At 72.8% G+C, this 56,799-nt stretch carries 47 protein-coding genes, 1 rRNA gene and 2 pseudogenes (1 of these 50 only partly in view); 14 read left to right on the top strand and 36 right to left on the bottom strand.

The features are described from left to right. The 3 genes from tpiA to gap form a co-directional block, all read right to left on the bottom strand. Positions 1 to 681, bottom strand: partial view of a triose-phosphate isomerase gene (gene tpiA, locus ACTWPP_RS34895; RefSeq protein ID WP_443108675.1) — the 5' portion only. The gene continues 129 nt to the left of window position 1, outside the view; only the first 681 of its 810 coding nucleotides appear in the window; the start codon lies at positions 679 to 681; its stop codon lies off the left edge, out of view. A gap of 2 nt (positions 682 to 683) precedes the next feature. Next, positions 684 to 1,874 carry a phosphoglycerate kinase gene (locus ACTWPP_RS34890; protein WP_443108674.1) on the bottom strand — a complete coding sequence of 397 codons (1,191 nt, stop codon included), beginning with the start codon at positions 1,872 to 1,874 and terminating at the stop codon, positions 684 to 686. A gap of 132 nt (positions 1,875 to 2,006) precedes the next feature. Beyond that, on the bottom strand, positions 2,007 to 3,011 hold the full coding sequence (gene gap / locus ACTWPP_RS34885; RefSeq protein WP_443108673.1) for a type I glyceraldehyde-3-phosphate dehydrogenase: 1,005 nt from the start codon (positions 3,009 to 3,011) through the stop codon (positions 2,007 to 2,009). Between the two features lie 226 nt (positions 3,012 to 3,237). On the opposite strand from gap, the gene ACTWPP_RS34880 reads away from it, so the two are divergent. The 3 genes from ACTWPP_RS34880 to ACTWPP_RS34870 are packed head-to-tail and all read left to right on the top strand — an operon-like array spanning position 3,238 to position 6,426. Further along, complete coding sequence (locus ACTWPP_RS34880; RefSeq protein WP_443108672.1) at positions 3,238 to 3,954, top strand: hypothetical protein; 717 nt, start codon at positions 3,238 to 3,240, stop codon at positions 3,952 to 3,954. Then, positions 3,951 to 5,231, top strand: a complete 1,281-nt coding sequence (locus ACTWPP_RS34875; protein ID WP_443108671.1) for a hypothetical protein — start codon at positions 3,951 to 3,953, stop codon at positions 5,229 to 5,231. The genes ACTWPP_RS34880 and ACTWPP_RS34875 overlap by 4 nt, the downstream gene beginning before the upstream one ends. After that, a complete protein-coding gene (locus tag ACTWPP_RS34870) occupies positions 5,221 to 6,426 on the top strand; it encodes a hypothetical protein (protein ID WP_443108670.1) in 1,206 nt (401 codons plus the stop codon). The genes ACTWPP_RS34875 and ACTWPP_RS34870 overlap by 11 nt, the downstream gene beginning before the upstream one ends. A gap of 46 nt (positions 6,427 to 6,472) precedes the next feature. Here the strand turns inward: ACTWPP_RS34870 and whiA are convergent, their stop codons facing one another. From whiA to uvrC, 4 genes are all read right to left on the bottom strand, one after another. Then, entirely contained in the window at positions 6,473 to 7,453 is a 981-nt protein-coding gene (gene whiA / locus ACTWPP_RS34865) for a DNA-binding protein WhiA (protein WP_443108669.1), read from the bottom strand. A 61-nt stretch (positions 7,454 to 7,514) separates the two neighbouring features. Next, complete coding sequence (locus tag ACTWPP_RS34860; protein ID WP_443108668.1) at positions 7,515 to 8,495, bottom strand: gluconeogenesis factor YvcK family protein; 981 nt, start codon at positions 8,493 to 8,495, stop codon at positions 7,515 to 7,517. A gap of 51 nt (positions 8,496 to 8,546) precedes the next feature. Continuing rightward, on the bottom strand, positions 8,547 to 9,425 hold the full coding sequence (gene rapZ, locus ACTWPP_RS34855; RefSeq protein WP_443108667.1) for an RNase adapter RapZ: 879 nt from the start codon (positions 9,423 to 9,425) through the stop codon (positions 8,547 to 8,549). Further along, the gene (uvrC, locus tag ACTWPP_RS34850; protein WP_443108666.1) at positions 9,422 to 11,473 is read right to left on the bottom strand and encodes an excinuclease ABC subunit UvrC; all 2,052 of its coding nucleotides are present in this window, start codon (positions 11,471 to 11,473) and stop codon (positions 9,422 to 9,424) included. Before uvrC ends, rapZ begins: the two co-directional genes overlap by 4 nt. A 173-nt stretch (positions 11,474 to 11,646) precedes the next feature. On the opposite strand from uvrC, the gene ACTWPP_RS34845 reads away from it, so the two are divergent. Beyond that, positions 11,647 to 12,864 (top strand): mechanosensitive ion channel family protein, encoded by a 1,218-nt coding sequence (locus ACTWPP_RS34845; RefSeq protein WP_443108665.1) that lies wholly within the window; start codon positions 11,647 to 11,649, stop codon positions 12,862 to 12,864. Here ACTWPP_RS34845 and ACTWPP_RS34840 read toward each other — a convergent pair. The 4 genes from ACTWPP_RS34840 to ACTWPP_RS34825 form a co-directional block, all read right to left on the bottom strand. After that, complete coding sequence (locus ACTWPP_RS34840; protein ID WP_443108664.1) at positions 12,851 to 13,339, bottom strand: Rieske (2Fe-2S) protein; 489 nt, start codon at positions 13,337 to 13,339, stop codon at positions 12,851 to 12,853. The two genes, ACTWPP_RS34845 and ACTWPP_RS34840, sit on opposite strands and share 14 nt — an antisense overlap. A gap of 119 nt (positions 13,340 to 13,458) precedes the next feature. Further along, positions 13,459 to 13,908 (bottom strand): Rieske (2Fe-2S) protein, encoded by a 450-nt coding sequence (locus tag ACTWPP_RS34835; protein ID WP_443108663.1) that lies wholly within the window; start codon positions 13,906 to 13,908, stop codon positions 13,459 to 13,461. Positions 13,909 to 14,470: 562 nt separating this feature from the next. After that, complete coding sequence (gene uvrA, locus ACTWPP_RS34830; RefSeq protein ID WP_443108662.1) at positions 14,471 to 17,308, bottom strand: excinuclease ABC subunit UvrA; 2,838 nt, start codon at positions 17,306 to 17,308, stop codon at positions 14,471 to 14,473. Positions 17,309 to 17,561: 253 nt separating this feature from the next. Continuing rightward, entirely contained in the window at positions 17,562 to 18,353 is a 792-nt protein-coding gene (locus ACTWPP_RS34825; RefSeq protein ID WP_443108661.1) for an MBL fold metallo-hydrolase, read from the bottom strand. Positions 18,354 to 18,425: 72 nt separating this feature from the next. On the opposite strand from ACTWPP_RS34825, the gene ACTWPP_RS34820 reads away from it, so the two are divergent. Beyond that, positions 18,426 to 19,172, top strand: coding sequence for a maleylpyruvate isomerase family mycothiol-dependent enzyme (locus tag ACTWPP_RS34820; protein ID WP_443108660.1), 747 nt, complete (start codon positions 18,426 to 18,428; stop codon positions 19,170 to 19,172). Between the two features lie 185 nt (positions 19,173 to 19,357). On the opposite strand, the pseudogene ACTWPP_RS34815 reads toward ACTWPP_RS34820, so the two are convergent. From ACTWPP_RS34815 to ACTWPP_RS34800, 4 genes and pseudogenes are all read right to left on the bottom strand, one after another. Further along, a pseudogene (locus ACTWPP_RS34815) lies at positions 19,358 to 19,453 on the bottom strand (sigma factor); the annotation flags it as partial. A gap of 160 nt (positions 19,454 to 19,613) precedes the next feature. Beyond that, positions 19,614 to 20,336, bottom strand: a complete 723-nt coding sequence (locus tag ACTWPP_RS34810; RefSeq protein ID WP_443108659.1) for a Crp/Fnr family transcriptional regulator — start codon at positions 20,334 to 20,336, stop codon at positions 19,614 to 19,616. Between the two features lie 170 nt (positions 20,337 to 20,506). Continuing rightward, a complete protein-coding gene (locus tag ACTWPP_RS34805) occupies positions 20,507 to 24,319 on the bottom strand; it encodes a tetratricopeptide repeat protein (protein WP_443108658.1) in 3,813 nt (1,270 codons plus the stop codon). A 4-nt stretch (positions 24,320 to 24,323) separates the two neighbouring features. Then, on the bottom strand, positions 24,324 to 24,815 hold the full coding sequence (locus ACTWPP_RS34800; protein ID WP_443108657.1) for a hypothetical protein: 492 nt from the start codon (positions 24,813 to 24,815) through the stop codon (positions 24,324 to 24,326). A gap of 258 nt (positions 24,816 to 25,073) precedes the next feature. Here ACTWPP_RS34800 and ACTWPP_RS34795 point away from each other — a divergent pair, with 258 nt between their 5' ends. The 4 genes from ACTWPP_RS34795 to ACTWPP_RS34780 all read left to right on the top strand — a co-directional run bounded on the left by ACTWPP_RS34795 (position 25,074) and on the right by ACTWPP_RS34780 (position 28,319). Then, entirely contained in the window at positions 25,074 to 25,739 is a 666-nt protein-coding gene (locus tag ACTWPP_RS34795; protein WP_443108656.1) for an MBL fold metallo-hydrolase, read from the top strand. A gap of 99 nt (positions 25,740 to 25,838) precedes the next feature. Then, positions 25,839 to 26,414 carry an ATP-binding protein gene (locus tag ACTWPP_RS34790; protein WP_443108655.1) on the top strand — a complete coding sequence of 192 codons (576 nt, stop codon included), beginning with the start codon at positions 25,839 to 25,841 and terminating at the stop codon, positions 26,412 to 26,414. Positions 26,415 to 26,604: 190 nt separating this feature from the next. Beyond that, on the top strand, positions 26,605 to 27,690 hold the full coding sequence (locus ACTWPP_RS34785) for an S-(hydroxymethyl)mycothiol dehydrogenase (protein WP_443108654.1): 1,086 nt from the start codon (positions 26,605 to 26,607) through the stop codon (positions 27,688 to 27,690). After that, on the top strand, positions 27,690 to 28,319 hold the full coding sequence (locus tag ACTWPP_RS34780; RefSeq protein ID WP_443108653.1) for an MBL fold metallo-hydrolase: 630 nt from the start codon (positions 27,690 to 27,692) through the stop codon (positions 28,317 to 28,319). Before ACTWPP_RS34785 ends, ACTWPP_RS34780 begins: the two co-directional genes overlap by 1 nt. Positions 28,320 to 28,321: 2 nt before the next feature. Here ACTWPP_RS34780 and ACTWPP_RS34775 read toward each other — a convergent pair whose 3' ends face one another. Together ACTWPP_RS34775 and ACTWPP_RS34770 are read right to left on the bottom strand one after the other, a co-directional pair. Next, positions 28,322 to 29,914: an adenylate/guanylate cyclase domain-containing protein gene (locus tag ACTWPP_RS34775; RefSeq protein ID WP_443108652.1), complete on the bottom strand. Its 1,593-nt coding sequence runs from the start codon at positions 29,912 to 29,914 to the stop codon at positions 28,322 to 28,324. Positions 29,915 to 29,973: 59 nt separating this feature from the next. Beyond that, on the bottom strand, positions 29,974 to 30,468 hold the full coding sequence (locus tag ACTWPP_RS34770) for a winged helix-turn-helix transcriptional regulator (RefSeq protein WP_443108651.1): 495 nt from the start codon (positions 30,466 to 30,468) through the stop codon (positions 29,974 to 29,976). A gap of 108 nt (positions 30,469 to 30,576) precedes the next feature. Between ACTWPP_RS34770 and ACTWPP_RS34765 the strand changes: the two genes are divergently transcribed. After that, entirely contained in the window at positions 30,577 to 31,956 is a 1,380-nt protein-coding gene (locus ACTWPP_RS34765; protein ID WP_443108650.1) for an MFS transporter, read from the top strand. Here the strand turns inward: ACTWPP_RS34765 and ACTWPP_RS34760 are convergent. Genes ACTWPP_RS34760 through ACTWPP_RS34750 form a run of 3 tightly spaced genes read right to left on the bottom strand, consistent with a single transcriptional unit; the run spans position 31,949 to position 34,673 of the window. Then, the gene (locus tag ACTWPP_RS34760) at positions 31,949 to 33,346 is read right to left on the bottom strand and encodes a vWA domain-containing protein (protein WP_443108649.1); all 1,398 of its coding nucleotides are present in this window, start codon (positions 33,344 to 33,346) and stop codon (positions 31,949 to 31,951) included. The two genes, ACTWPP_RS34765 and ACTWPP_RS34760, sit on opposite strands and share 8 nt — an antisense overlap. Positions 33,347 to 33,363: 17 nt before the next feature. Then, positions 33,364 to 34,242: an AAA family ATPase gene (locus tag ACTWPP_RS34755; RefSeq protein WP_443108648.1), complete on the bottom strand. Its 879-nt coding sequence runs from the start codon at positions 34,240 to 34,242 to the stop codon at positions 33,364 to 33,366. Next, positions 34,239 to 34,673 (bottom strand): hypothetical protein, encoded by a 435-nt coding sequence (locus tag ACTWPP_RS34750; protein ID WP_443108647.1) that lies wholly within the window; start codon positions 34,671 to 34,673, stop codon positions 34,239 to 34,241. Before ACTWPP_RS34750 ends, ACTWPP_RS34755 begins: the two co-directional genes overlap by 4 nt. A gap of 152 nt (positions 34,674 to 34,825) precedes the next feature. On the opposite strand from ACTWPP_RS34750, the gene ACTWPP_RS34745 reads away from it, so the two are divergent. Further along, the gene (locus ACTWPP_RS34745) at positions 34,826 to 35,170 is read left to right on the top strand and encodes a hypothetical protein (protein WP_443108646.1); all 345 of its coding nucleotides are present in this window, start codon (positions 34,826 to 34,828) and stop codon (positions 35,168 to 35,170) included. Between the two features lie 13 nt (positions 35,171 to 35,183). Here the strand turns inward: ACTWPP_RS34745 and ACTWPP_RS34740 are convergent, their stop codons facing one another. The 11 genes and pseudogenes from ACTWPP_RS34740 to ACTWPP_RS34690 form a co-directional block, all read right to left on the bottom strand. Then, positions 35,184 to 37,379: an acyl-CoA dehydrogenase gene (locus ACTWPP_RS34740; protein ID WP_443108645.1), complete on the bottom strand. Its 2,196-nt coding sequence runs from the start codon at positions 37,377 to 37,379 to the stop codon at positions 35,184 to 35,186. Positions 37,380 to 37,456: 77 nt separating this feature from the next. Further along, positions 37,457 to 38,485: a TerC family protein gene (locus ACTWPP_RS34735; RefSeq protein ID WP_443108644.1), complete on the bottom strand. Its 1,029-nt coding sequence runs from the start codon at positions 38,483 to 38,485 to the stop codon at positions 37,457 to 37,459. Positions 38,486 to 38,736: 251 nt separating this feature from the next. Next, positions 38,737 to 39,945, bottom strand: a complete 1,209-nt coding sequence (locus ACTWPP_RS34730; RefSeq protein ID WP_443108643.1) for a glycosyltransferase family 4 protein — start codon at positions 39,943 to 39,945, stop codon at positions 38,737 to 38,739. Next, the gene (gene murJ, locus ACTWPP_RS34725) at positions 39,938 to 41,554 is read right to left on the bottom strand and encodes a murein biosynthesis integral membrane protein MurJ (RefSeq protein ID WP_443108642.1); all 1,617 of its coding nucleotides are present in this window, start codon (positions 41,552 to 41,554) and stop codon (positions 39,938 to 39,940) included. Before murJ ends, ACTWPP_RS34730 begins: the two co-directional genes overlap by 8 nt. Positions 41,555 to 41,590: 36 nt before the next feature. Then, positions 41,591 to 42,607, bottom strand: a complete 1,017-nt coding sequence (locus ACTWPP_RS34720; protein WP_443108641.1) for a hypothetical protein — start codon at positions 42,605 to 42,607, stop codon at positions 41,591 to 41,593. 4 nt (positions 42,608 to 42,611) lie between these two features. After that, complete coding sequence (locus ACTWPP_RS34715) at positions 42,612 to 43,568, bottom strand: copper transporter (RefSeq protein WP_443108640.1); 957 nt, start codon at positions 43,566 to 43,568, stop codon at positions 42,612 to 42,614. After that, on the bottom strand, positions 43,565 to 44,803 hold the full coding sequence (gene steA / locus ACTWPP_RS34710) for a putative cytokinetic ring protein SteA (protein WP_443108639.1): 1,239 nt from the start codon (positions 44,801 to 44,803) through the stop codon (positions 43,565 to 43,567). The genes ACTWPP_RS34715 and steA overlap by 4 nt, the downstream gene beginning before the upstream one ends. Before the next feature lie 155 nt (positions 44,804 to 44,958). Further along, positions 44,959 to 46,665 (bottom strand): DNA repair protein RecN, encoded by a 1,707-nt coding sequence (gene recN / locus ACTWPP_RS34705; protein ID WP_443108824.1) that lies wholly within the window; start codon positions 46,663 to 46,665, stop codon positions 44,959 to 44,961. Positions 46,666 to 46,877: 212 nt separating this feature from the next. Then, a pseudogene (locus ACTWPP_RS34700) lies at positions 46,878 to 47,765 on the bottom strand (NAD kinase); the annotation flags it as partial. A gap of 113 nt (positions 47,766 to 47,878) precedes the next feature. Continuing rightward, complete coding sequence (locus ACTWPP_RS34695; protein ID WP_443108638.1) at positions 47,879 to 48,682, bottom strand: TlyA family RNA methyltransferase; 804 nt, start codon at positions 48,680 to 48,682, stop codon at positions 47,879 to 47,881. Continuing rightward, entirely contained in the window at positions 48,679 to 49,041 is a 363-nt protein-coding gene (locus ACTWPP_RS34690; protein ID WP_443108637.1) for a hypothetical protein, read from the bottom strand. The genes ACTWPP_RS34695 and ACTWPP_RS34690 overlap by 4 nt, the downstream gene beginning before the upstream one ends. Before the next feature lie 114 nt (positions 49,042 to 49,155). Between ACTWPP_RS34690 and ACTWPP_RS34685 the strand changes: the two genes are divergently transcribed. Beyond that, the gene (locus ACTWPP_RS34685; RefSeq protein ID WP_443108636.1) at positions 49,156 to 49,497 is read left to right on the top strand and encodes an SCP2 sterol-binding domain-containing protein; all 342 of its coding nucleotides are present in this window, start codon (positions 49,156 to 49,158) and stop codon (positions 49,495 to 49,497) included. Here ACTWPP_RS34685 and ACTWPP_RS34680 read toward each other — a convergent pair. Continuing rightward, positions 49,481 to 50,497: an HAD-IIA family hydrolase gene (locus ACTWPP_RS34680; RefSeq protein WP_443108823.1), complete on the bottom strand. Its 1,017-nt coding sequence runs from the start codon at positions 50,495 to 50,497 to the stop codon at positions 49,481 to 49,483. The two genes, ACTWPP_RS34685 and ACTWPP_RS34680, sit on opposite strands and share 17 nt — an antisense overlap. 81 nt (positions 50,498 to 50,578) lie before the next feature. Then, complete coding sequence (locus tag ACTWPP_RS34675; RefSeq protein WP_443108635.1) at positions 50,579 to 51,010, bottom strand: tetratricopeptide repeat protein; 432 nt, start codon at positions 51,008 to 51,010, stop codon at positions 50,579 to 50,581. A 63-nt stretch (positions 51,011 to 51,073) separates the two neighbouring features. Here ACTWPP_RS34675 and ACTWPP_RS34670 point away from each other — a divergent pair, with 63 nt between their 5' ends. After that, the gene (locus ACTWPP_RS34670) at positions 51,074 to 52,423 is read left to right on the top strand and encodes a DUF1015 family protein (protein WP_443108634.1); all 1,350 of its coding nucleotides are present in this window, start codon (positions 51,074 to 51,076) and stop codon (positions 52,421 to 52,423) included. A 44-nt stretch (positions 52,424 to 52,467) separates the two neighbouring features. Continuing rightward, entirely contained in the window at positions 52,468 to 53,406 is a 939-nt protein-coding gene (locus ACTWPP_RS34665; protein ID WP_443108633.1) for an MBL fold metallo-hydrolase, read from the top strand. 25 nt (positions 53,407 to 53,431) lie between these two features. On the opposite strand, the gene ACTWPP_RS34660 is transcribed toward ACTWPP_RS34665, so the two are convergent. The 3 genes from ACTWPP_RS34660 to rrf all read right to left on the bottom strand — a co-directional run bounded on the left by ACTWPP_RS34660 (position 53,432) and on the right by rrf (position 56,790). Then, positions 53,432 to 54,598, bottom strand: a complete 1,167-nt coding sequence (locus tag ACTWPP_RS34660; RefSeq protein WP_443108632.1) for an alkaline phosphatase PhoX — start codon at positions 54,596 to 54,598, stop codon at positions 53,432 to 53,434. A 106-nt stretch (positions 54,599 to 54,704) separates the two neighbouring features. Beyond that, positions 54,705 to 55,694: a hypothetical protein gene (locus ACTWPP_RS34655; RefSeq protein WP_443108631.1), complete on the bottom strand. Its 990-nt coding sequence runs from the start codon at positions 55,692 to 55,694 to the stop codon at positions 54,705 to 54,707. A 979-nt stretch (positions 55,695 to 56,673) separates the two neighbouring features. Next, a 5S ribosomal RNA gene (gene rrf, locus ACTWPP_RS34650) occupies positions 56,674 to 56,790 on the bottom strand. Positions 56,791 to 56,799 lie beyond the last annotated feature (9 nt).

Raw genomic sequence — 56,799 nt, 5'->3', positions numbered from 1 at the left:
CCCGCCGTACAGGATACGCACCCGGTCGGCCAGTCCGCCGTCGTACAGCTCGGCGAGCCGCGTTCTGATGGCGGCGCAGACCTCCTGCGCGTCCTGCGGGGTGGCGACCTCGCCGGTGCCGATCGCCCAGACGGGCTCGTAGGCGATCACGGTGCGGCGCACCTGGTCGGCGGGGATCTTCTCCAGCCCGCCGTCCACCTGCGCCAGGACGTGCGCCACGTGCTCGCCGGCCTTGCGGACCTCCAGGCCCTCGCCGACGCACAGGATCGGGGTGAGGTCGGCGGCGAGCGCGGCCTTGGCCTTGGCGTTGACGAGCGCGTCGTCCTCCGCGTGGTACTGGCGGCGCTCGGAGTGCCCCACGACGGCGTAGGCGCAGCCCAGCTTGGCCAGCATCGCGGCGGAGATCTCGCCGGTGTAGGCGCCGGAGGCGTGCTGGGAGACGTCCTGCGCGCCGTACTGGATCCCGAGCTTGTCGGCGTCGACCAGCGTCTGCACCGAGCGGATCGCCGTGAACGGCGGGATCACGGCGATGTCGACGGCGTCGTGGTCGGCCTCCTTGAGCGCGAACGCCATCTTCTGGACGAGCGAGATCGCCTCAAGGTGGTTGTTGTTCATCTTCCAGTTGCCGGCCATCAGCGGCTTGCGGCCGCTCTGCCCGCCGGAAGGGGTCGTGGGGGCCATCGTCAGTCCTCCAGGGCCTGAAGGCCGGGCAGCGTCCTGCCTTCGAGATATTCGAGGCTGGCGCCGCCGCCGGTCGATATGTGGGAGAAGGCGGCCTCGTCGAAGCCGAGCCGCCGCACGGCCGCGGCGGAGTCGCCGCCGCCGACCACGGTGAACGCGCCGGAGTCGATGAGGCCCTGGGCGACGGCGCGGGTGCCGTGCGAATAGGGCTCCATCTCGAACACGCCCATCGGGCCGTTCCAGAACACGGTGCGGGCGTCCGCGAGCCGTGCGGCGAAGAGTTTGCCGGACTCGGGGCCGATGTCCAGGCCGAGCCGGTCGGACGGGATCGCGTCCGCGGCGACCACGCCGTGGTCGGCGTCGGCGGCGAACGCGGTGGCGGCGACGATGTCGACCGGGAGCACGAACTCCACACCGGTCTCCTCGGCCCGCCGCAGGTATTCGCGGACGGTGTCGAGCTGGTCCTCCTCCAGGAGGCTCTCGCCGACCTCGTGCCCCTGGGCCTTGAGGAAGGTGAACACCATGCCGCCGCCGATCAGGATGCGGTCGGCCTTGCCGAGCAGGTTGTCGATCACGCCGAGCTTGTCGGACACCTTGGAGCCGCCGAGAGCGACCGCGTAGGGGCGTTCGACGTCCTCGGTGAGCCGCTTCAGGACCTCGACCTCGGCGGCGATCAGCCCGCCGGCGGCGTGCGGGAGCCGCTCCGGCACGTCGTAGACGGACGCGTGCTTGCGGTGCACGGCACCGAACCCGTCCCCGACGTAGATCTCGGCGAGGACGGCGAGCCGGTCGGCGAACGCGCCGCGGTCGGCGTCGTCCTTGCTGGTCTCGCCCGGCTCGAAGCGCAGGTTCTCCAGCAGCGCGACGCCGCCGTCCGCGAGGCCGTCCACGGCGGCGCGGGCGGAGTCGCCGACGACGTCGAGGGGCTGGAACGCCACGTCCGCGCCGAGCAGCTCACCGAGCCGTCCCGCGACCGGGGCCAGCGAGAACTCGGGCTTGACCTCCCCTTTGGGGCGGCCGAGGTGGGCGCAGACGATGACCTTGGCGCCCCGGGACCGCAGCGCCTCGATCGTCGGCAGGCTCGCCCGTATCCGCCCGTCGTCGGTGATGGTGCCGTCCTGCAGCGGGACGTTCAGATCCGCGCGGACGAGCACGCGCCTGCCGGCGACGTCCAGATCGTCGATGGTGCGCATCGGGATGCGATGTCCTTCCGTACACGGCCGCGCCGCGGCCGCGCGCCTGGTGCGCGGCCACGGCGCCGGAAACCTGCAGAGTCACCCCCTGGGGGCGGGCCCCCGGACCCCGGGCTCCGCCCGAAGAGCGGTTTAGAGCTGCGAGCCGACGAGCTTGACGAGGTCGACGAGGCGGTTGGAGTAGCCCCACTCGTTGTCGTACCAGCCGACGACCTTCACCTGGTCGCCGATGACCTTGGTCAGCCCGGCGTCGAAGATGCAGGACGCCGGGTCGGTGACGATGTCGCTGGAGACGATCGGGTCCTCGGTGTAGGTGAGGTAGCCCTTCAGCGGGCCCTCGGCGGCGGCCTTGAACGCCTCGTTGACCTCCTCGGCCGTGACCTCGCGGGACAGCGTCGCGGTGAGGTCGGTGGCGGAGCCGGTCGGCACCGGGACGCGCAGCGCGTAGCCGTCCAGCTTGCCCTTCAGCTCCGGCAGCACCAGGCCGATGGCCTTGGCGGCGCCGGTGGAGGTCGGGACGACGTTGACCGCGGCGGCGCGGGCGCGGCGCAGGTCCTTGTGCGGCGCGTCCTGCAGGTTCTGGTCCTGCGTGTAGGCGTGGATCGTCGTCATCAGGCCCTTCTCGATGACGAAGCTGTCGTGCAGCACCTTCGCCAGCGGGGCCAGGCAGTTCGTGGTGCAGGACGCGTTGGAGATCACCGTGTGGCCGGCCGGGTCGTACTTGTCCTCGTTGACGCCGAGGACGACCGTGAGGTCCTCGTTCTTGGCCGGCGCGGAGATGATCACCTTCTTGGCGCCGTTGTCGGCGTGCACCTTGGCCTTGGTGGCGTCGGTGAAGAAGCCGGTGGACTCAACGACGATGTCGACACCGACGTCGCTCCACTTGAGGTCGGCGGGGTCGCGCTCCTCGAACGCCTTGATGGCCTTGCCGCCGACGACGATCTCGTCCGCGGTGGCGCGCACGTCCTCGGGAAGGCGGCCGAGGATGCTGTCGTACTTGAGCAAATGGGCGAGCGTGGCGTTGTCGGTCAGGTCGTTGACCGCCACGATCTCGATGTCGGCCCCGGATGCCTTCACAGCGCGGTAGAAGTTGCGGCCGATCCGGCCGAAACCGTTGATGCCTACTCGGATGGTCACGGAACGGCTCTCCTCGCACGTCGATAGCGCCCGGTGTCAGCCGGACTGTTAACTACGGTCGATCTGGGGAACTCCCCCAACCCCCGACCCTATCCAATGACCGGCGAGTAGCCCGACACCGCCGGTGTGGGAAATCCGGGGGTGAGCCCGCCTCCCCCGGGCGGGGGATCGTCCCTTTCCGTTCCCGGTCACGGCGTTCCGGCGATCATCACTAGACTTCCCGTCCATGCGCCGCGGGTGGTTCGTCCTTGTCCTGACCGGAATGCTCGCGTGCCTGTTCACCGCCCCGGCGGCCGGGCTGGAGCGCGCCGAGCCGGCGAGCCGCGCCGACCACATCGCCGCCCAGTTGCGCCGCGACCCCGTCTACGTCACCGACCACACCCCGCGTGTGCTGCCGCCGGACGCCGCCGCGCGGATCAGGGCGTCCGTCGCCCGGCTGGGCGTCCCGGTCTACGTGGCGGTGACGCCCACCGTCACCCTCGGGCTGGGGAACCCCGGCGACTCGCTCATCGCGCTCCTGCGCGACCGGCTGCGCGAGGACGGGATCTACCTCGTGGTGTCCCCGTCGACGTCCAGCGGCGAAGTGCGCCAGTTCGGCGGAGCCCGGCGCCTCCCGGTCGACGACGCCTGGCAGGCCACGAGCCGGGAACTCCCCTCCGACGCGACCGCCCCCGAGAAGGTCGAGCGGTTCGTCGACATCGCGTTGTCGGGCCACGCGAAGGAACGCGCCGACGACCCGCGCCCGAGACCCAAGTCGGAGCTCCGCAAGGCCTTGGACGCCGACGACGCCGCGGAACGGCGGGCCGCGTACGTGGAGTGGGGGACGTTCGGCGGAGGCACGGCGCTCAGCGGACTGCCGATCCTCGCCCTGCTGATCCACCGCCGCACCCGCCGGACGAAACCGCCGCAGAGGAAGAAGAAGCAGCCGAAGGGACGCCGATGAGACGAACAGGCGCCCTGGCGCTCCTCGCCGCACTCGCCCTCACCGCGTGGCCGGCCGGGTCCGCGGCCGCCGACGGCCCTCCGCACGCCGACGACCGCCTGGTCCGGGTCGCGGCCGCCCTCGCCGAGGACCCTCTGTTCGTCGACCCCGACGTCGGCGGCGCCCTCGACGGGACCGAACGCGGCCGGGTCCGCCAGGCCATCGGCGAGACCGCCGGGCGGCTGGGTGTGCCCGCCTACGTCGTCGTCCTCCCGAACCTGACCGACTCGGAGTCCCAGGGCCGCAACGAGGCGTTCCTGTTCGCGCTGCATGAGCGGGCGCGGCGGGACGGGCTCTACGTGATGGTCAATTCGCACGGCCGCATGGACTCCGAGGCGTTCCGGGTGCCGCGCCGGTACCGGTACTCCTCCCTGGACGAGGACGAGCCGGGCAGTTCGAACCCGGCCGACCACGACCGCCCGTTCGACGGGCTCGCCGACCGGATCGTCCAGCGGCTCAACGGCTACGCCACGGCGCCGTCGGCGTCCCCCGGCATGCCGACGCTGTACTCCACCCCGGACCCGTTCGGGGAGGAGCACCAGTTCACATCGCCCGACCCCGAGGTCCAGGCCCCGTTCCTCACCGGCCTCCTCCTCGTCGGGCCGGTCGGTGCCGCGCTGCTGTACTGGACCGGCCTCGGCGTCCTCGCCCTCCTGGGCCACAGGGGCCCATCCACCCGGGACCGGAAGAGGGTACTGAGGCACAACTGGACCGGGACCAAGCCCAGCATGCGCCGGCTGCGCCGCCAGGGCGCCAAGGAACTGGAACGGCTCCGCCGCCTGCTCACTGCGACCGAGGCCGGACACGGACGCCCCTACGCCGTCTCCGCCTACGACGCCGCCCAGATCCTCTACGACGACGCCAAGGACGACGTGGACCGTGCCATCGACCTGGTCGGCGCGATCGTCCTGGCCCGCCAGGGACGCCTCGCACTCATCCGGGACATCGCGTCCCCGCCCGTCCCCTGCGTGGTGAACCCCCTGCACGGCGAGTCCACCGTGCGCAGGCGCCTCGCGAAGCTCGACCACAAAGTCCTTCCCAAACCGTGCCCGGTGTGCGAGGCCTGCAATGAATTCGACAAGCGGTCCGGGCTCACCCAGCAACACCTGCTCAAGGTCCCGGGCCCGGACGGCCACCGCCCCCACACCGCGATCCCCGGCGTGTGGCGGGACGCGGCGTGGGGCGCCACCGGCAAGAACTTCCTTCCCCGCGTGATGAGGTACCTCGGTGTTGACTGAACCGTCCCCCGGCGAACGGCTGGCCACCGCCCTCCGCCGCTCCCCGATCTACGTCGACCCGTCGATGGCGTCCGCACTCCCCCAGCAGGAACGGCGCAAGCTCCTCGCCAAGTTCAAGAAGGCACCGGCGCCCGTGTTCGTCGTCCTGGTCCCCATCGTCAAGGGCGGCACGTGGACGGAGGCCGAGCAGCTCGCGACCGTCGTCCACGACCGGCTCGGCCGCGACGGCATCTTCATCACCTTCGACGACGACACCGACGACCTGGCCGCGCGCGAGTGGGGCGGCGAGTACCAGGCCCGCGACGCCGCCTGGGCGGTCACCCTGGACCGCGCCATGGACGACGCGCCGCTCGCGGCCAGGCTGTCCCGCATCACCGACCTGATCATCTCGGGCACCGGCTCCCAGGAGTACGACCGCGTCTCCGCCGAGATCAACCAGCGCGCCAAGGAACGCCGGGAGAGGGACGGCGCCCCCGGAGCCGAGGACGACGGCGACCTCGCACTCCCCCTGGGCGCGGCCGGGGCGGCCGTGGCCGGTGTCGCGGGCTTCCTGCTGTGGCGCCGCCGCCGCATGACGTCCGTCCGCCGCGAGGGCAGCGCCCTGCTGATGCCCCGCACGGTGTTCGCCACCGCGAACCGCGCCGGCGAGGACCAGCTCCGCGAGCAGGCGTCCCACGAGGTCATCACGTTCGGCGAACTGCTGGACGAGAGCGGCGTCCCCGCCGCGAACGAAAAGGCCCGCACCCTGATGGCCACCGCCCTGGACGCCTACCAGGCTGCCGGCAAGACCCTCGACGCGGCGCGCGGCGTCCCCGACCTCGCCGGCGTCCTCGTCCTGCTGGACCAGGGCCGCGACGCCCTCGCCTCCGCCAAGGCCGTCGCGAACGGCGAACCGGAGATCCCCCCGATGCCCCTCTGCTTCTTCAACCCCCTCCACGGGGACGCCGCCACGAAGCTCGACTGGCGCCCCGTCGGTTCCCGCAAACGCCTCCGCGTCCAGACCTGCCGCCCCTGCGCCCGCACGGCCCGCAACAAGCAGACCCCCGACGTCCTCATGGAACGCCGCGACGGCCGCGACCTCCCGTATTACGAGGCCGACCCGTCCCAGAGCGTCTGGGCCGAAACCGGCTACGGCCAGCTCCGCGACGACCTGATCCACAGAGTCCTCAGAGGCGACCTGAACAAGACCGACTGATCTGATCGACCGGCTCGCAACGGGGGTGGGGGCGCCCCCCGATCAACTACGGCGCCAGCATGTCGGCTGTGAGGTTGGCGTCGGTGCCGGGGATGCCTTGGTCGCCGGCGCGTTTGTCGGCCATGGCGAGGAGGCGGCGGATGCGGCCGGCGATGGCGTCCTTGGTGAGGGGCGGGTCGGCGAGCTGGCCGAGTTCTTCCAGGGACGCCTGTTTGTGTTCGAGGCGGAGGCGGCCGGCGTTGACGAGGTGGTCGGGGGCGTCGTCGCCGAGGATCTCGAGGGCGCGGGCGACGCGGGCGCCGGCGGCGACGGCGGCGCGGGCGGAGCGGCGCAGGTTGGCGTCGTCGAAGTTGGCGAGCCGGTTGGCGGTGGCGCGGACCTCCCGGCGCATGCGGCGTTCCTCCCAGGCGAGGACGCTGTCGTGGGCGCCGAGGCGGGTGAGGAGGGCGCTGATGGCGTCGCCGTCGCGGACGACGACGCGGTCGACGCCGCGGACCTCGCGGGCCTTGGCGTGGATCTTGAGGCGGCGGGCGGCGCCGACGAGGGCGAGCGCCGCCTCCGGGCCGGGGCAGGTCACTTCGAGGGACATGGACCGGCCGGGTTCGGTGAGCGACCCGTGTGCGAGGAACGCACCGCGCCAGGCGGATTCGGCGTCGCAGGCGGCGCCCGCGACGACGTGGCGGGGCAGCCCGCGGACGGGCCGGCCGTTGTTGTCGATGAGCCCGGTCTGCCGCGCGAGCGACTCGCCGTCGCGGAAGACGCGGACGACGTAGCGGTTGCCCTTGCGCAGGCCGCTGGGCGCGAGGACGACCACTTCGGACGTGTGGCCGAACACCTCGGCGACGTCCTTGATCAGGCGCCGTGCCGCGACGCCGGTGTCGATTTCGGCCTCGATCACGATCCGCCCGCTGACCAGGTGCAGACCCCCCGCGAAGCGCAGCAGCGTCGAGACCTCGGCCTTGCGGCAGCACGGCTTCATGACCGTGAGCCTGCTCAGCTCGTCCTTGACCACACCGGTCATCGCCATCTGATGAACCCTCCCCCTATCGGACTCCCAGCAGTGTGGCCGATTCCGGCCCCGCGGGTCGTCAGTCGGTGAATATCTTGTCGAAGGCTTGGGCCAGACGGGCGGGTTCATGACGCGGCGAGCCGTCGTCGGCGGCGACGTCGGCGAGGACGAGACTCCCGCCGATCTCCTTGACGGCCTTGTCGAGGGCCTCCGGGTCGTCCACCACCCCGCGGTCGGCGATCACGACGTCCACGCTCAGGTCGGGTGCGTGGGCGCGCAGGACCTCCAGGTGGGTCTGCGGGGAGAAGTCGTCGGTCTCGCCGGGCTGCGGCGCGAGGTTCAGCGCGACGGCGCGGCGGGCGCGGGCGGAGGTGAGGGCGCGGGCCAGCGCGGGGACTTTGAGGTGCGGCAGGACGCTGGTGAACCAGGAGCCCGGGCCGAACACGATCCAGTCGGCGTCGTCGACGGCGGCGAGGGCCTCGGGGCACGCGGGCGGGTCGGCGGGGACGAGGGACACCCCGAGGACGCTGCCGGGCGTCTTGGCGCACGCGGCCTGCCCTTTGACGTGGGTGACCTCGTCGGGACGGGACGGGTCGGCGCCGCGGACCTCGGCGACGATGTCCATCGGGACGGCGGCCATCGGCAGGACCCGGCCGTGCGCGCCGAGGAGCCGGCCGACCCAGTCGAGGCCGGCGACGGTGGAGCCGGGCCCGCCGGCGGAGCGGGGCCCGACCTCGCCGAGCAGTTCCCACAGCGCGACGATGAGGAGGTTGCCGACGGCGTGGTCGTGCAGGTCGCCCCGGCTGCGGAAGCGGTGCTGCACCACGTCCCGCCAGGTCTGCCCCCACTCGTCGTCGCCGCACAGCGCGGCGAGCGCCATCCGCAGGTCACCGGGCGGCAGGACGCCGAGTTCGCGGCGGAGCCGTCCGCTGGAGCCGCCGTCGTCGGCGACGGTGACGATCGCGGTCAGCCGGTCGGTGACGCGTCGCAGCGCCGACAGCGAGGCGTAGAGGCCGTGGCCGCCGCCGAGTGCGACGACCTTCGGGCCGTTGGGCTTCACCGTGCCGATTCTCTCCTCGTCCGGGACCCGCGCCGGGCCCCGGGGCGGGTCTCACTCGCGGCCGAGGTCACGATGGGCGACCTGCACCTCGATGCCCTCGTCCCGCAGCCGGGCGGCGATCTGTTCCGCCATGGCCACACTACGGTGTTTGCCACCGGTACATCCCACGGCGAGTGTCACGTAGTGCTTGCCTTCGCGCTCGTACCCGTCGGCGAGGAGACGCAGGACCTCGGCGTAGGCGTCGAGGAATTCCTTCGCGCCGCGCTGGCCGAGGACGTAGTCGCGGACGGCGGTGTCGCGGCCCGTCTTCGGCCGCAGCTCCGGCACCCAGTGCGGGTTCGGCAGGAACCGGCAGTCGACGACGAGGTCGGCGTCGACGGGCAGCCCGTACTTGTAGCCGAACGACACGACGGTCGCGCGCAGGCTCGATTCGCCGGTGTCGTTGCCGAAGAACCCGATGATCTTGTTGCGCAGCTCGTGCACGTTGAGGCCGCTGGTGTCGATGACCAGGTCGGCCTCGGCGCGGACCTCGCGTACCAGTTCCCGTTCCCGCGCGATGCCGTCGACGAGGCGCCCGTCGTCCTGCAGCGGGTGGGGGCGGCGGACGCTCTCGAAGCGGCGCACGAGGTCGGCGTCGTTCGCCTCCAGGAACACCACCCGCGGGTGGACGCCGCGCGCCTCCAGCTCGGCGATGGAGGAGTGCAGGTCCTCGGTGAACGCGCGGCTCCGCACGTCGACGACGACGGCGATGCGGGGCACCGCGTTCTTCACCCGGCCGCCGAGGTCGGCCATCGTGGCCAGCAGCCCCGGCGGCAGGTTGTCGACCACGAACCAGTCGAGGTCCTCCAGGGACTTGGCCGCGGTGCTGCGGCCCGCCCCGGACATGCCGGTGACTATCACGATGTCCGGAATCTTCGTCTCTCTCGTCATGACCGTCTCCCCCTGTGCTCCCCGTCTCCGCCCGCACCCGCGCCGCCGCCGTCTCCGCCCGAGCCTCCGGACGGGGCGGCGGTGCCGTGCAGGGCCGCGACGATGCCCTCGGCGCTGCGCCGCCCGATTCCGGGGACCTCGGCGACCTGCTCGGGTGTCGCGTCCTTCAGCCGCTTCAGCGAACCGAAGTGTTTCAGCAGCGCCGCGCGGCGCGCCGGGCCCAGACCCGGAACGTTATCGAGTTCGCTCACCGTCATGGACTTGGATCGCCGCTGCCGGTGGAAGGTGATGGCGAACCGGTGCGCCTCGTCGCGGACCCGCTGGACGAGGAACATGCCTTCGCTGTTGCGCGGCAGGATCACCGGGTCGCTCTCACCGGGCAGCCACAGCTCCTCCAGACGCTTGGCGATGCCGCAGACCGCGATGTCGTCGACGCCGAGTTCGTCCAGTGCCCGTTGCGCGGCGGCGACCTGCGGCGGGCCGCCGTCGACGAGCACCAGGTTGGGCGGGTAGGCGAACCTGCGCGGCTTGCCCGTCTCCGGGTCGATCGGCTGGTGGGCGCCTTCCTCGGTCTCGTTCTGGGGGGATGATCCCCCGGCCCGCCCGGCGATCGCTTCGGGGGGATCGCCGAGGTGGTCCAGTTCGCCCATCTTCTCGCTCTCGGCGAGGTAGCGCCTGAACCGGCGGGTGATGACCTCGTGGACGGAGCGGACGTCGTCCTGGCCCTCGACGGCCTTGATGGTGAACCGGCGGTACTCGCTCTTGCGGGCCAGGCCGTCCTCGAACACGACCATGGACGCGACCACGTTGGTGGCCTGCAGGTTGGAGACGTCGTAGCACTCGATGCGCAGCGGCGCCTCGTCCAGCTCCAGCGCGTCCTGGATCTCCTGAAGCGCGCGGCTGCGGGTGGTGAGGTCGGACGCGCGGCGCGTCTTGTGCTGCTTGAGCGCCTCGTGGGCGTTGCGCGCGACCGTCTCCAGCAGGGTCTTCTTGTCGCCGCGCTGCGGGACGCGCACCCGGACGGGCCCGCCGCGCTGCTCGGAAAGCAGCTCGGTCATGGCGTCCTCCTCGGGCGGCATGGCCGGGACGAGTACCTCCCGAGGCACCGACTCGCTCTCGCTGTAGGTCTGGATGAGGAAGTGCTCGACCAGGTCGGCGGTGGTGACGTCCTCGACCTTGTCGACCACCCAGCCGCGCCGGCCGCGGATCCGGCCGCCGCGCACGTAGAAGACCTGGACGGCCGCCTCAAGCTCGTCCTCGGCGAAGGCGATCATGTCGCAGTCGGTGGTGTCGGCGAAGACGACCGTCTGCTTCTCCAGGGCGCGCTCCAGGGCGCGGATGTCGTCGCGGAGCCGGGCGGCGCGCTCGTACTCCTGGGACGCGGCGGCCTCGCGCATGTCGCGTTCGAGACGCTTGGTGAACCGGGTGGTGTGGCCCGCCATGAAGTCGCAGAAGTCCTCGGCGAGGAGGCGGTGCTCTTCCGGGGAGACGCGGCCGACGCACGGCGCCGAGCATTTGCCGATGTAGCCGAGCAGGCAGGGCCGGTCGAGCTGGTGCTGCCGTTTGAACACGCCGGCGCTGCACGTCCGGACGGGGAACACGCGCAGCAGCTGGTCGACCGTCTCCCGGATCGCCCACGCGTGGGAGTACGGCCCGAAGTAACGCACGCCCTTGCGCTTCGCGCCCCGCATCACCATCACCCTCGGGAAGTCTTCGTTCAGGGTGACGGCCAGGTACGGATAGGACTTGTCGTCGCGGTAACGGACGTTGAACCGCGGGTCGAACTCCTTGATCCAGGAGTATTCGAGCTGGAGGGCCTCGACCTCGGTGCCGACGACGGTCCAGTCGACGCGGGCGGCGGTCTGCACCATCGTCTGCGTGCGGGGGTGCAGGGCGGAGAAGTCGGCGAAGTAGGAGTTCAGGCGCTGGCGCAGGCTCTTGGCCTTGCCCACGTAGATGACCCGGCCGTGCTCGTCACGGAACCGGTACACCCCGGGGGACTCCGGAATGGAGCCCGGTGCGGGTCGGTAGGTCGCCGGATCTGCCACGCTCAAAAGCCTAGTGGGCGGTACCGACACGCTGTACGCCCGCGCGTCCCGTCCCAGGGTGACGGAGATCTCCCCTTTTCGTCTGGATGATGTCAAAGCGAGTGGAAAGGGAGGGTCGAACGGAGGTTTCCGGACGGAGGTTCTCCACCCAGGCTGAGGGGGTCGTTGCGCAGGTGTCGGCACTGTGGGCCTGGAGCTTCCTGGCGGCCGTCATCGCCACGTCCGCGATCATCGTGGAGGCCGGCCGGCGTCTGCTCGCCGGCCGGCTGTCGGCGCGCTGGCCGGGCGCCGGACGCGCCGCCCGGCGCTGCACCGCGCCGGCGTTCGCGTTCGCGGCCGTGGTCAGCACCAACGCCGCGATGCCGTACCACCTCCTCGCCGGTCAGGCCGAGGGCGCCGTCCGGCACGTGCTGCGGATCGCCGCGATCGGCGCCACCACGTGGCTGGTGCTGCGGATCGGCTACGCGCTGAGCGATCCGCCGCTGGAGCGGCTGATGCGCATCGAGGGCGAGCGCAACCGGCGGGCCAGGCGGGCCCGCACCCAGATGCTGCTGCTGCGCCGCATCGCGGCCGTGCTGATCGTGATCCTGGCGGTGGGCGCCGCGCTGTTCACCTTCCCGGGCGTGCGGGCGGTCGGTGCCGGGGTGCTGGCCTCGGCGGGCGTGGCCGGGCTGGTCGTCGGCATCGCGGCGAGGCCGACGCTGGGCAACCTGCTCGCCGGGCTGCAGCTGGCGTTCAGCGACGCGCTTCGGCTGGACGACGTCGTCGTCACGCAGGGCAACTGGGGACGGGTCGAGGAACTGACGCTGTCGTACGTGGTGCTGCGTCTCTGGGACGACCGCCGGATGATCTTCCCGGTCTCGCATTTCACCGAGCAGCCGTTCGAGAACTGGACCCGGCACTCCAACCGGCTGCTGGGCTCCGTCGAACTGCACGTCGACTGGTCGGTCCCGATCGAGGAACTGCGCACCGAGCTGCACTCGGCGCTCAAGGAGAACCCGCTGTGGGACCGGCGGGAATGGGTCCTGCAGGTGGTCGATGTGCAGCCGAACGGGCTGGTCACGCTCCGGGCGCTGATGAGCGCCGCCGACTCGGCGAGCACCTGGGACCTGCGCTGCGACATGCGCGAACATCTCATCTCCCACATCCGCGCCCACCACCCCGACGCGCTCCCCCGCTTCCGGGTCGGCCCCGAGGAGGTCTCGGCCGACGGCGCCACGGACGGCGCAGGTTCGGACGGCGCCGGCTCGGACGGCCGGGAGCCGGCGGACGGAGAGATCGTCGGCGGTGAGACGGACGGCGGACGGCCGGACGGCGATCGCGCCGAAGGCGGGCGGGCCGCCCCGCGGGAGGGCGGCCCGGCCCGCGCGAAGACGCTCAGGCGAGCATGATCTTGTCGCCCTGAACGGTGATCTGCCTCTCCTCCAGCGGCTTGTCCGCCGGCGGGCTCGCCACCGAACCATCGGTGATCTTGAACTTGCTGCCGTGACAGGGGCAGTTGATCATGCCGCCGGACACCGAGCCGACGCTGCAGCCCCGATGGGTGCAGGTGGCGGAGAACGCCTTGAACTCGCCCTGCGCCGGCTGGCACACCACGACCTTCGCGTCCTCGAAGACCTTGCCGCCGCCGACCGGGATCTCCCCGGCGGACGCCAGTGCCGTGCCGGCCGCTCCGCCGCCCGCGTCCCCGCCTCCGGAGCCGCCCGCGTCGCCGCCGTCGTCCCCCGACCCGCCGCACGCCGCCGCTATCCCGGCGATGCCCGCGAGTCCCGCGCCGAGGAGGACGCCCCTGCGGGTGTTCCCCCCGGCCGGCGCGTCCCCCGGCGCCTGCGCCGCCCCGTCCGCTTGCGTCTCGGACTCCTGCATACTCGCCCTCCGATGACATCTCTCGGTTCCCGTGTGTCACCGGGGAGAACGAATCCGCGCACGAGATGGTTCAAAGCGAAACCAAATTCACAGGTCCGGGCGGTCGCGCGAGCTCGGATTCAGGTGACGACGATGCCGCCGTTCCGGACCTGAACCGGGTACTCCGTCAGCGGCCGGTCCGCCGGGCCCTTCTGCACCGAACCGTCCGCGATCTTGAACTCGCTGCCGTGGCAGGCGCACCTGATCAGCCCGTTCTGCACCCTGTCCACCGTGCAGCCCTGGTGCGTGCAGATCGCCGTGAACGCCTTGAACGTGCCCTGGGACGGCTGGGTCACCACGACCTTCTCCGAGTCGTAGACCTTGCCCCCGCCGACCGGGATGGCGGCGGCCTTCGCGATCTCCTGGCCCTTGAGGTCCTCGGCGGTCTTCTCCTCCCCGCCGCTCCCGCACCCGGCGAGCACGGCGGCGCCGGCGACCCCCGCGCCGCACAGCACCGTGCGGCGCCCGATCCCCCCGTTCCCGGCGCACCCCGCACGCTGCGAGGCTCCGGGCGTCACTTCTTCAGTCATCCCTCCATGATCCTGGACGACGGCCCACACGCCACACCGACCCGCCCTCTTACCGACCGCCCCTTGCACCACACCGCCCTCCACCAAGAGTCCTCCCGCCAACCTCCTGAAACCCGCCGATGTCCCGACACCGGCCAGCGCCTCTGACGCCGACCGATGTCCAGAAGTGGGCCGGCGTCCCCGGAGACCTCCCGACACCCGAGAGCGGCCCGGCGTCCCGGAAACCCCACAACGCCGCGTCCCACAGATCGGCCGATGGCCCGGAGGTCCGTCCCCCTTGACCAGGCCGGACCTCCGGGATCGGTGGCCGGGACCGCGGCGTGCCTGCCCCCGGACGCCCCTTCCGGCGTCCCGCACGCCGCCGTGCGGCGGCCCCCGCGTTCCGGAGGAACAACGCCGCCGCGGTCCCCCGCCCGCGGCCGCTGATGCGCCGTGACCGCCTTCGGTGCGCCTTCGGCTTTCCCGGCCCGGCCGTCCGCCATCCGCGGGGCCCGCCTTCGACCGGCCCCACCTATCAGCACGCGCCGGCGCGGCCGCACGGTTCAGCGAACCCGGAAAAACCTCATTTGAGGATCTTGGCGAGGAACTGGCCGGTGTAGCTGGCGTCGACCTCGGCGACGTCCTCGGGGGTGCCGGTGGCGACGATGGTGCCGCCGCGGGAGCCGCCCTCGGGGCCCATGTCGATGATCCAGTCGGCGGTCTTGATGACGTCCAGGTTGTGCTCGATGATGATCACCGTGTTGCCCTTGTCGACCAGGCCGTTCAGGACGCCGAGGAGCCTGCGGATGTCCTCGAAGTGCAGGCCGGTGGTCGGCTCGTCCAGCACGTAGATGGTGCGTCCGGTGGAGCGCTTCTGCAGCTCCGACGCCAGCTTGACGCGCTGCGCCTCGCCGCCGGACAGGGTGGGGGCGGGCTGGCCGAGCCGGACGTAGCCGAGGCCGACGTCGTTGAGCGTCTTCAGATGCCGGTGGATCGCCTTGATCGGCTCGAAGAACTCGGTGGCCTGCTCGATCGGCATGTCGAGGACCTCGGAGATCGTCTTGCCCTTGTAGTGGACCTCCAGGGTCTCCCGGTTGTAGCGGGCGCCGTGGCAGACCTCACACGGGACGTAGACGTCCGGCAGGAAGTTCATCTCGATCTTGATGGTGCCGTCGCCGGAGCAGTTCTCGCAGCGGCCGCCCTTGACGTTGAAGGAGAAGCGGCCCGGCTGGTAGCCGCGGACCTTCGCCTCCGTCGTCTGCGCGAACAGCTTGCGGATGTGGTCGAACACACCGGTGTACGTCGCCGGGTTGGAGCGCGGCGTGCGCCCGATCGGCGACTGGTCGACGTGCACGACCTTGTCGAGCTGGTCGACGCCGTTGACGCGCTTGTGCTTGCCGGGGACGAGCTTGGCCCCGTTCAGCTTCTTCGCCAGGGAGCTGTACAGGATGTCGTTGACCAGCGTCGACTTGCCCGAACCGGACACGCCGGTCACGGCGGTGAGGACGCCGAGCGGGAACGTCGCGTCCACGTCGCGGAGGTTGTTCTGCTGCGCGCCCTTCACGGTGACCTCGCGGCCCCTCGTCCGGGGGCGGCGGATCTCCGGGACGGCGATCTCGCGGCGCCCGTCCAGGTAGGCGCCGGTCAGGGAGCGGTCGGACCTCTTCAGGTCCTCGATGGTGCCGGACACGACGATCTCGCCGCCGTGCTCGCCGGCGCGGGGGCCGATGTCGACGATCCAGTCGGCGGCGGCGATGGTGTCCTCGTCGTGCTCGACGACGATCAGGGTGTTGCCCATGTCGCGCAGCCGGAGCAGCGTCTCCAGGAGCCGGTGGTTGTCACGCTGGTGGAGGCCGATGGACGGCTCGTCCAGCACGTACAGGACGCCGACGAGCCCGGAACCGATCTGCGTGGCCAGCCGGATGCGCTGCGCCTCCCCGCCGGCGAGGGTCGCCGACCCCCGGTCGAGGGTCAGGTAGTCGAGGCCGACGTCCAGCAGGAACCCGAGCCGGGCGTTGATCTCCTTGAGGACGCGTTCGGCGATGTGCGTCTCCCGCTCGCTCAGCTCCATCGCCAGGAGGAACTTCGCGGCCTCGCCGATGGGCAGCGAGGCGACCTCGGCGATCGACATCCCGCCCATGGTGACGGCGAGCACGACCGGCTTGAGCCGCGCGCCCTCACACGCCGGGCACGGGATCTCCCGCATGTAGCCCTCGAACTTCTCCCTGCTGGTGTCGCTCTCGGACTCGGCGTGCCGCCGCTGGATGTAGGGGATCACGCCCTCGTACGCGGTGTAGTACGACCTCGTCCGGCCGTACCGGTTCTTGTAGCGCACGTGGACCTGTGTCTCGTGCCCGTTCAGGATCGCCTTGCGCGCTTTGGCGGGCAGCTTCTCCCACGGGGTGTTGAGGTCGAAGCCCATCGCGTCGCCGAGCGCGGACAGCAGGCGCAGGAAGTAGTCGCTCACGTGCCCGTTCGACCACGGCTGGATCGCGCCCTCGCCGAGCGTCAGCTCCTCGTCCGGGACGACCAGCTCCGGGTCGACCTCCATGCGCGTCCCGAGACCGGTGCATTCGGGGCACGCGCCGTAGGGCGAGTTGAACGAGAACGACCGCGGCTCCAGCTCCTCGAACGACAGGTCGTCGTAGGGGCAGTACAGGTGCTCGGAGTACATCCGGGTGCGGTTCTCGTCGCCTTCGGGCATGTCGACGAAGTCGAGGACGATCGTGCCGCCCGCGAGACCCAGCGCCGTCTCCACCGAGTCGGCGAGCCGCTGGCGCGCCGAGTCCTTCACCGAGAGCCGGTCGACCACGATCGCGATGTCGTGCTTCTCCTGCTTCTTCAGCTTGGGCGGCTCGTCCAGGCGGATCGTCCGCCCGTCCACGATCGCCCGGGAGTACCCCTTGGACTGCAGCTCGCGGAACAGCTCCAGGTACTCGCCCTTGCGCCCGCGGATCACCGGCGCGAGCACCTGGAAACGGGTGCCGGGCTCCAGCTCCAGCACCCGGTCGACGATCTGCTGCGGCGCCTGCCGGCTGATCGGCCGGCCGCACTCGGGACAGTGCGGGTGCCCGATCCGCGCGTACAGCAGCCGCAGGTAGTCGTACACCTCGGTGATCGTCCCGACCGTCGACCGCGGATTCTTGCTGGTCGACTTCTGGTCGATCGACACCGCCGGGGACAGGCCCTCGATGAAGTCGACGTCGGGCTTGTCCATCTGCCCGAGGAACTGGCGGGCGTAGGCCGACAGCGACTCGACGTACCGGCGCTGCCCCTCCGCGAAGATCGTGTCGAACGCCAGGCTGGACTTCCCGGAACCCGACAGACCGGTGAACACGATCATGGAGTCCCGCGGGAGGTCGAGCGAGACGTCCTTCAGGTTGTGCTCGCGTGCTCCACGCACAATGAGTCGATCATGCACGGTGTTCTTCCGGTTCCTCTTCTGGGCGCGGCGATCGGCGGAGACAGCTCGGTCTCAAGGCTAGCCAGGGGGTACGACAGAATCCCCCGAGTCCTTAACGGCGGCGGCCGCCGCCGCATTTCATGACGCTCCCCGCCCGTCCCCGGAGGGTCCGGACGGCACTACCGCACCGTACACGTGTTCGAACGCCGCCCGCCACCAGAACACGGCCGGCCGGACCCGCGTGCCCGAGACCGCGGCGGACCGGCTTGGATCACTCGTCGTCCAGGGCATGGGAGAGGTAGCGGTCGGCGGAGCGGCGGACGGCGTTCTTGCCGTCGGTGTAGACGATCTTCTTCCACCAGGCGCCGTAGACGCGGTCGAACTCGTAGGGCTCCAGCAGGCGCAGGGCGCGGCGGACCGTGCGGGGACGTTCCGGAATGAAGTTCGGGTAGCTGTACATGAAGCTGACCCAGTCGCGGTCGTTCACGACCTGCAGGATGTCGCCGGAGAACACCGCGTGGGCGTCCCGCCAGTGCAGGACCTGGCCGCCGTCGAAATGCACGCCCGCGTTGATGAGCGTGAGGCCGTCGGCCAGTTCGCGGGTGTCGCCGGACCAGAAGACCACCGCGTCGTCAGGGCGGGCCACCCAGCGGCGGTCGGCCTCGTGGATGTGGACGGGGGCGTCGAACGCGTGCGCCCACTCGATCATGCTGCCGTAGAAGTGCGGGTGGCTGATCGCGATCGCGGAGATGCCGCCCAGGTCGTTCACCTGGCGGATCAGGTCGTCGTCGATGTGAGTGGTCGTGTCCCAGAGGACGTTGCCGGACGGGGCGCGCAGCAGCAGTGCGCGCTGCCCGATGGCGGTGGACGGCTCGGTGCCGATGCCGACGACGCCGGGGCCCTCCTCGGCGACCACGCCGCGGTGATCGGTGCGCAGTTCCTCCAGGGTCGTCCATTTCTGGCCGTCCCAGCCGACGTACTGGCGCTCGTCCTCGCAGATCGGGCAGTCAGGACGCGGCCCCGCGTACTGGACGCCACAGGTCATGCAGATCGGAAGTTCCATGATCGCCATTGTGTGGCATGGGGAGGGGCGGTGCGAAAGGATGGAGGCTCTTTCGGTATAGGGAGGCGTGTCATGGACTGGCGAGAAGTGATCGATGAGCTGGATTCCGGTGTGGAGCGCATTGTCCGGACGTTGTCGAAGCTCAGCGACCAGGATCTGCGCGCCGCCTCCGCGCTGCCCGGGTGGAGCCGCGGGCATGTCGCCACCCATATCGCCCGAAATGCCGACTCCTTGTGGAACCTGCTGGAATGGGCGCGGACGGGCGTGGAGATACCGCAGTACCCGAGCCTGGACGCCCGCAACGCCGCACTGGACGAGGGCGCCGGACGCGGCCGGGACGAGCTGACCGAGGACGTCCGCGCCACGGCGGCGCGGTTCACCGAGCAGGCGAGGACACTGCCCGAGGACGCCTGGAACGCTCCCGTGGAGGCGATGGGAGGCTGGTCGCATCCGGCCTGGTACACCGTGTACCGCCGCTGGAACGAGGTGGAGGCGCATCACGTCGACCTCGCCGCCGGGTACGGGCCCGCCGACTGGCCCGAGCCCTACGTCCGGTGGTCGCTGGGCGGCACGCTCGCGGACATGGTCGCGCTCCCGGAGAAGCTCCGCGGCGAGCTCGCCGGGCTCCGTATCACCGCGACGGACTCCGGCGAGGCCGCCGACCTCGGCTGGACGCCCGGCGGCCCGGAGGCGTCCGGGTCCGGGCGGGCGCTCCTGGGGTGGCTGAGCGGCCGCACGGACGGCTCCGGTGTGAGCGTCCGCCCGGACGGCCGGCTGCCGGTGCCGCCGCCCTGGCCGCACCGGCCCGCGGATTTCTAGGGGACTTCTCCAGGACGGAAGCGCACGTCAGCCCGTCGTCCAGGGCCGGAGCTTCTCGGGGTTCCGCACTGCCCAGATGTGCTTGATCCGGTCGCCCGCGACGTCGAACGCCACGATGACGACGGTGACGCCGTCCAGCTCGGCCACCAGGCCGGGCCGACCGTTGACCGCCGGGACATGGCGTACCAGCGGGCGTACGTCTCCTGCACGACATCCTCGGCCTCGGCCGGTGACCCGAGGAGCCGGTACGCCAGATTGATCAGCCGGCGCCGCTCGATCATGATCGCGCTCAGGCTCGGGTCGGGCCGGCCGTGTCCCGGCTCGGACCGGTCGGTCATGATGTCGACGACTCCCTCGGTCGCATCGGCCTTCACCGGTTCGACGAGCCGTCGCACCGAAATGTGAGGCCGGCGGGCAACACCGTCGCGGTGGTCCGGCCGGTCAGTCGGCGTCGTGGCCCGCCAGGCGATGGAGGGCGTCGACGGAGTGCACGACGATCGTGTTGCGGGCGACGGTGAGGCCGCCGCGGACGGGCCCGGCGGCGAGGATCTGCGCGACCTTCCGCCGGCCCATGCCGGCCCAGCGTCCGAGGTCCTGCTGGGTGACCGGGATACGGACCTGGACGCCGCCGTCCTCGGTCACCTCGTCCGGCCCCTCGGTCACGCCGTCCGGGCGTTGCTCCTTGACGGGGGAGCCGAAGCGCGACACCAGGCGCAGCAGCCGGCTCGCGAGCCGCCTTTCGGGGTCGTCGGGGAAGTGGGCGACGCGCAGCTCGTTGGAGTCGCGCAGCCGCTCGGCGAGGACGGCGGCGACGGCCCAGGCCGAGCCCGGGTGGTCGTCGAGGACGGCGCGGAACCGCGCGGCGGGCAGCACGAACGCCTCCACGCGGGTCAGCGCCTCGACGTTGGCGTGCCGGACGCCGCCGTCCACCGCCTCCAGCTCGCCGACGAGGTCGCCGGGGCCGAGGACGTCGAGGATGGCGATCTCGCCGTCCCGGTCGACCCAGACCTTCACCGCTCCGGCGCGCAGGACGAAGACCTGCGACGCGCGGGTGTGCTCGCGCATCAGGAAGGCGCCCGGCCGGATCACCACCGGGGCGCCCGCCCGCCGCAGCGCCTCGCGGGCGCGTTCGGGCAGCGCGTCCCAGAACGGGGTGGTCTCCATCTCGCCTCCTCCGCCGAACCCGGGCCGGGGCACGGTGTCTCATGATCGTTCATTTCATGATCCGTTGCCTCGTGGTCCAGTGAACGCGGCACTGCGCCGATGGACTACCCCATCCTCCAGCCCCCGCCCACCACCATCCAACCGACGAGCTCTGCTCGGCCTTTTTTGTGTCACATGTCGAGGGATCCGTCCGATTCGAGCCAGCTGTCCAGGGCGCGGACGCGGCGGACGCAGTCGGCCGCCGCGGCCTGGTCGCCGAGAGCGAGGTGGGAGTCGCGCAGCAGTTCCAGCGCGCGCCGCAGGCCCCGCTGGTCGTCCATGTCGCGGCGGATGCCGATCTCGGCGTTGACGTGCTCCACCGCCCGGGCGTGCTTGCCGAGCAGCTGTGAGGCGCGGGCCATGGAGTGCAGCGCGGACGACTGCGCGCGGGTGTCGCCGAGTTCGGCGGCCAGGTCGTGGGCGCGCCGCCCGGTGTCCAGGGCCTCGTCGGCGCGGCCGAGGTCGAGGTGGATGGCGGCGAGGTGGACGAGGGCGGTGCCCTCGCCGTGCCGGTCGCCGACCTCGCCGAGGAATCGCAGCGCCTCGAGCTCGCGTTCCAGTGCCTCCTCGGGACGGCCGGCGCGGCGCAGCACGGCGGCGAGGGTGTCCATCCCGACGCCGAGGCCGTACCAGTCTCCGCCGGATCTGCGGATGCGCAGCGCGTGGCGTGCGGCGCGCTCCGCGTCCTCCGGCAAGCCGAGCCGGGAGTACGTGCGGGCCAGGCTGCCGAGCGTGCCGGCCATCCCGCCCTGCGCGCCGAGCTGATGCCACAGGTCGAGGGCCTCCAGCCCGAGGACGAACGCCTCCTGGTGGCGGCCGAGGCGGCGCATGACGACCGTCAGGTTCTCCAGGTCGTGGGCCTCGCCGTGCTGGTCACCGATCTCGCGGCGGATCTCCAGTGCCCGCAGGAGATGTTCACGCGCCTCCCGGTACCGGCCGAGCCTCGAATGGACGATCCCGATCTGCGCGAGCGCCTCTGCCTCGCCGTGCCGGTCGCTGGTGTCGCGGTGCAGGCGCAGCGCCTGCCCGCAGTAGGTGAACGCCTCGGCGAACTTGGTGGCGTCGCACATCAGCCTGCCGAGCGTGGTGAGCGCGCGGGCCTCCCCGTGGCGTGCGCCCAGGGCACGGTACGTGTGGAGGGCTTGTTCGGCGTCCTGCTGTGCCATGTCGCGGAGACCGAGCGTGGCGTTCATGCGCGCCAGCTCGGTCAATGCCTGGGCGGCCCCGTACATGTCGGCGAGTTCCTGCCGGATGTAGAGGGCCTCCAGGGCGTGCGACACCGCCTCGTGGAAGTTCCCCTGGCGCCGGTGCACCTGCGCGACGGTGAGGAGGGTCTCTGCCACACCCGGCTGGTCGCCGATCCGGCGCCTTATGCCGAGCGCCTGGGCGGCGTGCTCCAGCGCGGGCTCGTAGTCGGCGAGACCCAGATGAGCTCGGGCGAGCGTGTCGTGCCCCTTGGCGACTCCCCCGTCGACGTCCTCGTCCCGCAGTTCCCCGTGGATGTCCAGGGAGCGGCGCGCGTGCTCGATCGCCGTCAGGTAGCGGCCCAGGGCCACATGCACGTCCGCGAGGGTGGCGAGCGTGACGGCCTCCCCGTACCGGTCGGGCGGGTCCACGGCCCGGAACCCGCGCCGCGCGTCCTCCCCGTACCCGATGGCCTGGACGGAGTCGCCCAGTTCGAAGTGCGCCATCGCCAGGTTGTGCAGCATGACGGCCGCCGCCGCCCAGTCCTCCTCGGTGCGGGCCGCGTGCAGCGCCACCTGGTGCACGGCGATGTTGTCCTCGCTGTAGCGCCGGAACTCCTGGAAGTCGAACAGCGCGTCCGCGAGTTCCCAGCACGTCCGGTGCAGGCCGAGCCGGGCCGCCTGGTGGACGGCGGCGACGAGGTTGCGCCGCTCCGACTCGAACCAGCCGAGCCCGGCCGCGCGTTCGGCGGCCGTCGCCGGGCCGCTCGGCGTCTCGGAAGGGTGCACGGCGGGGCGGGGCCGTCCCCTCAGCACCGCCCCCGCCCTGCGGGCCTCGGCGAGGTAGCCGGCCAGCAGCCGCCGCCGCGCCGCCAGCTGCTCCCCGTCGGAGTCCTCCCTCAGCCCCCGCTCCCGGGCGAAGTCGCGCAGCAGGTCGTGCATCCGGTAGCGGCCCGGTCCGACGTCCTGCACCAGGTACGCCTGCCGCAGGCCCTCCAGGCACTCGCGCGCCTCGTCCACCGTCCGGTCCTGCAGCGCGGCGAGGGCGGTGGGGGTGAAGTCGTGGCCGGCGACGAGGCCGAGCCTGCGGAACGCCTCCCGCTGGTCGTGGCGCAGGCTTCGGTAGGCGACATCGAACGTCGGGCTCATGACGGCCTGCAGCCCCGGCCCGGACACGCCGTGCGCCGCGCCGTCGCTCAGTCCCGCGCCCGTCAGGCCCGGCCCGTACGGCGGCGGCGCGTCCTCGGCGTCACGCGCGGTGAGTTCCCGGACGGTCGCGGCGACGGACTCGCCGGGGTTCTCGGCCAGGCGCCCGGCCATGACGCCGAGCGCGAGCGGCAGATGCCCGCACTCGCGGGCCAGCCGCACGACCGCCTTGCGCTCGTCGCGGACCCGGGCGTCGCCCGGCCCGAGGACGTTCGAGATGAGGTCCACCGCCTCCTGCGACGCCATCTCGCGCAGTTCCAGCGTCCGGACGTCGGCGCCTTCGAGCAGCGCGGGCAGCCGCCGCCGGCTCGTCACGATCACCAGCCCGGACGTCGCCGCCGCCAGCAGCGGCCTCACCTGCTCGGGCCGGGACGCGTTGTCGAGGATCAGCAGCATCCGCCGGTCGGCCAGCATCGACCGGCACTGCGCGGCCAGTTCCGCCTCGCTGCGCGGAAGCTGGTCGCCGGGCACGCCCGCCGCGCGCAGCACCTGCCCCATCGCCTCCGCCGGCGTGACGGAGCCGCGCCGCGTACCGCGCAGGTCGGCGAACAGCACGCCGTCGGGGAACCGGTCGACGACCCGGTGCGCCCAGTGCAGCGCCAGCGTCGTCTTGCCGACGCCCGCCATCCCCTGGACGATCACGGCGCGGGGCCATTCGGACTGGCCGACCAGCAGGTCCAGCTTGCCGAGGCTGACCGCCCGGCCGGCGAAGAACGGGTTGTCGGCGGGCAGCCTGACCTGGGGCGGCGCGCCGCCCTCCAGCCGCACCGGCTCACGCGCCGCGATCACGGCGTCCCCGTCGGGTTCGGGCCGCGGCGCCGGCTCCCGGTCCGCGTCCGGCCACTCGTCCCCCCACGGGCTCGCGGCCCGGCGCAGCCGCTCGGTGTCGAGGACGGTCAGCGGGCGCGGCCTGCTGTCGAGGATTCCCTTGGCGCGCCACAGCCGGAACCACCGCACCAGGGTCTCGCGCGAGATGCCCGCCCAGTTCGCCAGCTCCGCCTGGCTGAGTTTCAGCGGGATCCGCGTCCCCTGCCCGGCGACGGGCTCGCCGAACCGGTGGGCCAGTTCCAGCAGGTGGTAGGCGAGCCGCTGCGGATGGTCGGCCGCCCGCACCGCGTGCCGGCGGCCGCCGAACGTGACGGTCTGGGAGACCGCGTGCATCATCGCCTCGGCGACCTGCGGGCTGGCCGCCAGCAGGCTGCGGAACTTGCGGCGGTCCACCCGCAGCGCCGCGACGTGGTCCAACGCGGCGACGGTGCCGCGCTGGGGATGCCCCCACGGGCCGAGGACGCCGACCAGGTCCCCCGCCCCGAACAGATCGATGATCGACTCGTCGCCCTCGCTGGAGTCCACGAACTCCTTGGCCACCGCGTTGCTGGCCGCGCGGGGGGACGCCTTGAACACGACGTACACGGCCGGCGCGACCGATCCCTGGTGGCACAGCATCCCGCCGGGCGGGATGTCGGTGCGCCGGCCCATGGCGCGCAGGGCCTGCCGGTCGGAGGGGGCCAGCCGCTCCCAGAAGCTGCCCGGCCGGACGTCGTGATCGATCAAGGGGTCAGCCTCCAGCCATCGCCGCCGCCAGCGTCCAGAACAGGAACAGCACCGAGGTCGCCGCCGCCCACGCGACGGCCTGCCAGGACAGTTCGCCGCAGCGGTGCGCCGCCGACAGCAGCCGCCGGAGCTCCACGTCGCGGATCCGGTCGTCCAGCGCGGCGGCCGACCCGAACGGCGTCCAGGGGACGCCGGGGTCGATGGGAGAGCCGGTCCGGCCGCGCACCTCGGCGAGCACCGACACCAGCGTCCGGCGCGACCGGACCGCGTACCCGGCCGAGATCGCGAACGACCCGGCCAGCACGGGCAGCAGCGCCAGCGCGGGGAGGCCGGGCATGCCGGCCGCCAGCCGGGACACCGTCCCGACCAGCACGAGGGCGAGGAACACCGCGGCGATGGCGGAGTCCCGGCCGCACAGCCGGACCAGCGTGCAGGCGTGTCCGAGAAGGTCCTCGGGCTTCTCCCTGTCCGGTCCGGGACGGAATGCGGTTACCAAGGTTCACCGTCCTCCCGCTTCGATCCTGATCTTCTCACGAGTCCTTTTCGCCCTCCCTGTGCCGAACGGCACGGTCCCGGGAAAGGCCGGGCGTGAAGCACTCGATGACCATGATGCGCTGGCACGACAGATATTTCCGTCCGTCAGCGCACGGTTCGGCTGCGTCTGGCGACTCATTTCCATCCGGTGGCCGGGGCGGCGGAGATCCCGGGCGCCGATGATGGAGGATGGGGCTTCGCACCACCGACGGGAGGACGCATGACCTACACGGGAAACGTCGAGACCGGCGGCCGTCCCGACGTCCGGGAGCTGCCAGGCCTGACGGTCACGAAGGTGGCGGTCGGTCCGTACGACAACAACGCCTACATCCTGCGCTGCACCGCGACCGGCGAGCAGTTGCTCATCGACGCGGCCAACGAGGCGTCCCGGCTGCTGGAGCTGATCGGGGACGGCCCCCTGGCCCGCATCGTCACCACGCACCGCCACCAGGACCACTGGATGGCGCTGAGCGAGGTGGCCCGCGCCACCGGCGCCCCCGTCGTCGCGCATTCCCGCGACGCCGAGCCGCTGCCCGAACCGGTCGCCGAGCCGGTCGAGCACGGCGACACCGTCCGGGTGGGACGCGCGGCCCTGGACGTCATCCATCTACGCGGCCACACGCCCGGCTCGATCGCGCTACTGTACGAAGCGGGCGGCGAACTGACGGACCGCCCGCACCTGTTCACCGGCGACAGCCTGTTCCCCGGCGGCGTCGGCAACACCTGGGGCGACCCGACCCGCTTCAAGCAACTGCTCTCCGACGTCGAGGAACGTGTCTTCGACCGTCTCCCGGACGCCACCTGGTTCTACCCGGGCCACGGCAAGGACTCGACATTGGGCCGCGAGCGTCCCGCGCTCCCCGAATGGCGGGCCCGCGGCTGGTGATCCCGGTTCCTCGGCCGGAACAAGCGGTGGTGGGTGTTCGTTGCTTCAACCACACTTCGGGCCGAGACCAGGAGACAGACAATCCACGAACTCCACGAGGTGGACCCGGGACCCTCCCTGCGCTACCCGGCGGGTTCCCTGGTACTCGTCGCCGGCCTTCCGGGGGCCGGCAAGAGCACACTGCTGAACCGCCTGTACGGGCTGGACGGTGACGAGACGGCGCCGGTGCCCGCCGGCGACGTCCGCGTGATCGACTCCGGTCAGTCCCGGAACTGGTGGGCGCGGGCCCTGCGCCCCCTGCCCGTCCGGGTGCGCACCCCGCTCGTCCACGCCACCCACGTGTGGCGGATCGGCCGCGCGATCCTCGCCGGGCACGGCGTCGTCGCGCACACCCGCGGCACCTGGCCGCACATCCTGCGCTGCTTCGCGTGGATGGCGCGCCACCGCGGCAACCACCTGCACCTGATCCTCATCGACGTCGACCCCGAGACGGCCCGCGCGGGCCAGTTCGCCCGCGGCCGCGTCGTCACGTCCGTCACGTTCGCCCGCCACTGCCGCCGCTGGCGTCCCCTCATCGACCGCGCCCGCGGCGGCGACCCCCTCCCGCCCGCCGCCGGGGTCACGATCCTCGACCGCGACGCCGCCGACAAGCTCCAGGCCATCCACTTCACCTGACCTCGCGTCAGGCGGCCTTGATGACGCCGCCGCCCCACTCGATCACCGGGAGACCCCGCGCACCGGGGCGGGCCGTGCGAGGACGGCGGTCGGGCCGGGAGGCGGGTTCCGGACGGCAGAAGCGATACGGCAGGTCAGCCGGGGAGGTATATAGGGTCGGAGGAAGATCCAGACCAGGAGAGGCGGCAGCATGGCGCAGCAGGTACGCGGGGTCATCGCACCGGGCAAGGGGCAGCCGGTGCGGATCGAGACGATCACCGTTCCGGACCCCGGGCCCGGCGAGGCGGTCGTCGACGTCCAGGCGTGCGGGGTGTGCCACACCGATCTCCACTACCGCGAGGGCGGGATCAACGACGAGTTCCCGTTCCTGCTCGGCCACGAGGCCGCCGGGGTGGTCGAGTCGGTGGGCGGCGGGGTGACGGAGGTCGCGCCGGGCGACTTCGTGATCCTGAACTGGCGGGCGGTGTGCGGCCAGTGCCGGGCCTGCCTGCGTGGACGCCCCTGGTACTGCTTCGACACGCACAACGCCGCGCAGAAGATGACCCTTGAGGACGGTACGGAGCTGTCGCCGGCGCTGGGCATCGGCGCGTTCGCCGACAAGACGCTGGTGGCGGCGGGGCAGTGCACGAAGGTCGACTCGGCGGCCAGGCCGGAGGTGGCGGGGCTGCTGGGGTGCGGCGTGATGGCCGGGCTCGGCGCGGCGATCAACACCGGCGGGGCCGGGCGGGGCGACTCGGTCGCGGTCATCGGCTGCGGCGGCGTCGGCGCGGCGGCGGTGCTCGGCGCTCGGCTGGCGGGCGCCGCGAAGATCATCGCGGTGGATCTGGACGCGCGGAAGCTGACCACGGCCTCCTCACTGGGTGCGACGCACACCGTGAACGCCAGGGACGAGGACGTCGTCGAGACGGTGCGGGAGCTGACCGGCGGGAACGGCGCGGACGTCGTCATCGACGCGGTCGGCCGCCCGGAGACCTACGAGCAGGCCTTCTACGCCCGGGACCTCGCCGGGACGGTCGTGCTGGTCGGGGTGCCGACCCCGGAGATGAAGCTGGAGCTGCCGCTTCTGGACGTGTTCGGGCGCGGCGGGTCGCTGAAGTCGTCGTGGTACGGCGACTGCCTGCCCTCCAGGGACTTCCCGATGCTCATCGACCTGTACCTGCAGGGGCGCCTCGACCTTGACGCGTTCGTGTCCGAGACGATCGAGCTGGACGGCGTCGAGGCCGCGTTCGAGAAGATGCACCACGGCGACGTGCTGCGCTCGGTGGTGATCCTCTGATGGCGGCGCGGATCGACCACATCGTCACGTCGGGGACGTTCTCGCTGGACGGCGGGACGTGGGACGTCGACAACAACGTCTGGATCGTCGGTGACGACGGTGAGGCGATCGTCATCGACGCCGCGCACGACGCCGGCGCGATCGCGGAGGCGCTCGGAGGGCGGCGGCTCGTGGCGATCGTGTCCACGCACGGCCACGACGACCACATCGACGCGGCTCCGGCGCTGAAGGCCCGCACCGGCGCGCCCGTGCTGCTGCACCCGGACGACCTGATGCTGTGGAAGCAGCGGCATCCGGACGCGAGTCCTGACGGCGACCTGTCCGACGGGCAGGTCATCACCGTCGCGGGCATCGGCCTGACCGTCCTGCACACGCCCGGCCACAGCCCCGGCGCGGTGTGCCTGTACGCGCCCGATCTCGGCACGGTGTTCTCCGGCGACACGCTGTTCAACGGCGGGCCGGGCGCGACGGGGCGGTCGTTCTCCGACTTCCCGACGATCATCACCTCGATCCGGGAGCGGCTGCTGACGCTGCCCATCGGCACCGAGGTCCGCACGGGGCACGGCGACTCCACCACGATCGGCGCGGAGGCCCCGCACCTGGACGAGTGGATCGCCCGCGGCCACTGACCTCAGGACGGGACGCGGTCGGCCGGGCGGGGTGAGGCGAGCCGGGTGGCCCGGGTGCGGCCGCGGAGGGTGACCTCCTCGCCGAGGGCCCAGTGCGCCGCCTCGTCCGGCCCGGCGCGGGCGACGAGGGAGCCGGCCGCCAGCACCCGCCCGTCGTGGGTCTTGGCGAGGTCGGTGAGGCGGGCGGCCTCGTTCACGGGGTCGCCGATGACGGTGTACTCGAAGCGTTCCTCGGCGCCGATGTGCCCGGCGACGGCCTCGCCGGCGGAGACGCCGACGGCCGCCCGCAGGCCGGGGACGTCGTCGCGCAGCCGGCGGGCCAGCTCGCGGGCGGCGGCGAGGGCGCGGTCGTGCGCGCCGTCCAGGTCGAGGGGCGCGCCGAAGATCGCCAGCGCGGCGTCGCCCTCGAACTTGTTGATCCAGCCGCCGTGCGCGCCGACCACCTCGACGACCACGGCGAAGAAGTCGTTCAGCAGCCGGACGACCTCGGCGGGCGGGCGGTCGGCGGCGAGCCGGGTGGAGCCGATGAGGTCCACGAAGATCACCGCGACCTCGCGGAGTTCGCCGCCGAGGTCGATGCCGCGTTCCACGGCGACGCGCGCGACGTCCTCGCCGACCTGGCGGCCGAACAGGTCCTGGAGCCGCTCGTGCTCGCGCAGCCCGGCGGCCATGTGGTTGAACCCGGCCTGCAGGAGGCCGACCTCGCTGGCGTCGTAGACGGGCACCTCGACGTCGAGGTCGCCGCGCTCGACCCTGGCGAGGCCGAGCCGCACCGACTCGACCGGGTCGGCGATGGCGCGGGCGGCGCCGTAGGTGACGCCGAGCCCGACGACGAGGGCGATGCCGCCGAGGGCGAGGACGGCCAGCGCGAAGTCCCGCACGGTGATCCTGGCGATGAGGAACGAGCCGACGGCCAGGGTGATCAGCCCGAGGATCGGGACGGCGGTGCCGAGCCCCCAGGCGAGGACCGACCGCGCGACGACGCCCGGCAGGCCGGTCCGGCGCGGCATCTCGCTGTGCAGCGCCGTGGTGACCGCGCGCCGGAGCAGCCGCTCGGTCAGCAGGTAGACGACGGTGCAGGTGGTGAGCCCGCCGAGCAGGCTGGTCAGGCCGAGCTTGACGGCGAGCAGCCCGGAGAACGGGGCGTTGATGACCACCCAGCCGACCGTTCCGATGCCCCACAGGGTCAGGTGCAGGGCCATCAGCCGCAGCGGCCCGTACAGCAGCAGGGAGCGTTCGTGCCTGCCGGGTTCGTCGTGCCGCTCGACCATGTGGCGGACGCGGCGGAAGAACCGTTCGCCGAGGACGAGTCCGACGGGCATCGCGGCGGCGACGTAGGCGGTGAAGACGATCAGGTTGATCAGCTGCAGCCGTTGGGAGATGTCGCCGACCGGGTCGGGGACGACGACGGCGAAGGCGAGCACGACCAGCGCGCCGACCAGGTTGGCGAGCCCGGTGGCGATCGTCACCAGGATCCGGGCGCGGCGCGCGATCTGCGCCCGCGTGTCGTCGGGGCCGCCGTCGATGAGCCGCCACAGGGGGCCGAGCAGGATCCGCCTGGACCGCGGGGCGGGCGCTGCCTTTTCGGTCTCCATGAGCGTGCAGATTATCCGGTCATATCACCCGTCTCGCCGTGCGCCCGGAATCCGGCCGGTCAGGTGCGGATGGGTTCGAGGAGGCGGTGCGGGGAGCGGAGGATCTCGCTGACCGGGTCGGTCCTGCGGCGGAGGCCGGGCCCGACGTGCGCTTCCAGGTCTTCCGGCGGGACGTGACGCCGGCATGCGGCGCACGTCCCGTCCGGTCCGATCCGGGTGCCGCAGGCGGTGTGGACGAAGAAGCGGGACGGTTCGGCGGACAGGTGGTCCTCGGCCCAGCGCGCGAGCAGGTGGAGGACGGGCCACAGCTCCTTGCCCATCTCCGTCAGGACGTAGTCGTGGCCGTCCTTGACGAGGACGCCGTTGTCGGCGAGCGTCTGGAGCCGCGCGGACAGCACCGCCCGCGGGATGTCCAGGTGGACGAGGAAGTCGCTGAACCGGCGGACACCGTAGAAGGCGTCGCGGACGATCAGCAGCGTCCAGCGCTCTCCGACGACTTCCAGGGCGCGGGCCAGCGAGCAGTCCTGCTCCGCGTAGTCCTTGCCGAGTGCCATGCACACCAGACTACCGCCCCCTTGGTTCATTGACCGAACCGTGTCGTGCTACCGTCGGCGCACTGAGTTCATTCAAGAAACCCACCAGATGGCCTCCCTGGAGACTGCATGACGACCGTGGCGACCTCCAGCACCGCGCGCCGCACGCCCGGTACCGCGGTCGCGCTGGCGGTCCCCGCCGCCGCGACACTGCTGGCCCTGATGAACTACACGGCGCCGATGGCGGCGCTGACCGACACGGCGCGCGGGCTGCACGCGGACCCGACGGCACAGATCTGGCTGATGAGCTCGATCAGCCTCGGCCTCGCGGCGGCGCTGCTGGCGGTCGGCAGCCTCGCCGACGACCACGGGCGGCGGCGCGTGTTCCTGATCGGCGCCGGGACGCTCGCCGCGTCCAGCGTCGCCTGTGCCGTGGCGCCCAACGCGGCGGTCTTCGTCGCCGGGCGGATCGTGCAGGGGGCGGCGAGCGCGGCGCTGCTGGCGACGGGGCTCGGGATCATCGCCGCCTCGTTCGGGCCGGGGCCGCGCCGGGCGCACGCCACCGGGGTCTGGGGGGCGATGCTCGGCCTCGGCGTCGCGGTCGGCCCGGTCGCCTCCGCCGGGCTGGCCGAGGCCGGCGACTGGCGGCTCTGGTACTGGGCGGCGGCGCTGGGGTCGGTGCTGCTCGGCGGGGCGGCGCTGCGGCTGCAGGAGTCCCGGGCGGAGCAGCCGCGCGGGCTGGACCTGCCCGGCCTGCTCACCATGTGCCTGGGCGTGGGAGCCCTGGTCACGGCGATCACGTGGGGACGGCTGGGCTGGACGCGTCCGGCGGTCACGGCGCTGTTCGCGGCGGCGGCCGTGCTGCTCGCGGCGTTCGCGGTGATCGAGACGCGGCGGCGGGAGCCGATGCTCGACCTCGGGCTGCTGCGGCGTCCCGCGTTCCTGCTGTCGATCTCGGGGGCGATGGTCACCGGGCTCGGGGTGATCGGGATCATGAGCTATCTGCCGACCATGATGACCCTGGTCATGGACATATCCCCGCTCGTGGCGGCGCTGGTCCTGGTGTTCTGGTCGGGGCTGTCGTTCCTCGCCTCGCTGCAGGCCCGCCGCCTGCCCGCCCGGTTCTCCGCCGGGCGGCTGCTCGGCGCCGGGCTCGCGCTCTGCGCCGCCGGGCAGTTCGCGATGCTGGGGATGGCCCCGCAGGATCACTGGGGGCGGCTCGTCCCCGGGCTGATCGTGGCCGGGCTGGGCGGCGGCCTCTCCAACGCGATGCTCGCCAGGCTGGCCGTGGACAGCGTCCCCGCCGACCGCGCGAGCATGGGGACGGGCGCCAACAACACCGCCCGCTATGTCGGCGCGTCGGTGGGCGTCGCGATCGTGGGCGCCATCGCCACCGGTTCGGGCACCGGCGTGTCCGAACTCGCCCACGGCACCAACGTCGCGATGTTCGTGTCCGCCGTGGTCGCGCTGGCCGGCGCCGTCCTCGCGGTCGCGATCCGCGTCAGGTGAGCTCCTCGATGAAGGCGGCCAGCTGGGTCAGGTTGCGGCATTCGTACATGGGGACGAGTTCGCCGTAGCGGGACGCGGCGGAGTCGCCGGTGTCCCATTGGCCGCGCGGCTCGGGATTGAGCCAGTAGGCGTGCCGGGCGCGTCCGGCCATGGAACGCAGCACCGGCAGGGACAGCTCGCCGTAGTTGGAGCGGGCGTCGCCGAGGATCAGCAGGGACGTCTTGGGCGTGATGGCGTCGCGGTACCGGTCGTCGAACACCTTGATGGCGTGGCCGTAGTTGGAGCGGCCGGTGATCCAGACGAGGTCGGCCTCGGCGGCCAGCCGGGCCATCGCGTCCGTGACGTCCGCGCCCGGCGCGAAGAACCGGGTGATCTCGTCGGTGGTGTCGATGAACGCGAACGCGCGGACCTTGCTGAACTGCTCCCGCAGCGCGAACGTCAGCAGCAGCGTGAAATGCGCGAACGCCGACACCGAGTCGCTGGCGTCGCAGAGCACGACCAGCTCGGGCTTGTGCGGGCGGCGCGGCCGGTGGTGGGTGGTGAGCGGCACTCCACCGCTGGCGAGGGACGCGCGGACCGTCCGGCGGAAGTCGAGCCGGCCGCGCCTGCCCTGCCGCTGCTTCTGCACCAGCCGGGACGCGAGCTTGCGCGCCAGCGGATGCACCTCGCGGCGCAGCGCCGCCAGCTCCGCGCGGTTCGCGGCGGAGAAGTCGAGCCGTTCCAGCGGCGGGCGGACGGCGATGCGGGCGGTGCGCTCGACGCCGGTGTCCTCGGCGATGCGGCGCCGCACCTCGCCCGCGACGAGGTCCTCGAACCGGGCGATGCGCTCGCGGAACGTCCGGCGGGCGACCCGCTCTGCCATGCCGCCGCGTTCCCGCCCGGCCAGCACGGCGTCGAGCAGCCGGGCCATGAGCGTCTCGGGCGACATGGCGCGCATGACGCCGAACGAGAACCACGACTCCTGCCCCGGCGTCTGGCCGTACTCGGCGACGGCGATGCGGGCGAACTGCCGCAGCGCGGCGTCGCCGCCGGACAGCAGGAGTTCCGCCAGCTCGCCGCGGCGGGCCTGCACCCGCGGGTCGAGCGCGGGCGGGACGGGGCGTCCGCCGTCGTCCAGCGTCCGGGCGGGACGGTCCGGGTCCGGACGCGCCCCCGCGCCGTCCCCGACCGCGGCGGGGAACCACAGGTCGAAGAGGGTGTCGAACGTCGGGCGGTGCTGGGGCCGCTTGACGAGCGTCGCCGCGTAGGCGGAGCGCAGCGACTCGCGGTCGAGCAGGTCGATGGCCTGCATGGCGCGGACCGCGTCCAGGCCCTCGGCGACCGACACCGGCATCCCGGCCCGCCGCAGCTCGGCGACGAACCCGGTGTGCCGGTCGATGAGGGAGGCCATATCCGAGATCCCGGGGGTCAGCCCCGCAGCCCCAGTTCCCTGGCGGCGCGTTCCTGGTCGGTGACGTGCTTGAGGACGACGCCGAGGGTGCGGGCGACGGCGGCCTCGTCCAGGTCGTCCAGGCCGAGGGCGAGCAGGGTGCGCGCCCAGTCGACGGTCTCGGCGATCGACGGGGCCTTCTTGATCTCCAGGTCGCGCAGCGTGCCGACGGTGCGGACGAGCTGCTCGGCCAGCTCCGCCTCGATCCCGGGCACCTGGGCGAGGACGATGTCGCGTTCCCGCTCGGGCGCCGGGTAGTTCAGGTGGAGGTAGAGGCAGCGGCGCTTGAGCGCCTCCGACAGCTCCCGCGCCGCGTTCGACGTGATCACCACGAACGGGCGGCGGACGGCGTCGACCGTTCCCAGCTCGGGGATCGTGACCTGGAAGTCCGACAGGACCTCCAGCAGCATGCCCTCCACCTCGACGTCGGCCTTGTCCGCCTCGTCGATCAGCAGGACGGTCGGGCCGGTGCGGCGGATCGCGGCCAGCAGCGGCCGCTCCAGCAGGAACTCTTCGGAGAAGATGTCCTCGTGGGTCTCCTGCCAGGCCCGGTCGGAGGGGGCGGCCTGGATCGCGAGGAGCTGCTTCTTGTAGTTGAACTCGTACAGCGCCCGCGCCTCGTCCAGACCCTCGTAGCACTGCAGCCGGATCAGCTCGGCGCCGGTCGCGGCGGCGACGGCCTTGGCCAGCTCGGTCTTGCCGACCCCGGCGGGGCCCTCGACGAGCAGCGGCTTGCCGAGCGCCTGCGCGAGGTACACGGTCGTGGCGATCGACTCGTCGGCGAGGTAGCGGACCCCGGCCAGCCTGCGGTCCACGTCGGCGGGGGACGCGAACGCCCCGTCCACGGTGTCGGTCATCCCCTGCCCCTCTGTGCGCCGCGCTTCTGCGCGGCCGCTTTCTTGTACGTCTGGTTGGTGCCGGCGAACACGAGCGATTTCCGGTCCTCGCCCAGGGAGACGCCCCAGTAGGACGCGGTCTTCGGGTCGCCGCCCTTCCAGGAGAAGCGGTACTTGCCGCCGCCCTCGGGGATGGCCGTCCCGCTCCAGAGCTTCTGCTTGTTCTTCACCCACACGCCGTCGCCGTCCGCGGTGAACTGGAAGTAGTCCCCCGCGGTGCCGACCCAGCGTCCGATGAGCGGTTTCATGTCGGAGGGCTTCACCACCGGGATCGGCGCGAGCGTGGTGGGCCGGGCGGACGAGGCCGTGCCCGCGGCCTCCCCCTCGCCGCCGCAGCCGGTGAGGGCCAGCGCGGCGGCGGCCGCGCAGGCGGCGAGGGCGGTGACTCTCACGAGGACCTCCGGGGCGATCTGGGGTGAAGCGGCAGTTTACCGGCGGGTCCGTCCTCGTCCCCGCCGGAACCTGCGGTGAGACCTGCGGGGTACAGCGTGGTTGGCACCGGCGGGTGAGGCGGGCTCGGCGCGCCGTTGCCTATAACCGAACCATGACGACCCCACGGCTTCCCCGCGAGGACCTCACGGCGGCGATGGCGGCCCGGCGCGAGCTGGGGCCCGACTACGACGACGCCTTCATCGAGACGGTCGTCGACCGCATCCAGGAGACCCTCGACGCCCGCACCGCCGCGCCGCCCCGGCCCCGGCTGCGTCCGGCGCCGGAACCGGGGCACGGCGGCCATGATCACAGCCTGGCCATGGCGGTGCTGTCGCTGCTGGCCGCGATCCCGCTGACCGCGATCGCGGTCCTCAACGCCGGTCTCCCGGGCCTGTTCCTGGCCATCGCCGGGATCGTCCTCGTGAACGTCACCTACACCTTCCGTCCGCGCCGCTGAGGCCCGAGCGGGATCATTTGCCCGGCTCGGGGTCGCGGGGAAGGCCGAGGATGCGCTCGCCGATGATGTTGAGCTGCACCTCGGTGGTGCCGCCGTAGATCGTCATCGCGCGGCTGAACAGCATGGCCCGCGCAACGATGCCGCTCTCGGCCAGCGGCACCTCGGTGGCGGCCGCCGTGCCCTGCGCCGCCCAGCAGTGGTCGGCGACGTCCTGGTTGAACTGGACGCCGAGGAGCTTGCGGACGCTGGCCTCCGCGCCCGGCTCCACGCCGTTCAGCTGCTTGAGGGTGGTGCGCAGGCCGAGCAGGTCGATCGACTGGCCCTGGGCGACGAGCTTGCCGACCTCCGCGGCGGCGACCGCGTCCAGCGTCCGCCGCTTGAAGAACTTCAGCAGCTCGGGGACGCCCATGCCGAGGCCGCCGCCGGTCGACAGCGACACCCGCTCGTTGGACAGCGTGTTCCGCGCGACCTGCCAGCCCTTGTTCACCTCGCCGACCACGCGGTCGTCCGGGACGAACACGCCGTCGAGGAACACCTCGTTGAAGATGGCCTCGCCGGTCAGCTCCTTGAGGGGCCGGACGTCGACGCCCTCGGACTTCATGTCCACCAGGAAGTAGGTGATGCCGTCGTGCTTGGGCGCGCCGGGATCGGTGCGGGCGATGCAGAAGCCCCACTGGGCGTAGTGCGCGAGGGACGTCCAGATCTTCTGGCCGGTGAGCCTCCAGCCGCCCTCGACCCGCTCGGCCTTCATCGACAGCGACGCCAGGTCGGAGCCGGCGCCCGGCTCGGAGAACAGCTGGCACCACACGATCTGCCCGCGCAGCGTCGGGCGGAGGAACCGCTCCTTCTGCTCGTCGGTGCCGTACCGGACGAGGGACGGCACCAGCCAGGCGCCGATCCCCAGGTTGGGGGCCTTGACCTGGGCGGCCTTCAGCTCCTGCTGGATGAGGATCTGCTCGACCGGCCCGGCCTCGCGTCCCCACGGCTTCGGGAAGTGCGGGACGCTCCAGCCCTCGTCGCCCAGCCTGGCGTGCAGCTCCTCCTTGTCCTCGATGGCGGCCAGCCCGGCGATCTCGCCGCGGATCCGCTCGCGGACCGGCTGGGCGTCCTCGTCGAGTTCCAGCACGACCTCGCGGCGGCGGCCGTCCAGCGCGAGCGCAGCGATCTCGGCGGCCCAGTCCTTGGACGGGCCGAGCAGCGACCGCAGCGTCAGGGCGCGGCGCAGGTAGACGTGCGCGTCGTGCTCCCAGGTGAAGCCGATGCCGCCGAGGATCTGGATGGCGTCGCGGGCGGTCTGCACGCCCGCGTCGACCGCGATGACGGCCGAGACCGCGGTGGCGAACCCGGCTTCCTCGGTGCCCTCGTCCAGGGCGCGGGCGGCGTCCCAGGCGGCGGCGCGGGCCTGCTCCAGCGCGATGAGGCTGCGCGCGGCCTTGTGCTTGACGCCCTGGAACTGCCCGATCGGGCGGCCGAACTGCTCGCGCACCTTGGCGTACTCGGCCGCGGTCGTCACCAGCCAGCCCGCGAGGCCCGCCGACTCGGCGCCGAACAGCGCCGCGGCGAGGTCACGGACGCGGCCGGTGGTGAGGCCGTCCAGCACGCGGTCGGGGGCGACGGCGACGCCGGACACCTCGACGGACGCGACGCGGCGGACCCGGTCCAGGCTCGCGACCGGCGTGACGGTGACGTCGGCGGCGTCGACCGCGATCCACTGCTCGCCGTCGCCGTCCGCGACCGGCAGGACGATCACGTCGGCGAGCGCGCCGCCGAGGACCGTCGCGGACGTCCCGGTCACGACGAGGGAGTCGCCGTCGCGGCGGCCCGTCAGCTCCCCGCCCAGCGCGACGGCGGCCGTCCTGGACCCGTCGGCGAGGGCGGGCAGCAGCTCCGCGCGCACCTTGGCGTTGCTGGACGCGTTGACGACGGTGCTCGCGAGCACGGTCGGCAGGAACGGGCCGGGCGCGGCGGCGCGGCCCAGCTCCTCCAGCACGACCGACAGTTCCAGGAGGCCGTAGCCCTGGCCGCCGTGCTCCTCCTCCAGGTGCAGGCCGAGCAGGCCCTGCTCGGCCAGCGCCGGCCAGAACCCGGGCCTTGTCTCCTCGTCCGCCTCCAGCGCGGCCCGGACGGCCGTCACCGGAATGTTGCGCTCGGCGAAGCCGCGCACCGAATCGGCGAGCGCCTCGTGCTCCTCGGTCAGCCCGATGGCCATGCGTGAACCCTCTCTCAGCCCGCTTTTGACAGCGATTCTAGAACAGGATTCGGTGAAGTGGTCCAGTGCCCCGGAACTCAACCTTCGCGTGTCGCCGCGGCGTCCGCCTCATCCGCGCGTGCGTCAGGGTTCGCGTGCACGGGCAGCCGGCGGGGCGCCGCCTTGTCACCGGCCTTGCGGCCGACGGCCAGGCTGGCTGCGGTGGTCGCGAGAAGCGTCCCGGCGATCACCGCCAGGGACAGCCAGATCGGGATCTCGGGCGCCCACGCGACACCGTACTCGTGCATCGCGTGGAAGATCAGCTTGACCCCGATGAAGCCGAGGATGAACGCCAGCCCGTGCGCGAGGTAGACGAGCCGGTCGGTGAGCCCGCCGAGCAGGAAGAACAGCTGGACCAGGCCCATCAGCGCGAACGCGTTCGCGGTGAACACCAGGTACGGCTCGGTCGTCAGCCCGAAGATCGCGGGAATGGAGTCCAGCGCGAACAGCACGTCGGTGGAGCCGATGGCGATCATGACGATGGCCAGCGGGGTGACCAGGCGGCGGCCGTGCCGCCGGACGACGAACCGGTTCCCGTCGTAGTCGTCGGACGTCGGGATGACCCGCTTGGCCCACCGCAGCAGCGCGTTCTCCTCGAACTCGTCCTCGTCGCCGCCGCGGACCAGCCCGATGGCCGTCCAGATGAGGAACGCGCCGAAGATGAAGAAGACCCACGTGAACGTCGAGATGGCGGCGGCGCCGACCGCGATGAAGATGCCGCGCAGCACCAGCGCGATGACGATGCCCGCCATCAGCACCGTGTGCTGGGCCTGCTTCGGCACGGCGAACCGGGTCAGGATCACCATGAACACGAAGAGGTTGTCGACGCTGAGGCTCTTCTCGGTGACGAAGCCGCCGAAGTACTCACCGGCGTACCGCGCGCCGGAGAAGACCCAGACGCCGATGCCGAACAGCACGGCGAGCCCGATGTAGATCGACGACCAGAACGCGGCCCTGCGGGTGGTGAACTCCCGCGTGTCGTTCCTGTGGATCAGGAACAGGTCGGCGGCGATGACGGCGAGGATCCCTGCGATGGTCAGGGCCCACACCAGGGGTGAGACGGACAACGTGAACACCTCCAGCGGACACGAACGAGCGCTGGAGGTCTCTCCCGCCCCGGACGAACGAGGGCCGCGGAACCCGGGCCGGCATGGACCGGCCGTACTGACGGGAACCGTGCGCGGGGATACTCCCCTCCACTGTCTCCTTCAACGCGGGCCCCACCGGAGCGGTTCCCCTCCGGTGGAACTTTTTCGATCTTTCTCGAACCGGACCGCCGGGGACGGCGTCTAAGGTCCCCTCGCCCCCGCTCTTCCGCTCAGCGGCGGACGTCGGCCAGTTCCCGGTAGAGGTCGGCGAGCTGGTCGACGGCGTCGTCCTCCCCCGGCAGCATGGCCGATCGCTGCGCGGCGGCCGACCCGAGCCGCGCGGCGAGCGCCGGATCGTCCAGGACACGGCTCACCGCGCGTTCCAGCGCGCCCGCGTCGCCGGGGGGCACCAGCAGCGCCGCCTCGCTCTCGGGTCCGTGCAGCAGCGGGCCCGCGCCGCCGTCCGCCGCCCGCCCGGCCGCGCCGACCATGCCGGGGATGCCGCCGACGCGGGTGGCGACGAGCGGCCGGCCTGCCCGCAGGATCTCCTGGACGATCAGCGGCTGCCCCTCCCACACGCTCGGCACGACCGCCACATCGGAGGCCGCCAGCAGCCCGGGGACGTCCGAGCGGCGCCCGAGCAGCCGGACGGGCAGCTCCTCGGCCTCGACGCGGGCGCGCAGCTCGTCCTGCAGCGGGCCGTCCCCGACGATCGCGACGAGCGGCGGCGGGGTCCGGCCGGCCCAGTCCCGCGCCGCGTCCAGCAGCGTCGGCAGGCCCTTCTGCTCGGCGAGCCGCCCCACCGTGAGGATCAGCGGCCGCTCCCCCACCTCCAGTTCCGCGCGCAGGTCGGCGCGGACGGCCGGGCCCGGAGGGGCCTGCGGCGCGGGCGCCGGGACGATGGCGTGCCCCACCGACCGGGCGCCGAGGGCGCGCATCCGCTCCTCCAGGTCGGGTGAGACGCCGAGGACGCCGGCCGCGCCGCGCGCCACGACGCGTTCCAGCGCACCATAGACGGCGGCCGTCCGCCCGCCGGCGATGACGGCGTTGTGCAGGGTGACGACCAGCGGCGGCCCGCCCCGCGCGAACCGCAGCGGCCCCGGCGCGACCCGCGCGCACGCCGCCACCGCGAGGGCACCGGCCCGCAGGCCGTGGGCGTGGACGACGTCGGCGCCGCGCAGCAGCGAGCGGAGCCGGGCGACGGCCTTCGCGTCTTTCACCGGCCGGGGCCGGTCGGCGAGATCGACCTCGGCGAAACGCGCGCCGCCGCCGGTGAACCCGAACAGCTCCTCGGTCGGCGCGGGCCCGCACACCAGCACCCGGGCACCGCGTCCCGCCAGGCCGGCGGCGACGGACCGGACATGCCGCCCGACGCCTCCCGCGCTGGTGCCGAGGACCAGCGCGACGCGCAGCCCGTCCAGATCCTTCTTCTCAGACATTGCGGGTGACCTTCCGGCTGAGGACGGCCCGCAGATCCCGGCCGTCGATCACGAATGCGATGAGCAGGAAAACCGCGCCGGCGGCCAGCGCGGCCAGCGCCCCGGCCCCGGCGCTGTGCAGCTCCCCGCCCGTTCCGAGCAGGGCGGCCGTCGCGTATCCGGCGGCGGCGCCCGCGGCGGCGCCCGCCAGCCCCGCGGCCAGGGCGCGCGGTATCCCGGCCACGGACGCGGCGCCCCTGGCGCGGACGAGCGTCGCCAGCAGCAGCGCGCCGGCGACGGTCATCCCGGCCGCGTTGCCGATGCCGAGCGCCGCGACCACCCACTCCCGGTCGACCGACAGCACCAGCGCGACGTCGGCGGCCATCACGACCAGCCAGCCCGCCACGACCGCCGCGGCGCCCATCCGGCCCCGGTGGCAGGCGAACAGGACGCGCCCGAGGTGCGCGACGAGCCCGTACCCGACGAGGCCGGGCGCGAACGCGAGCACCGCGCGGGACAGCACGTCCTGCTGGTCGGGAAGTCCCGGGTTGAACACCGCCGCGACGGGCACGGCGACCGCGGCCAGCACGGCGGCCCCCGCGCACGACACCAGCACGACCGCGCGGGTGGTGGACGCGGTGACCTGGTCGAACCGGTCCTGCTCCCCGGCGCTGATCCGCGCCGACAGCGCCGGGAACGCGCTGGTCGCGATCGGCACGGCCAGGATCGCCCACGGCAGCAGGTAGATCGCCCACGCGTACTGGTAGTTGGCGAGCGCGCCGCCCGTTCCCTCGTAGCTGAGCCGCACGACCAGCAGCGCCGACAGCTGCTGCGCGGCGACCGTGGCGAGCCCGGCCAGTGCGAGCCGCCGCACCCGCCGCGCCACCCCGTCCGGGAAACGCAGCGTCGGCCGCAGCCGGAGCTTCAGCCGCCACGCCGCGACCCCGGCGGTCGCCGCCATCGCGACGCCGCCGAGCGTCGTCCCCACCGACAGCGTCAGCTCCGCGTCCAGCGGCAGGCCCGCGAGGTCGTTCTCGTAGCCGCGGCCGAGCGGCGCGTACACGATGTAGGCGCCGACCACCACCAGGCTGGACATCAGCGGCGCCAGCGCCGGCGCGACGAACCGGCGGTGCGACTGCAGCAGCCCGTACAGGACGACCGCCACCCCGTACATCACGATCTGTGCCGACATGACCGTGAGCATCGAGGAGCCGACGTCCACGATCCCGTCGCGGGTGCAGCCCTTCAGGTCGCCGCCGACCAGCAGCTCCATGATCGGGCGGGAGCCGAGCGCCATCAGCGCCGACAGCGGCACCATCAGCACCACGATCCAGGTCAGCAGCGCCGACCCGATCCGGCGGACCTCCTCGCGGTCGCCGCGCTCGGCGGCCCCGGCCAGCACCGGCACGACCATCGCGGTCAGGGCGCCGCCCGCGACGATCTCGTAGACGATGAAGGGGAACTGCGTCGAGGTGAAGTAGGCCTGGCTGAGGCACGACGTCGTGACCGTCTGGGAGAAGGCGTAGGTGCGCCCGAACCCGGCCAGCCGCGCCAGGACGGTGATGACCGCGATGACGACGGCGGCGCCGGCGAGGCCGCCGGTCAGGCGGCGCAGACTTGACGGTGGCACGCTCGTGTGGTTCTGCCGGGGGGCTCGTGCGGCGGCCTACGCGGGGCCGGCGGCGACGCCGTCGCCGGCCGTACCCGTACCCGCCGGCCCGGTTCGCGGCGGAGCGGGCGGTCGGAACGCGTCCTCAACGTCCGGCTTGTCCTCCGCGACGGGGGACGCGGGCGCGGGCACCGTCGCGGCCGCCGGGCGGCGGCCGAGCATGTCGACGCGGTTGAGCACGGGGTTGCCCGCGATGACCTTGGTGAAGCTGACGAACTCGCTGGCGGCGTTCAGCCCGGCCAGCCCGGCCAGCACGGCTAGGCGCGGCCCCCGGCCGAGCCGGGTGGCGGCCAGGCCGAGCAGCGCGCCGAGCGCGTTGGAGCCGGTGTCGCCGAGCATCGCCCGCTCCGCGAGGTCCTCGGGCAGCAGCGCGAGGGCGGCGCCGAGCGGCGCGGCCACGACGGCCGACGACGGCCCGGCCAGCGCCAGCGGCGTGCCGGTGAGGACGCCGACCTTGACGGCGCGGCCCGGACGCAGGTCGAACAGGTTCATCAGGTTCGCGCCCCCGGCGATGATCGCGCCGTTGACGAGGGCGTCGAACGCGCGTCCGGTCCGGGACGGGGCGGGCGACCCGGCGAGGGCGGCGGCGGCCAGCCCGGTCGCGCCGATGCCGAGGATCTTCACCGCGCCGCTGGTGACCTCACCGCGGGCCAGCGCGGTCAGGTGGCCCTTGAAACCGCGCGAGGAGGCCGAGCCGGCCAGGTCGTCGTAGCCGCCGAGCAGCCCGGACCCGGCGCCCGCGAGCAGCGCGGCGGCGCGCGTCCGGCCGGAGGCGCCCGGCGCCAGCAGCCCGCCCGCGGCGGCGCCCGCGACGACCGCGGGCCCCTCCAGCAGCGTCACCGGCTCGCCGCGGTGGTTGGTGCGGCCCCACACCTCCTCGCCCGGCAGCCCGTTCAGGCCCGGAGGGTTGCGCGTCAGCGCCATGTAGGCGGCGCGCGCGGCGGCGGCGCCCAGGCCCGCGCCGGCCAGCAGCCGCGCGGTCCTCGCCGAGCCGGAGGCGATGCGTCGCTTCATCAGGTCACCCGTTCTTCCCCGCCGTGGGCGCGGGCGAGGGCAGGTAGCCGCTCACGCCGGCGCCCGTCCCGTACTGCCCGGTCTTGCCGCTCATCTCGTTCTGCAGCGCCAGGATCGCCACGACCTGCCCGGAGGCGGTGTCCACCACGTCGACGGTGGAGACCGACTCCTCGGCGTCGGAGTCGCGCAGCGCCGCGATCAGCCCGCCCTCCTGCGCGGAGGTGGAGGGGCCACCGACGACCGTACCGCGCCCGGCGGCGTCGAGTGCGGAGGCCAGCGAGATCAGCGCCTTGTTGTCCTCGCCGCCGCCGTCGTAGGCGAACGGGGTGGCGGGCCCCATCATCACGGCGAGCGTCGCGTGCTGCCCGGGCTTGCCGCTCGAGGTGATGTACCCGGCCTCCTTGAAGCCGTTCAGGACGGCGCCGCTGGCGGCGTCCTCACGGCCGGGCTCGGTGGGGTCCTTGGTGACCAGGGCGTCCGCCAGCACCGCGCCCGCCTTCTGGTAGGTGCTCGCGTTCTCGGGGAACACGACGTCGTCGGCCTTCAGCTGCGTGGCGAGCTCGTCGACGGTGATCCGCTCGTCGTCGTCCAGGAGATTCTTCTGGATCGTGACGCGGCCGGTGACGGTGGCGCCGGCGTTCTTGGCGAGCTCGCTGACCTGCTCGATGCTGTCGTTGCCCGCGCCCGGCGTCTCGACCATCACCACGGACTGGCCCTTCAGCCGGTTCGCGACGATCTGCGGCGACAGCACGTTCGCGAACTGCTCCTGCCCGTTCACCTGCTGCTGGAGCTGCCGCTGCTGGTTGCGGGCCTGCTGGGCGGTCTTGGCCGCCTGGTTCGCCTGCTGCCGCAGGGTGTCGCTCACCGAGTCCGACAGCGTCGTGGAGCCCAGCACGATGCCGAGCGCCAGCGCCAGGAAGATCGCGACGATGGAGACGAGGTGGTATCGGAAATCGATCACGTGAAGAGTCCGGTCAGCCAGAAGACGAAGGCGTGCCAGCGGTCGGCGAGCAGGGGACTGATGACGTCCCCCGCCGGTGACATGGCGACGGCGGTGACGATGGCGATGAACGCGCCGAGGACGAGGAACAGCAGCGACCAGGTGGAGATCCGGCTGCGGTAGAGCCGGCTGACTCCCTTGGCGTCCACGAGCTTGCTGCCCACCCGGAGCCGCGTGAGGAACGTGCTGGCCATGCCGGCGCGGCCCTTGTCGAGGAACTCCACCATGTTGGCGTGCGTGCCGACCGCGACGATGAGCGTGGCGCCCTTCTCGTCGGCGAGCAGCATCGCGATGTCCTCGCTGGTGGCGGTGGCGGGGAACGTCACCGCCTCCTGGCCGAGCTCGTGCACCCGCTGCAGGCCCGGCGCGCGGCCGTCCCGGTAGGCGTGCACGACGATCTCGGCGCCGCAGGTCAGCGCGTCGTCGGACACCGAGTCCATGTCCCCGACGATCATGTCGGGGCGGTAGCCGGCCTCCAGCAGCGCGTCGGCGCCGCCGTCCACCCCGATCAGGACGGGACGGTACTCGCGGATGTAGGGCCGCAGCGTCGCGATGTCCTCGCGGTAGTGGTAGCCGCGGACCACGATCAGCGCGTGCCGCCCGTTGAGCTTCGTGGTGACCTCGGGGACGCCGACGCCGTCGATGAGCAGGTCGCGCTCGCGCTTGACGTACTCCATCGTGTTGGCGACGAACGCCTCCAGCTGGCTCGCGAGGCCCGCCTTCGCCTCGGTCAGCGCCGTCTCCACCGACTCCGCGGTCTGCTCGGTGCCCTTGGCGACGACGTCGTCGCCGCGGTGCACGGCGGGGCCCTCGACGCGGACCTGGTCGCCCTCCTGCAGCTTGGCGAAGATCTCCGGCCCGACGTCGTCGACCAGCGGGATGCCGGCCTCCAGCAGGATCTGCGGGCCCAGGTTCGGGTACCGGCCCGAGATGCTGGGCGCGACGTTGACGACGGCGCCGACCTGGCACGCCACCAGCGCCTCCGCGCTGACGCGGTCGAGATCGACATGGTCGATCACCGCGACCTCGCCGGGCTGCAGGCGCTTGGTCAGGTCCTTGGTGCGGCGGTCGAGCCGGACCGTGGCGCTGATCCCCGGCCGGCCGTCGTCGCGGCCACGGCCGAGCGCGAGCACGCGCAGCGGCAGCTTCTGTGCCAGCCGTACGCGCCGCTCGGTGGTGGGTGACGGGTCGTTCATCACTAGCCATCCTGCCAGAGCACAGAAGCGAACGCCGGAAAGGACGACTGTCCAGGCGTGTCCGTTCGCGCACCCTCTGTAGTTTTTGCCGGAGGGGCGTGGGAGGCCGCCCCCACAGTGACCTCGCTCTGCCGGGGGTGTTGCGGCGGGCCCGGTTACCGTTCCTCGGACGCCATGGCGAGGAGCTCCTCGGCGTGGGCGCGGCCGAGCTCGGAGTCCTCCAGGCCGGCGAGCATCCGCGACAGCTCCCGGACCCGTCCCTCCCGGTCCAGGGCCGTGACGCCGCTGCTGGTGACGGTGCCGTCGTCGGACTTCTCCACCAGCAGATGCTGGTCGGCGAACGCCGCGACCTGCGGCAGGTGTGTGACGACGATCACCTGGGCGTTGCGGGCCAGCCGCGCCAGCCGGCGCCCGATCTCCACCGCCGCCTTGCCGCCGACGCCCGCGTCGACCTCGTCGAACACGAACGTCGGCACGGGGTCGGCGCCGGCGAACACGACCTCGATCGCCAGCATCACCCGGGACAGCTCACCGCCGGAGGCGCCCTTGTGCAGCGGCAGCGGATTGGCCCCCGGATGCGGCGCGAGCCGCACCTCGACCTCGTCGACGCCGTGGGGGCCGTAGTCCCCGGTCGGCGCGACGGTGACGATGACGCGGGCGTGCGGCATCGCCAGCGCGGTCAGCTCCTCGGTGACGGCGCCGGAGAACCGCTCGGCGGCGCGGGTGCGGACCTCGGTCAGCTCCCCCGCCTCCGCGGCGAGCCGCTCGGTCAGCTCCGCGTGCTCGGTCCGCAGCTGCTCGATGCGGTCGTCGTCGCCCTCCAGGTCCGTCAGCCGCGCCGCGGACCGCCGCGCCCACTCCAGGACCTCCGCGGCCGTCGCGTCCGGGCCGCCGTACTTGCGGATCAGCCCGGTCAGCTCGGCCCGCCGCTCCTGGACGACCGCGAGCCGCGACGGGTCGGCGTCCACGGACTCGGCGTAGGACGCGAGGTCGGTGCCGACGTCGGAGACCAGGTAGCCGGCCTCGGCGAGCCGGTCGGCGAGCGCCGCCAGCTCCGGGTCGTGCTCGCGGACGGCGTCCAGCGCGTTGCGGGCCTGGCCGAGCAGGCTCGTCACGTTCGCGGCCTCGAACGCGGCGGCCGCGTCGCCGAGCAGCGCCTCGTGCGCGGTGTCGGCGGCGCCGCGCAGCGCGTCGGCGTGCCCGAGCCGCTCCTCCTCGGCGGCGAGGTCGGCGTCCTCGCCCTCCTTCGGGTCGACCTTCTCGATCTCCTCCAGGCCGAAGCGGAGCATGTCCGCCTCCTGGGTCCGCTCGCGCGCCCGCGTGGTCAGCTCCTCCAGCAGCGCGGTGACCTGCCGGTGCCGCTGGTACGCCTTGGTGTAGGCGCGCATCGGCTTGGTCAGCGCGCCGCCCGCGTACCGGTCGAGCGCGCCGCGCTGCCGCGCCGACTGCAGCAGCCGCTGCTGGTCGGACTGCCCGTGCACGGCGACGAGATCGTCCGCGAGGTTGATCAGCACGTTCACCGGGACGGACCGCCCGCCGAGGAACGCGCGGGAGCGGCCCTCCGCCGACACCGACCTGGTGACGATCAGCGCGCCGTCGTCCAGCTCGCCGCCGGACTCCTCGACGCGTTCCATCACGCGGCCGCCCGGATCGACGACGATGCGCCCCTCCACGGTGGCGCGGTCGGCGCCGGGCCTGACCCGCTGCGGGTCGGCGCGGCCGCCGAACAGCAGCCCGAGGCTCGTGACCACCATCGTCTTGCCCGCCCCGGTCTCACCGGTCACGACGTTGAACCCCGGGGACAGATCGAGCACGGCCTCGTCGATCACTCCGAGGCCCTGGATCCGCACCTCATCGACCATCGGGCGCACCAGCGTCACAACCCTCCGCAAAACAGATCCCGGATCAGCGCCTGTGGAGATTATCTCCTCTCCTCACCGGACGCTCCCCCGTCCGGAGCCGCGGGACCGCCGCCCCGCATCACGCCCGGCCCCGGATGGCCGACGATGCCGCCCGCCGCCGGAGCGTCCCCGACCTGCGAATCCTCCAGCGGAGGGGACGGTCGCGCGGGCTGGCGGACCCGGCCTCTCCAGCCCGTCACGGGAAGCCCGAACTTCGTGACCAGCCGGTCGGTGAACGGGGTGAGATGCAGCCGCGCCAGCCGCACCGGCTCGGCGCCGCGCCGCACCTCCACCCGAGCGCCCGGCGGCAGGTCGAGGGTGCGGCGCCCGTCGCACCACAGGACGGCGCGGGGCGTGCCCGGCAGGACCTCCACCGCCACCGACGAGCGCGGCGACACCACCAGCGGGCGCGCGAACAGCGAATGCGCGCTGATCGGCACGACCAGCATCGCCTCGACCTCCGGCCACACCACCGGGCCGCCGGCCGAGAACGCGTACGCGGTCGACCCGGTCGGTGTGGCGCACACCACCCCGTCGCAGCCCCAGTTCGACAAAGGCCGGCCGTCGATCTCGGCGACGACCTCCAGCATCCGCTCCCGCTCGGCCTTCTCGATGCTCGCCTCGTTCAGCGCCCACGTCGTGCCCATGACCGTGCCGTTGCGGCGCGCTATGACATCGACGGTCATGCGCTCCTCGACGTCATAGCGGAGGGTCACGACGCGGTCGACGGTGGCGGCGAGGTCCTCCCGCTCGGCCTCGGCGAGGAACCCGACATGGCCCAGGTTGACGCCGAGCAGCGGGGTGCCGGACGTGCGGGTCAGGTCGGCGGCGCGCAGCAGCGTCCCGTCCCCGCCGAGGACCATGACGACCTCGGCGCCGTCGGCCGCCGCCGCGGTGCTGGGCATCACGTCGACGCCCCCGGCGCCGATCTCCGCGGCCTCGTCGTCCAGTACCCGCACGCAGATCCCGGCCTCGCTGAGCCGCTCGATGACCAGCTGGGCGCTGCGGATCGCCTCGGGGCGCCCCGTGTGCGCCACGACCAGCACCGACCTTTTGCTCATGCTCTCGCCCCACTCCTCGACGCGCTACCGCGTACAGACGTCTGGACGAACATCCCCGGCGGGGACGTTCCCGGTTCGAACGCCTTCTGTACGGACCCGTGAAGCGGCGTCGATCACTGCGGGCCCTCCGTTATGGCCTTGGCCAGGTCGGCCTCGTCGAGCGGCGGGGCACCTGCACGCAGCCACAAGAAATATTCCACGTTTCCCGACGGGCCCGGCAGCGGGCTGGCCGTCACGCCGCGGACGCCGAGTCCCAGTGTCGCCGCGTGCCCGGCCACGCCCCGGACCGCCTCGGCGCGCAACTCGGGGTCGCGCACCACGCCGCCCGCGCCGACCCGGTCCTTGCCGACCTCGAACTGCGGCTTCACCATGACCGCGTAGTCGGCGCCGGGCGACGCGCACGCCTGCACCGGCGCGAGGACGAGCTTCAGTGAGATGAACGACAGGTCGCCGACGACGAGGTCGGCGGGCGCGCCGCCGAGCATGCCGGGCTCCAGTTCGCGGATGTTCACCCGCTCCATGACGGTGACCCGTTCGTCCGTCCGCAGTGACCACGCCATCTGCCCGTACCCGACGTCCACCGCGTACACGTGCGCGGCGCCGGCCCGCAGCAGGACGTCGGTGAACCCGCCGGTCGAGGCGCCCGCGTCCAGGCACACGCGGCCCTTCACGTCCAGGCCGGCGAACGCCTCCAGGGCTCCCGCGAGCTTGTGCCCGCCGCGCGAGACGTACTCCGGGCCGCCGCCCGCCTCCGCCACCACGATCGCGGCGCCGGTCTCCACCTGCGTCGCCGCCTTCGCCGCGGTCTGCCCGCCGACCCGCACCCGCCCGTCGCCGATGAGCTCCCCGGCGTGCTCGCGCGACCGGGCCAGCCCCCGCCGCACCAGCTCCGCGTCCAAGCGCCGCCTGGTGCTCACGGGCGGGGGCGGAGGGCGTCGGGGAAGCCGGGGCGGGGCGGCCCTGGCCGCACGTGCCGCTCCTGCTGCTCGGGCCGCACGTGCCGCTCCTGCTGCTCGGGCTGCTCGTGCCGCTCGTGCCGCTCGTCCTGGTCGGCGGAGGCGAGGAGCTCCTGGAGCCGCCGGTGGACGTCCTCGTAGATCTCCACGTGCTCGGGGACGGGCCGCGCGCCCAGCTCGCCCAGCGGGGCCACGGCGGCGTCCACGCGCGGGTCGCCGGTGGGGTCGGGCGGCGGGACGGCGGGGATCTCCGGCTCGTCCGGGGCCGGGTCCCGCTGCGCGGCCGGGGACTCCGGCACCTGCGCGGCCTCGTCGGACATCACGTTTACCTCCCAGTAGACCCTTCGCACCCGCGACGAGTCGCCTCCGGCTCATCCTGAACGCTACCGTCCCTGAACGACATCGTTGTCGCAGGAACGGGGAACGGCCTGACCATGGCGAACGAGGAGGACTGCCGGGCGGCGCTCGGCCGTGTCGCGGCGCGCCTGGAGGACGTGGACGCCGACCGGTTCGCCGAGCACGTCGTCGAGCGGACGATCAGCTGCCTCATCCCGGATCTCGGGGTGGCCTACCGCACCCGGCTCCACGGGGGCGGCCTCGACCCGTTCGAGCCGGACGACGACCCCGGGGCCGCCCAGGTCCGGCTCACCATGGACAGCGACGACCTCATCGCGATGGCCCACGATGAGCTGAACCCGGCCAAGGCGTGGGCCGCCGGCCGCCTCAAGATCGAAGCGAGCATCTTCGACCTGCTCCGCCTCAGGAAGCTCCTTTGATCGACGAGAGGGTCTCCAGCGCGCCCGTGAGGGACTCCACGGGCGGCGGCGTGCCGGTCTCCCAGGCGGCGGAGGCGAGGGCGCGGAGGCCGTCGTAGGGGTCGCCGGATCCGGTGAGCGTGAACGCGCCGCCGTCGCGGCGGGCCGTCCAGCCCCCGCAGGTGTGGCCGCCGCCGGCGCGGACGGGCTCCGGGTGCGGGACGAGGAGGCCGGTCAGGTCGGGCGCCAGGTAGGTGGGACGCCGGCCGGGCGGGGCGGTGAGGGCCTGCAGGGGGTCGGTGACGCCGGTGAACACGAGGAGGCTGTCGGCGTCCCCGTTGTTGGCGCCCTCGATGTCGGTGTCGAGGCGGTCGCCGACCACGAGGGGGCGGCGGGCGCCGGTGCGCCGGACCGACTCCTGGTGCAGCGGACGTTCGGGCTTGCCGGTGACGATCGGCTCGACGCCGGTGGCGGAGCTGATCACGCGGAGCAGGGACCCGTTCCCGGGGCGTGGGGGGCCGTTGCCGCCGGGGATGGTCAGGTCCCCGTTGGAGCCGACGAACAGCGCGCCCATGCTGACGGCCTGCGCGCCCTCCGACAGCAGCCCGTACCCGATCTCCGGGTAGTAGCCCTGCGCGACGGCGGCGGGCCGTCCGGCCGCGGTGGACACCGGGCGCAGCCCGTGCGCGTACAGGGCGTGCCGCAGGCCCATGCCGCCCACGACGAGGACCTCCGACCCGGCGGGGAGCCGCTCGGCGAGGAGGCGCGCCGCGGCCTGCGCCGAGGTGACCACGTCCTCTGCGTCCGCCGGGACGCCCACGTCGGTGAGCAGCGCCGCGACCGCCGACGGCGTCCGGGAGGCGTTGTTGGTCACGAACGCCAGCCGCTGCCCGGCCGCGCGGGCCTTGGCGAGCGACTCCGCCGCCGCGGGGACGGGCCTGCTGCCGACGTAGACGACCCCGTCGAGATCCAGCAGGGCGACGTCGTACGCCTCGCTCAGGGGACGGTCGCTGCCTTTCATCGAGCTCCTCATGACCATGATCGTACGGGGATTGTTACCCGCCGGTAAGGCCTCGGGCCGGTCTGCGGTGCGGCACGCGGGTCAGCCCCGGGACGCGAGCGTGGCCCTGGCGTGCCGCAGCGCCTTCGCGTAGTCCTCGTTCTCGGGACGCATGGCGGCGGCGAGCGCCAGATGCCGGGCCGCGCCCTCGAAGTCGCCCATCCGGCTGAGGCACAGCCCGAGACCGAACCGCGCGTAGTCCTCGGCGGGCTCCTCCTTGACGATCAACTGGAAGCTCTCGGCCGCCGCGCCGAACCGCCGCGTCCCGAACTGCGCGCGGGCGAGCGCCTCGCGGATGCTGTGCGACCACGGCTCGGCCTCGGCCGCCCTGGTCAGCAGCTGCAGCGCCGCGCCGGCGCTGCCCGACCTGAGCAGTTCGAGGCCCCGCGTGTACCACTCGTAGACCCCGCCCTCCGGCGGGGCCGCATGATCTCCCGGGGAATCGTCCGGCCGCCCAGATCCTTGATGACTCATGTGGACCTCCCCTCGCAATCCGACCGTACCCGCAGCAACCAGACACGCCCGCCGGTGATTAGCATGCCCAGGGTGGACGACGACCTCCCCTCCGGCCTCGCACCGGAGGCGTTCAGCGCCCGGATCTTCGGGACGGCGGAGCCGCGGACGGGCCGCGGACTGGAACTGACCCCGTTCCGCGGCGTCCGCTTCGTCCCCGAGGTCGCCGGTGACCTCGCCTCGGTGACCATGCCCCCGTACGACCTGATCGACGAGGCGGCGGCCCTGCGGCTGCTGGCGGGCGGCGGGCACAACATCGTCCGGCTCAACCTGCCGCGCGCGGCCGGGGAGGGCTACGACGCGGCGGGCGAACGGCTGCGCCGCTGGCTGGACGAGGGCGCGCTCGCGACCGACCCCGACCCGGCCCTGTACGTCTACGAGGCGTCCCGCGACGGCACGGTCCTGCAGCGCGGCCTGATCGGCGCCGTGGGGCTGCGCGCGGAGTCCGAGGGGGTCGTGCTGCCGCACGAGAACGTCTTCCCCGGCCCGGTCCGCGACCGCCTCGCGCTGATGACGGCCGCGAACGCCAACCTGGAGCCGATCTTCCTCGTCTACGAGGGCGGCGCGGGCGACGAAGGCGTGGGCGACGCCACCCGGATCGTCGACGACACGGCCGCCGGGAAGCCCCTGATGGCGTTCCGCGCCGACGACGGGCTCACCCACCGGCTGTGGCGCATCACCGATCCCGCGCTGCATTCGCGCGTGTCCGCCGACATCCACGACAAGCAGGCGCTCATCGCCGACGGCCACCACCGCTACGCCACCTACCGCGCCCTCCAGGCACGCCACCACGCCGCCGGTGACGGCCCCGGGCCATGGGACGCCGGGCTGGCGCTGCTGGTGGACTCCACGCGCTATCCGCCCCATCTGGGCGCGATCCACCGCGTCCTGCCCGGCCTCCGTCCGGACGACGCCGTCGAACAGGCCGGCAAGGTCTTCCGCGTCACGGAGTTCCGGGACGAGGCAGAGGCGATCGAAGCACTCACCGACGCACCTGGGCCCGCGTTCCTTCTCGGTGGGGGCGACTCCCTGCACCTCCTCACGGACCCCGATTCCGGCGCGCTGAGCCGCTCCATGCCGTCCGAGCACTCGCCGCGCTGGCAGCGCCTCGACACCGCCGTCCTCGACCACCTCCTCATAGGGAACGTGTGGGAGGTCCCCGAGAACGAGGACGCCATCGAAGTCGTGCACGACGACCCGTCCGCCGCCGTCGCCCGCGCCCGGCGCGCCGGCGGCACCGCCGTCATCCTGAACCCCCTCAAGGCCGAGGACGTCCTGGCCGTCGCGGGCGAGGGCGACCGGGTCCCCCGCAAGTCCACCTCGTTCGGCCCCAAGCCCCGCACCGGCCTCGTCCTCCGCGTCCTCGGCCGATGAGGGGCGGGTGGCCCGCCGGGGCGGCCGGGGACGATGATCGGGGGATGGACACCACGACCACGACCACGCCGCTCGGCGGGGACGTCTACGAGATCGACACGCGGATGGCCGGATACAGCGGCATCACCGCCGGATACCTCATCATGTCCGACCGGCCCTGCCTGGTGGAGCCGGGCACGTCCGGCTCCGCACCCGTCGTGCAGGGGGCTCTGCAGGAGTTGGGCATCGGTCCCGACGACCTGGCGAGCGTGGTCGTCACGCACATCCATCTGGACCACGCGGGCGGCGTCGGCGACATCGCGCGGATGTACCCGCAGGCGGAAGTCGTCGTCCATGAGAAGGGCGCGCGTCACCTGGCGGACCCGACGCGGCTCATGCGCAGCGCCCGGATGGTGTACGGCGACAGCCTCGACACCCTCTTCGGCGAGCTGAAACCGACGGACGCGGCACGCGTCCGGGCGGTCGAGGACACCGGCGTGGTCGACCTCGGCGGCGGGCGGCGGCTGGATTCGCACTACTCCCCCGGCCACGCCAAACACCACGTCGGGCTGATGGACTCCCACACCGGCGACCTCTACGTGGGCGACGCCGCCGGCATCTACATCCCCGAGACCGCGGACGTGAAGCCCGCGACGCCGCCGCCGGACTTCGACCTCGACACCGCACTCGCCTCGCTCGGCAGGTTCCGGTCGCTCGGCCCGCAGCGGCTGCTGTTCGCGCACTACGGCCCCGTGACCGAGGTCGACGACACCCTGGCACGGTCGGCCGAGGAACTGCGGATCTGGGTCGACGCCGTCCGCGACGCCAAAGACCTGGACCTCGACCTCGACCATGCCGTCGCGATGGTCGTCGACCGCACCAAGGACCGCTACGCCATCACGGGCGACGACGTCGACCCCGACCTGGCCGCCAAGTACGAGGTCCTCAACAGCGCCGAGAGCAACGTCGCCGGCATCATGCACGCCCTGGGCAAGCACGCCTGACGGGTCCCCGGCGGCGGGACCGGCCTCAGTGGCGGAACGGGCCGGTCACCTCGAACGTGTAGCCGTTCGTCCCCGCGAGGAACCCGCTCTTGCCGCGCTGGGACGAGAAGTAAAGACGCGACCCGTCCGGGCTGAACGCCGGGCCGGTGATCTCCGATTCGTCGTGCCCGAGGATGCGCAGGAACGGCGTCACGATCCCGTCGGGGGTGATGAGGTTGATCTCCATGTTGTCGCCGTCCTCGGCGACGTACAGGTCACCGGACGACGTGCCGGTCACGTTGTCGACCCCGTGCAGAGGCGCCTCACCGTTCGTGACGAGGTCGTCGTCGTAGGCGATGTCCAGCCGCTCGGCGGCCGCGTCGTACGCCCAGACACGGCTGTCGCCCTTGGTGGTGAAGTAGCAGATGCCTTCGGTGTAGTAACAGCCTTCGCCGCCGTCGAAACGCATGGCCTCCGCCACCTGCTCACGGGTCGCGGTGAGCCAGAACTCGGGGTTGGGCACCTTCGCCCACTGGACGGGACCCGTCCCGGAGCCGACCAGTACTTCGAGCGTCCCGGACGACAGGTCGCCCCACGTCCGCGGGCGGAACCGGTAGAAGCACCCGTCGGACTGGTCCTCGGTGAGGTAGACGACCTTCCGCTCCGGGTCGGACGCCGCGGCCTCGTGCTTGAACCGCCCCATCGCGGGACGCGCCACGGCCGTGTCCTCGCCACGCGGGTCCGTCTCCCACACAAGCCCGAAGTCGTGCTCCTCGCACGACAGCCACGTGTTCCACGGCGTCGCCCCGCCGGCGCAGTTGAGCGTGGTGCCGTTCAGGGTCCGGTAGGCGGACGTGACCTTGCCGGACGCGTCGAACCTCATGGCGGACACACCCCCGACGATCGGGACCTCCGAGTTGCTGACGTAGATCCAGCCGTCCCCGTCGGGGAAGCAGGCACCGCCGTCGGGCGCCGGATGCCACGTGTGCCTCGTCCCCTCGACACGCTGAAGCGACCGCGCCACGATCCGGCTCGTGAACCCCTCCGGGAGCTGGAGCCCGTTGCCGTCCACGGCCTGCAGCGGACCGTACGGGCTGGGGCCGGGCTGCGCCGGCCCCGACGCGAAGGCCTGCTGCCACAGGGCCCCCGAGAAGGCGGTCGTGCCACCCGCCACGGCGGCGGCACGCAGGAACATGCGTCGGTTCAGGGGCATGATCACTCCTAGGAGTCGATCACCACCGGACAACTCCGGCGGCCCCCCGAACGGCACGGTCACGTGAATATCGGGCGAAACCTACCCGTGAGTCAAGTAGGGCACGTCATTCCGCGGACGGCGGCCGCTCCTCCTCGGCAGGCTCCGGCTCCAGGAACACCGCCGGGACCTGCGGCGCCTCCTCCCCGGACACCTCCGGCTCCTCGGCACCGGCAGCCTTGAACTCGATGTCCGTCGCCGACACGTCCCCAGCGTCTTCGGAGCCAGTGCCCTCGGCAACAGCGCCCTCGGAAGCGACGCCCTCGGCCAACGCGCCTTCAGGAGCGACGCCCTCGGGAACGGCCCCTTCGACAACGGCGTCCGGAGAGACAGCGCCCTCCAGGCCCGCGCCCTCCGGAGCGGCGTCCACCAGGCCCGCGCCCACCGGGGCGGCATCCGCCGGGGCCGCGCCCTCCGAAACGGCGGCTTCGGCCACGACGCCCTCGGTCTCGTCGCCCTCGGTGTCGAGGATGTGCAGGCCCTCAAGTTCGGCGTACCGTTCGGCGGCGTCGGTGTCGCCGTCCCGGTCGGCCGCCGCGGCCCGCGCGAACCAGTCGGACGCCTCGTCCTCGCGCCCGGCCTCCACCAACGCGTCCGCGTAGGCGTAGAACAGCCGCATCGACCACGGCCGGAGCCGCCTGTCGCGAAGCTCGGGGATCTGCAACGTCACCACGGCCGCGTCATGCTGCCCCAGGTCGCGGCGCACACCCGACTCGACGATGCGGAGCTCGACACGTCCCATCGGGTCGAGGTTCTTGGCCTCCGGCGACTTGATCAGGTCCAGGGCGCGTTCGGGACGTCCGAGCCCCCGTTCACAGTCGGCCATCACCGGCAGGTAGGACTCGTCGCCGGCGCTGAGCCGACGCGCGGCCCGCAGCTCGGCGAGCGCCTCCGACCATTCGCCCGCGTGGTAGGCCGCGATCCCGGCCGCCTCGCGCACGACCCCGACCCGTGACGCGAGCCGCCGTGCGGAGCGCGCGTGCTTGTAGGCCCGCTCGGGGTCCTCCTCGGCCAGCCGCCCCGCCATCACGAGATGCCGGGCGACCTTCGTGGCCAATTCCTTCGGAAGCGTGCGCAGTTCGGCGCGGGCATCCGCGTCCAGCTCCTCGCCTGTGACGTCGTCCGGCAGGATCGGGTCGTCGTGAACAGGCGCGGGACGCTCACGCTCGTCCGAGCGTGCCCGCCGGTCCGGGCGGTCACGACGAGGCCCGGAGGGGCGCCCACCGCCGTCCTGCGGGCGCTTCGGCCCGCCGCGCCCCTGGAAGGGCCGGTCACGATCTCCTGGACGCCCTTCACGCTTGCCGGCGAACGGGCGACCGCCTGGTCGGCGCTCGTCCCGTTTCCCGCGGTCGTCACGGTCCTGGAAACGGCGCTCCCCCTGACCGCTACCGGTCTGGCGACTGCTCGGCCGCCCCTCGCGACGAGGGCCACCACCTTGGCCGCCCCCCTGGCCGGGACGAGACCCACGGGCTCCCGAGTAGCGCCCCTCACGGCCCTCGCGACCCTCTGGGCGCTCGCGACGCTCGCCGCTCTGACCGCCGCGAGGCGCATTGAAGCGGCCTTCGCGCCGCTCGCCACGCGGACCGGTGGGACGACCTTCCCGACGATCGTCCGAACGTCCCTTGTCCCGGGATTCGGTTCGCCGATCATCGGAACGCTTGAACGGACGGCCGGGTTTCCGGTCATCGCGCTTACCACCGGCGTTTCGGTCCTTGTCCTTCCCCCCGGCGGGACGGCCACGTCCACCCTGCGGCCCGCCGGCGCGAGGCGCTCCTCCGCGAGGACCACCGCCCTTACGGCCACCGGAGCCACCCGGGCCGCCGCGAGGGCCGCCCCCGCGACGGGCAGGCGTGCTCCGCCTCCCGTCATCGCTCCGCCGCTCGCGGTTGTCGCCGCTGCGGCCGTCCTCTTCCGCGCTCATCACGTCCGTCACTGTTCTTGAAGGTGGTTGCGTGGACTCTTGCAGCCTACTTTGCGGGCCCACGACATGCGTCGAGGGCCGCCCCAAAAATCGGGGCGACCCTCGACCAATTCAAGTCCGGCGGCGTCCTACTCTCCCACACAGTCTCCCGTGCAGTACCATCGGCGCTGAAGGGCTTAACTTCCGGGTTCGGGATGGGACCGGGTGTTTCCCCCTCGCCAAAACCACCGAACATCTCAAC

This window comes from Actinomadura sp. 3N407, assembly GCF_052245875.1.
In the GTDB taxonomy this organism is placed as follows: Bacteria; Actinomycetota; Actinomycetes; order Streptosporangiales; family Streptosporangiaceae; genus Spirillospora.
Note: the sequence above shows the minus strand (reverse complement) of the source record. Positions and strands in the feature narration are given on the sequence as shown.

What these genes read in the sequence shown, in the direction of transcription:
- ACTWPP_RS34825 (WP_443108661.1), bottom strand. Translation starts at nt 18,353, where the DNA reads ATGGAACTTCCGATCTGCATGACCTGTGGCGTCCAGTACGCGGGGCCG.
- ACTWPP_RS34880 (WP_443108672.1), top strand. Translation starts at nt 3,238, where the DNA reads ATGCGCCGCGGGTGGTTCGTCCTTGTCCTGACCGGAATGCTCGCGTGC.
- ACTWPP_RS34840 (WP_443108664.1), bottom strand. Translation starts at nt 13,339, where the DNA reads ATGCAGGAGTCCGAGACGCAAGCGGACGGGGCGGCGCAGGCGCCGGGG.
- ACTWPP_RS34875 (WP_443108671.1), top strand. Translation starts at nt 3,951, where the DNA reads ATGAGACGAACAGGCGCCCTGGCGCTCCTCGCCGCACTCGCCCTCACC.
- ACTWPP_RS34730 (WP_443108643.1), bottom strand. Translation starts at nt 39,945, where the DNA reads ATGTCTGAGAAGAAGGATCTGGACGGGCTGCGCGTCGCGCTGGTCCTC.
- ACTWPP_RS34745 (WP_443108646.1), top strand. Translation starts at nt 34,826, where the DNA reads ATGACGACCCCACGGCTTCCCCGCGAGGACCTCACGGCGGCGATGGCG.
- ACTWPP_RS34835 (WP_443108663.1), bottom strand. Translation starts at nt 13,908, where the DNA reads ATGACTGAAGAAGTGACGCCCGGAGCCTCGCAGCGTGCGGGGTGCGCC.
- ACTWPP_RS34765 (WP_443108650.1), top strand. Translation starts at nt 30,577, where the DNA reads ATGACGACCGTGGCGACCTCCAGCACCGCGCGCCGCACGCCCGGTACC.
- ACTWPP_RS34670 (WP_443108634.1), top strand. Translation starts at nt 51,074, where the DNA reads ATGCCCAGGGTGGACGACGACCTCCCCTCCGGCCTCGCACCGGAGGCG.
- ACTWPP_RS34890 (WP_443108674.1), bottom strand. Translation starts at nt 1,874, where the DNA reads ATGCGCACCATCGACGATCTGGACGTCGCCGGCAGGCGCGTGCTCGTC.
- ACTWPP_RS34785 (WP_443108654.1), top strand. Translation starts at nt 26,605, where the DNA reads ATGGCGCAGCAGGTACGCGGGGTCATCGCACCGGGCAAGGGGCAGCCG.
- ACTWPP_RS34780 (WP_443108653.1), top strand. Translation starts at nt 27,690, where the DNA reads ATGGCGGCGCGGATCGACCACATCGTCACGTCGGGGACGTTCTCGCTG.
- ACTWPP_RS34760 (WP_443108649.1), bottom strand. Translation starts at nt 33,346, where the DNA reads ATGGCCTCCCTCATCGACCGGCACACCGGGTTCGTCGCCGAGCTGCGG.
- rapZ (WP_443108667.1), bottom strand. Translation starts at nt 9,425, where the DNA reads ATGACGAGAGAGACGAAGATTCCGGACATCGTGATAGTCACCGGCATG.
- ACTWPP_RS34685 (WP_443108636.1), top strand. Translation starts at nt 49,156, where the DNA reads ATGGCGAACGAGGAGGACTGCCGGGCGGCGCTCGGCCGTGTCGCGGCG.
- recN (WP_443108824.1), bottom strand. Translation starts at nt 46,665, where the DNA reads ATGGTCGATGAGGTGCGGATCCAGGGCCTCGGAGTGATCGACGAGGCC.
- ACTWPP_RS34755 (WP_443108648.1), bottom strand. Translation starts at nt 34,242, where the DNA reads ATGACCGACACCGTGGACGGGGCGTTCGCGTCCCCCGCCGACGTGGAC.
- ACTWPP_RS34810 (WP_443108659.1), bottom strand. Translation starts at nt 20,336, where the DNA reads ATGGAGACCACCCCGTTCTGGGACGCGCTGCCCGAACGCGCCCGCGAG.
- ACTWPP_RS34720 (WP_443108641.1), bottom strand. Translation starts at nt 42,607, where the DNA reads ATGAAGCGACGCATCGCCTCCGGCTCGGCGAGGACCGCGCGGCTGCTG.
- whiA (WP_443108669.1), bottom strand. Translation starts at nt 7,453, where the DNA reads ATGGCGATGACCGGTGTGGTCAAGGACGAGCTGAGCAGGCTCACGGTC.
- ACTWPP_RS34795 (WP_443108656.1), top strand. Translation starts at nt 25,074, where the DNA reads ATGACCTACACGGGAAACGTCGAGACCGGCGGCCGTCCCGACGTCCGG.
- ACTWPP_RS34660 (WP_443108632.1), bottom strand. Translation starts at nt 54,598, where the DNA reads ATGCCCCTGAACCGACGCATGTTCCTGCGTGCCGCCGCCGTGGCGGGT.
- ACTWPP_RS34770 (WP_443108651.1), bottom strand. Translation starts at nt 30,468, where the DNA reads ATGGCACTCGGCAAGGACTACGCGGAGCAGGACTGCTCGCTGGCCCGC.
- ACTWPP_RS34680 (WP_443108823.1), bottom strand. Translation starts at nt 50,497, where the DNA reads ATGAAAGGCAGCGACCGTCCCCTGAGCGAGGCGTACGACGTCGCCCTG.
- ACTWPP_RS34775 (WP_443108652.1), bottom strand. Translation starts at nt 29,914, where the DNA reads ATGGAGACCGAAAAGGCAGCGCCCGCCCCGCGGTCCAGGCGGATCCTG.
- steA (WP_443108639.1), bottom strand. Translation starts at nt 44,803, where the DNA reads ATGAACGACCCGTCACCCACCACCGAGCGGCGCGTACGGCTGGCACAG.
- ACTWPP_RS34675 (WP_443108635.1), bottom strand. Translation starts at nt 51,010, where the DNA reads ATGAGTCATCAAGGATCTGGGCGGCCGGACGATTCCCCGGGAGATCAT.
- ACTWPP_RS34690 (WP_443108637.1), bottom strand. Translation starts at nt 49,041, where the DNA reads ATGTCCGACGAGGCCGCGCAGGTGCCGGAGTCCCCGGCCGCGCAGCGG.
- ACTWPP_RS34820 (WP_443108660.1), top strand. Translation starts at nt 18,426, where the DNA reads ATGGACTGGCGAGAAGTGATCGATGAGCTGGATTCCGGTGTGGAGCGC.
- ACTWPP_RS34665 (WP_443108633.1), top strand. Translation starts at nt 52,468, where the DNA reads ATGGACACCACGACCACGACCACGCCGCTCGGCGGGGACGTCTACGAG.
- ACTWPP_RS34740 (WP_443108645.1), bottom strand. Translation starts at nt 37,379, where the DNA reads ATGGCCATCGGGCTGACCGAGGAGCACGAGGCGCTCGCCGATTCGGTG.